The sequence below is a fragment of the Sphingomonas sp. Leaf412 genome (genome assembly GCF_001425405.1).
Lineage (GTDB): Bacteria > Pseudomonadota > Alphaproteobacteria > Sphingomonadales > Sphingomonadaceae > Sphingomonas.
This window is the reverse complement of record NZ_LMQP01000001.1, coordinates 601,611-656,681: the sequence shown is the minus strand read 5'-3', so window position 1 is coordinate 656,681 and position 55,071 is coordinate 601,611. Positions and strand designations below refer to the sequence as shown.

At 69.5% G+C, this 55,071-nt stretch carries 56 protein-coding genes, 1 tRNA gene and 1 riboswitch (1 of these 58 cut by a window edge); of the genes, 28 read left to right on the top strand and 29 right to left on the bottom strand.

Annotated features, from left to right (window positions below):
* Both flhA and ASG29_RS03110 read left to right on the top strand, forming a co-directional pair.
* Positions 1-2,062, top strand: partial view of a flagellar biosynthesis protein FlhA gene (flhA, locus tag ASG29_RS03115; protein ID WP_055979927.1) — the 3' portion only. 14 nt of this gene lie to the left of the window's left edge; the window shows 2,062 of its 2,076 coding nt (coding positions 15-2,076); the start codon falls outside the window, past its left edge; its stop codon occupies positions 2,060-2,062.
* Positions 2,059-2,769, top strand: a complete 711-nt coding sequence (locus ASG29_RS03110; RefSeq protein WP_082515573.1) for a FliA/WhiG family RNA polymerase sigma factor — start codon at positions 2,059-2,061, stop codon at positions 2,767-2,769. Before flhA ends, ASG29_RS03110 begins: the two co-directional genes overlap by 4 nt.
* A gap of 85 nt (positions 2,770-2,854) precedes the next feature.
* On the opposite strand, the gene msrA is transcribed toward ASG29_RS03110, so the two are convergent.
* Complete coding sequence (gene msrA, locus ASG29_RS03105) at positions 2,855-3,397, bottom strand: peptide-methionine (S)-S-oxide reductase MsrA (protein ID WP_055979925.1); 543 nt, start codon at positions 3,395-3,397, stop codon at positions 2,855-2,857.
* 74 nt (positions 3,398-3,471) lie between these two features.
* On the opposite strand from msrA, the gene galE reads away from it, so the two are divergent.
* Entirely contained in the window at positions 3,472-4,470 is a 999-nt protein-coding gene (gene galE / locus ASG29_RS03100) for a UDP-glucose 4-epimerase GalE (RefSeq protein WP_055979922.1), read from the top strand.
* On the top strand, positions 4,467-5,291 hold the full coding sequence (locus ASG29_RS03095) for an HpcH/HpaI aldolase/citrate lyase family protein (protein WP_055979918.1): 825 nt from the start codon (positions 4,467-4,469) through the stop codon (positions 5,289-5,291). The genes galE and ASG29_RS03095 overlap by 4 nt, the downstream gene beginning before the upstream one ends.
* 464 nt (positions 5,292-5,755) lie before the next feature.
* On the opposite strand, the gene ASG29_RS03090 is transcribed toward ASG29_RS03095, so the two are convergent.
* From ASG29_RS03090 to folK, 3 genes are all read right to left on the bottom strand, one after another.
* Positions 5,756-6,421 carry a phosphatase PAP2 family protein gene (locus ASG29_RS03090; RefSeq protein ID WP_055979915.1) on the bottom strand — a complete coding sequence of 222 codons (666 nt, stop codon included), beginning with the start codon at positions 6,419-6,421 and terminating at the stop codon, positions 5,756-5,758.
* Positions 6,421-6,496, bottom strand: a tRNA-Lys gene (locus tag ASG29_RS03085). Before ASG29_RS03085 ends, ASG29_RS03090 begins: the two co-directional genes overlap by 1 nt.
* Complete coding sequence (folK, locus tag ASG29_RS03080) at positions 6,487-6,972, bottom strand: 2-amino-4-hydroxy-6-hydroxymethyldihydropteridine diphosphokinase (RefSeq protein ID WP_055980795.1); 486 nt, start codon at positions 6,970-6,972, stop codon at positions 6,487-6,489. Before folK ends, ASG29_RS03085 begins: the two co-directional genes overlap by 10 nt.
* Positions 6,973-6,995: 23 nt before the next feature.
* Here folK and ASG29_RS03075 point away from each other — a divergent pair, with 23 nt between their 5' ends.
* Positions 6,996-7,658 carry a uracil-DNA glycosylase gene (locus tag ASG29_RS03075; protein WP_055980791.1) on the top strand — a complete coding sequence of 221 codons (663 nt, stop codon included), beginning with the start codon at positions 6,996-6,998 and terminating at the stop codon, positions 7,656-7,658.
* Positions 7,655-9,250, top strand: a complete 1,596-nt coding sequence (locus tag ASG29_RS03070) for a M28 family peptidase (protein ID WP_055979913.1) — start codon at positions 7,655-7,657, stop codon at positions 9,248-9,250. The genes ASG29_RS03075 and ASG29_RS03070 overlap by 4 nt, the downstream gene beginning before the upstream one ends.
* 186 nt (positions 9,251-9,436) lie before the next feature.
* On the opposite strand, the gene aguB is transcribed toward ASG29_RS03070, so the two are convergent.
* The 4 genes from aguB to ASG29_RS03050 all read right to left on the bottom strand — a co-directional run bounded on the left by aguB (position 9,437) and on the right by ASG29_RS03050 (position 13,037).
* Positions 9,437-10,288, bottom strand: a complete 852-nt coding sequence (aguB, locus tag ASG29_RS03065; RefSeq protein ID WP_055979910.1) for an N-carbamoylputrescine amidase — start codon at positions 10,286-10,288, stop codon at positions 9,437-9,439.
* A gap of 32 nt (positions 10,289-10,320) precedes the next feature.
* Positions 10,321-11,061, bottom strand: coding sequence for a DUF2490 domain-containing protein (locus ASG29_RS03060; protein ID WP_055979907.1), 741 nt, complete (start codon positions 11,059-11,061; stop codon positions 10,321-10,323).
* Between the two features lie 134 nt (positions 11,062-11,195).
* Positions 11,196-11,615 carry a globin domain-containing protein gene (locus ASG29_RS03055; RefSeq protein WP_055979904.1) on the bottom strand — a complete coding sequence of 140 codons (420 nt, stop codon included), beginning with the start codon at positions 11,613-11,615 and terminating at the stop codon, positions 11,196-11,198.
* An 87-nt stretch (positions 11,616-11,702) separates the two neighbouring features.
* Positions 11,703-13,037 carry a NupC/NupG family nucleoside CNT transporter gene (locus tag ASG29_RS03050; RefSeq protein ID WP_055979901.1) on the bottom strand — a complete coding sequence of 445 codons (1,335 nt, stop codon included), beginning with the start codon at positions 13,035-13,037 and terminating at the stop codon, positions 11,703-11,705.
* A gap of 225 nt (positions 13,038-13,262) precedes the next feature.
* On the opposite strand from ASG29_RS03050, the gene ASG29_RS03045 reads away from it, so the two are divergent.
* Positions 13,263-13,940 (top strand): queuosine precursor transporter, encoded by a 678-nt coding sequence (locus tag ASG29_RS03045; RefSeq protein WP_055979898.1) that lies wholly within the window; start codon positions 13,263-13,265, stop codon positions 13,938-13,940.
* A gap of 22 nt (positions 13,941-13,962) precedes the next feature.
* On the opposite strand, the gene ASG29_RS17135 is transcribed toward ASG29_RS03045, so the two are convergent.
* Positions 13,963-14,124 carry a hypothetical protein gene (locus tag ASG29_RS17135; RefSeq protein ID WP_235532740.1) on the bottom strand — a complete coding sequence of 54 codons (162 nt, stop codon included), beginning with the start codon at positions 14,122-14,124 and terminating at the stop codon, positions 13,963-13,965.
* Positions 14,125-14,307: 183 nt separating this feature from the next.
* On the opposite strand from ASG29_RS17135, the gene argB reads away from it, so the two are divergent.
* The 4 genes from argB (at position 14,308) to ASG29_RS03020 (ending at position 17,147) form a co-directional block, all read left to right on the top strand.
* Positions 14,308-15,204 carry an acetylglutamate kinase gene (gene argB / locus ASG29_RS03035; protein ID WP_055979895.1) on the top strand — a complete coding sequence of 299 codons (897 nt, stop codon included), beginning with the start codon at positions 14,308-14,310 and terminating at the stop codon, positions 15,202-15,204.
* 109 nt (positions 15,205-15,313) lie between these two features.
* Positions 15,314-15,622: a YggT family protein gene (locus tag ASG29_RS03030; protein WP_055979891.1), complete on the top strand. Its 309-nt coding sequence runs from the start codon at positions 15,314-15,316 to the stop codon at positions 15,620-15,622.
* Positions 15,623-15,660: 38 nt separating this feature from the next.
* Positions 15,661-16,533, top strand: coding sequence for a bifunctional 5,10-methylenetetrahydrofolate dehydrogenase/5,10-methenyltetrahydrofolate cyclohydrolase (locus tag ASG29_RS03025; RefSeq protein ID WP_055979888.1), 873 nt, complete (start codon positions 15,661-15,663; stop codon positions 16,531-16,533).
* Positions 16,530-17,147 (top strand): MarC family protein, encoded by a 618-nt coding sequence (locus ASG29_RS03020; RefSeq protein WP_055979884.1) that lies wholly within the window; start codon positions 16,530-16,532, stop codon positions 17,145-17,147. The genes ASG29_RS03025 and ASG29_RS03020 overlap by 4 nt, the downstream gene beginning before the upstream one ends.
* Before the next feature lie 99 nt (positions 17,148-17,246).
* Here the strand turns inward: ASG29_RS03020 and ASG29_RS03015 are convergent, their stop codons facing one another.
* Positions 17,247-19,046, bottom strand: coding sequence for an AcrB/AcrD/AcrF family protein (locus ASG29_RS03015; RefSeq protein WP_235532739.1), 1,800 nt, complete (start codon positions 19,044-19,046; stop codon positions 17,247-17,249).
* 190 nt (positions 19,047-19,236) lie between these two features.
* Here ASG29_RS03015 and ASG29_RS03010 point away from each other — a divergent pair, with 190 nt between their 5' ends.
* Both ASG29_RS03010 and ASG29_RS03005 read left to right on the top strand, forming a co-directional pair.
* On the top strand, positions 19,237-19,683 hold the full coding sequence (locus ASG29_RS03010; RefSeq protein ID WP_235532738.1) for a GtrA family protein: 447 nt from the start codon (positions 19,237-19,239) through the stop codon (positions 19,681-19,683).
* A 2-nt stretch (positions 19,684-19,685) separates the two neighbouring features.
* On the top strand, positions 19,686-20,414 hold the full coding sequence (locus ASG29_RS03005) for a class I SAM-dependent methyltransferase (protein ID WP_055979878.1): 729 nt from the start codon (positions 19,686-19,688) through the stop codon (positions 20,412-20,414).
* A 95-nt stretch (positions 20,415-20,509) separates the two neighbouring features.
* Here the strand turns inward: ASG29_RS03005 and ASG29_RS03000 are convergent, their stop codons facing one another.
* From ASG29_RS03000 to fdhD, 7 genes are all read right to left on the bottom strand, one after another.
* The gene (locus ASG29_RS03000; protein WP_055979875.1) at positions 20,510-21,529 is read right to left on the bottom strand and encodes a glycosyltransferase family 2 protein; all 1,020 of its coding nucleotides are present in this window, start codon (positions 21,527-21,529) and stop codon (positions 20,510-20,512) included.
* 145 nt (positions 21,530-21,674) lie between these two features.
* The gene (locus ASG29_RS02995) at positions 21,675-23,090 is read right to left on the bottom strand and encodes a M48 family metalloprotease (protein WP_055979873.1); all 1,416 of its coding nucleotides are present in this window, start codon (positions 23,088-23,090) and stop codon (positions 21,675-21,677) included.
* A 147-nt stretch (positions 23,091-23,237) separates the two neighbouring features.
* Complete coding sequence (locus ASG29_RS02990; protein ID WP_055979870.1) at positions 23,238-24,434, bottom strand: acyl-CoA dehydrogenase family protein; 1,197 nt, start codon at positions 24,432-24,434, stop codon at positions 23,238-23,240.
* A 92-nt stretch (positions 24,435-24,526) separates the two neighbouring features.
* A complete protein-coding gene (locus ASG29_RS02985) occupies positions 24,527-25,609 on the bottom strand; it encodes an acyl-CoA dehydrogenase family protein (protein ID WP_055979867.1) in 1,083 nt (360 codons plus the stop codon).
* A gap of 121 nt (positions 25,610-25,730) precedes the next feature.
* Positions 25,731-26,519 (bottom strand): SDR family NAD(P)-dependent oxidoreductase, encoded by a 789-nt coding sequence (locus ASG29_RS02980; RefSeq protein WP_055979864.1) that lies wholly within the window; start codon positions 26,517-26,519, stop codon positions 25,731-25,733.
* A 191-nt stretch (positions 26,520-26,710) separates the two neighbouring features.
* The gene (locus tag ASG29_RS02975) at positions 26,711-28,972 is read right to left on the bottom strand and encodes an FdhF/YdeP family oxidoreductase (protein ID WP_055979862.1); all 2,262 of its coding nucleotides are present in this window, start codon (positions 28,970-28,972) and stop codon (positions 26,711-26,713) included.
* 6 nt (positions 28,973-28,978) lie between these two features.
* Positions 28,979-29,743: a formate dehydrogenase accessory sulfurtransferase FdhD gene (gene fdhD / locus ASG29_RS02970; RefSeq protein ID WP_055979859.1), complete on the bottom strand. Its 765-nt coding sequence runs from the start codon at positions 29,741-29,743 to the stop codon at positions 28,979-28,981.
* Positions 29,744-29,898: 155 nt separating this feature from the next.
* Between fdhD and ASG29_RS02965 the strand changes: the two genes are divergently transcribed.
* Entirely contained in the window at positions 29,899-30,699 is an 801-nt protein-coding gene (locus tag ASG29_RS02965; RefSeq protein ID WP_055979856.1) for an enoyl-CoA hydratase/isomerase family protein, read from the top strand.
* Positions 30,696-31,454, top strand: a complete 759-nt coding sequence (locus ASG29_RS02960) for an SDR family NAD(P)-dependent oxidoreductase (RefSeq protein WP_055979853.1) — start codon at positions 30,696-30,698, stop codon at positions 31,452-31,454. The genes ASG29_RS02965 and ASG29_RS02960 overlap by 4 nt, the downstream gene beginning before the upstream one ends.
* An 86-nt stretch (positions 31,455-31,540) precedes the next feature.
* On the opposite strand, the gene ASG29_RS02955 is transcribed toward ASG29_RS02960, so the two are convergent.
* The 4 genes from ASG29_RS02955 to ASG29_RS02940 all read right to left on the bottom strand — a co-directional run bounded on the left by ASG29_RS02955 (position 31,541) and on the right by ASG29_RS02940 (position 35,253).
* Positions 31,541-32,125 carry a DUF1989 domain-containing protein gene (locus ASG29_RS02955; protein ID WP_055979850.1) on the bottom strand — a complete coding sequence of 195 codons (585 nt, stop codon included), beginning with the start codon at positions 32,123-32,125 and terminating at the stop codon, positions 31,541-31,543.
* Positions 32,118-32,828: a guanitoxin biosynthesis heme-dependent pre-guanitoxin N-hydroxylase GntA gene (gene gntA, locus ASG29_RS02950; protein WP_055979847.1), complete on the bottom strand. Its 711-nt coding sequence runs from the start codon at positions 32,826-32,828 to the stop codon at positions 32,118-32,120. Before gntA ends, ASG29_RS02955 begins: the two co-directional genes overlap by 8 nt.
* Before the next feature lie 518 nt (positions 32,829-33,346).
* Positions 33,347-34,450 (bottom strand): DNA polymerase III subunit beta, encoded by a 1,104-nt coding sequence (dnaN, locus tag ASG29_RS02945; RefSeq protein ID WP_055980779.1) that lies wholly within the window; start codon positions 34,448-34,450, stop codon positions 33,347-33,349.
* Between the two features lie 185 nt (positions 34,451-34,635).
* Positions 34,636-35,253, bottom strand: a complete 618-nt coding sequence (locus ASG29_RS02940; protein ID WP_055979844.1) for an outer membrane protein — start codon at positions 35,251-35,253, stop codon at positions 34,636-34,638.
* Between the two features lie 150 nt (positions 35,254-35,403).
* Between ASG29_RS02940 and ASG29_RS02935 the strand changes: the two genes are divergently transcribed.
* Both ASG29_RS02935 and ASG29_RS02930 read left to right on the top strand, forming a co-directional pair.
* Complete coding sequence (locus tag ASG29_RS02935) at positions 35,404-36,051, top strand: histidine phosphatase family protein (protein WP_055979841.1); 648 nt, start codon at positions 35,404-35,406, stop codon at positions 36,049-36,051.
* A gap of 52 nt (positions 36,052-36,103) precedes the next feature.
* Positions 36,104-36,565 carry a hypothetical protein gene (locus ASG29_RS02930; protein WP_082515570.1) on the top strand — a complete coding sequence of 154 codons (462 nt, stop codon included), beginning with the start codon at positions 36,104-36,106 and terminating at the stop codon, positions 36,563-36,565.
* Between the two features lie 247 nt (positions 36,566-36,812).
* Here ASG29_RS02930 and ASG29_RS02925 read toward each other — a convergent pair whose 3' ends face one another.
* Entirely contained in the window at positions 36,813-37,217 is a 405-nt protein-coding gene (locus ASG29_RS02925; protein WP_082515569.1) for a GFA family protein, read from the bottom strand.
* Positions 37,218-37,307: 90 nt separating this feature from the next.
* On the opposite strand from ASG29_RS02925, the gene rlmN reads away from it, so the two are divergent.
* Entirely contained in the window at positions 37,308-38,516 is a 1,209-nt protein-coding gene (gene rlmN, locus ASG29_RS02920) for a 23S rRNA (adenine(2503)-C(2))-methyltransferase RlmN (RefSeq protein ID WP_055980773.1), read from the top strand.
* Here the strand turns inward: rlmN and ASG29_RS02915 are convergent.
* Entirely contained in the window at positions 38,513-39,040 is a 528-nt protein-coding gene (locus tag ASG29_RS02915) for a GrpB family protein (protein WP_235532737.1), read from the bottom strand. The two genes, rlmN and ASG29_RS02915, sit on opposite strands and share 4 nt — an antisense overlap.
* 92 nt (positions 39,041-39,132) lie before the next feature.
* On the opposite strand from ASG29_RS02915, the gene ASG29_RS02910 reads away from it, so the two are divergent.
* From ASG29_RS02910 to ASG29_RS02900, 3 genes are all read left to right on the top strand, one after another.
* Positions 39,133-39,900, top strand: a complete 768-nt coding sequence (locus tag ASG29_RS02910; protein ID WP_055979831.1) for a sulfite exporter TauE/SafE family protein — start codon at positions 39,133-39,135, stop codon at positions 39,898-39,900.
* 237 nt (positions 39,901-40,137) lie between these two features.
* Positions 40,138-40,827 carry a cytochrome b/b6 domain-containing protein gene (locus ASG29_RS02905; RefSeq protein WP_055979828.1) on the top strand — a complete coding sequence of 230 codons (690 nt, stop codon included), beginning with the start codon at positions 40,138-40,140 and terminating at the stop codon, positions 40,825-40,827.
* The gene (locus tag ASG29_RS02900; protein ID WP_055979826.1) at positions 40,824-41,567 is read left to right on the top strand and encodes a molybdopterin-dependent oxidoreductase; all 744 of its coding nucleotides are present in this window, start codon (positions 40,824-40,826) and stop codon (positions 41,565-41,567) included. Before ASG29_RS02905 ends, ASG29_RS02900 begins: the two co-directional genes overlap by 4 nt.
* A gap of 162 nt (positions 41,568-41,729) precedes the next feature.
* Here the strand turns inward: ASG29_RS02900 and ASG29_RS02895 are convergent, their stop codons facing one another.
* Entirely contained in the window at positions 41,730-42,452 is a 723-nt protein-coding gene (locus ASG29_RS02895) for a TIGR02186 family protein (protein ID WP_082515634.1), read from the bottom strand.
* A 32-nt stretch (positions 42,453-42,484) separates the two neighbouring features.
* The gene (locus tag ASG29_RS02890) at positions 42,485-43,399 is read right to left on the bottom strand and encodes a sulfite exporter TauE/SafE family protein (RefSeq protein ID WP_055979821.1); all 915 of its coding nucleotides are present in this window, start codon (positions 43,397-43,399) and stop codon (positions 42,485-42,487) included.
* A 493-nt stretch (positions 43,400-43,892) separates the two neighbouring features.
* Here ASG29_RS02890 and ASG29_RS02885 point away from each other — a divergent pair, with 493 nt between their 5' ends.
* From ASG29_RS02885 to thiC, 6 genes are all read left to right on the top strand, one after another.
* Entirely contained in the window at positions 43,893-44,684 is a 792-nt protein-coding gene (locus ASG29_RS02885) for a sterol desaturase family protein (protein ID WP_055979817.1), read from the top strand.
* Entirely contained in the window at positions 44,620-45,048 is a 429-nt protein-coding gene (locus ASG29_RS02880; RefSeq protein WP_055979814.1) for a DUF2141 domain-containing protein, read from the top strand. Before ASG29_RS02885 ends, ASG29_RS02880 begins: the two co-directional genes overlap by 65 nt.
* Positions 45,049-45,095: 47 nt before the next feature.
* Entirely contained in the window at positions 45,096-45,983 is an 888-nt protein-coding gene (locus ASG29_RS02875) for a MipA/OmpV family protein (protein WP_055979811.1), read from the top strand.
* Positions 45,984-46,118: 135 nt separating this feature from the next.
* Positions 46,119-47,105, top strand: coding sequence for a ferritin-like domain-containing protein (locus ASG29_RS02870; RefSeq protein ID WP_055979808.1), 987 nt, complete (start codon positions 46,119-46,121; stop codon positions 47,103-47,105).
* Positions 47,106-47,223: 118 nt separating this feature from the next.
* Positions 47,224-48,237, top strand: coding sequence for a ferritin-like domain-containing protein (locus ASG29_RS02865; protein ID WP_055979805.1), 1,014 nt, complete (start codon positions 47,224-47,226; stop codon positions 48,235-48,237).
* A 96-nt stretch (positions 48,238-48,333) separates the two neighbouring features.
* Positions 48,334-48,442: riboswitch (TPP riboswitch) on the top strand.
* Between the two features lie 32 nt (positions 48,443-48,474).
* Positions 48,475-50,370: a phosphomethylpyrimidine synthase ThiC gene (thiC, locus tag ASG29_RS02860; protein ID WP_055979804.1), complete on the top strand. Its 1,896-nt coding sequence runs from the start codon at positions 48,475-48,477 to the stop codon at positions 50,368-50,370.
* Between the two features lie 534 nt (positions 50,371-50,904).
* Here the strand turns inward: thiC and ASG29_RS02855 are convergent.
* The 3 genes from ASG29_RS02855 to ASG29_RS02850 all read right to left on the bottom strand — a co-directional run bounded on the left by ASG29_RS02855 (position 50,905) and on the right by ASG29_RS02850 (position 53,847).
* The gene (locus tag ASG29_RS02855; RefSeq protein ID WP_055979800.1) at positions 50,905-52,053 is read right to left on the bottom strand and encodes a Fic family protein; all 1,149 of its coding nucleotides are present in this window, start codon (positions 52,051-52,053) and stop codon (positions 50,905-50,907) included.
* Positions 52,054-52,192: 139 nt separating this feature from the next.
* On the bottom strand, positions 52,193-52,318 hold the full coding sequence (locus tag ASG29_RS17710) for a hypothetical protein (protein WP_268796202.1): 126 nt from the start codon (positions 52,316-52,318) through the stop codon (positions 52,193-52,195).
* A 71-nt stretch (positions 52,319-52,389) separates the two neighbouring features.
* Positions 52,390-53,847, bottom strand: coding sequence for a S41 family peptidase (locus ASG29_RS02850; RefSeq protein ID WP_235532736.1), 1,458 nt, complete (start codon positions 53,845-53,847; stop codon positions 52,390-52,392).
* 121 nt (positions 53,848-53,968) lie between these two features.
* Between ASG29_RS02850 and ASG29_RS02845 the strand changes: the two genes are divergently transcribed.
* Positions 53,969-54,322 (top strand): hypothetical protein, encoded by a 354-nt coding sequence (locus ASG29_RS02845; RefSeq protein ID WP_055979797.1) that lies wholly within the window; start codon positions 53,969-53,971, stop codon positions 54,320-54,322.
* A 129-nt stretch (positions 54,323-54,451) separates the two neighbouring features.
* Here ASG29_RS02845 and ASG29_RS02840 read toward each other — a convergent pair whose 3' ends face one another.
* Positions 54,452-54,859 (bottom strand): DUF1810 domain-containing protein, encoded by a 408-nt coding sequence (locus tag ASG29_RS02840; protein WP_055979795.1) that lies wholly within the window; start codon positions 54,857-54,859, stop codon positions 54,452-54,454.
* Positions 54,860-55,071: the final 212 nt, after the last annotated feature.

Here is a 55,071-nt window from a genome sequence, read left to right as displayed (position 1 = left end):
CTCCCTCCGTCGCTCGGCGCTGCCCGCCGCGATCATGCTGCTCGTCCTGCTGATGGTCGTGCCGATCCCGGCGGCCATGCTGGACATCTTCTTCGTCCTGAACATCATGATAAGCCTCGCGGTGCTGATGGTGGCGCTGAACGCGCAGAAGCCGCTCGACTTCTCCGCCTTCCCCAGCGTGCTGCTGTTCGCCACGCTGTTCCGTCTCGGCCTCAACGTCGCCTCCACCCGCGTCGTGCTGGTCCACGGGCATGAGGGCGAGGCCGCGGCGGGCCATGTGATCGAGGCGTTCGGCACGTTCGTGATCGGCGGCGACTATGTCGTCGGCATCTTCGTCTTCGCGATCATCGTCATCATCAACCTGATCGTGGTGACCAAGGGCGCGGGCCGCGTCAGCGAGGTGTCCGCGCGCTTCACCCTCGACGCGCTGCCCGGAAAGCAGATGGCGATCGACGCCGACCTCAACGCCGGCCTCATCACGCCCGAACAGGCGAAGGCGCGCCGGATCGAGGTGTCGACCGAGGCCGATTTCTACGGCTCAATGGACGGTTCGTCCAAGTTCGTGAAGGGCGATGCGATCGCGGGCCTGCTGATCCTGGCGGCCAACGTCGTCGGCGGCCTGATCCTCGGCCCGGTCAGCCACGGGCTGACGATCGGCGCGGCGGCGCAGGCCTATACGATGCTCGCGATCGGCGACGCGCTGGTGGCGCAGGTTCCCGCGCTGCTGCTCTCCATCGCCGCCGCCTCGATCGTCACCCGCGTGTCCAGCGAGAAGGACCTGGCGGGCCAGATCGGTGCGCAGTTCGGCTCGGCACGGACGTGGACGCCGGTCGCGGTCATCCTCGCGCTGCTGGGGCTCATGCCCGGCATGCCGCATTTCGTCATCCTGCCGATCGCGGCGGGCGCGGGCTTCGCCGCGTGGAAGCTGAAGCAGATCGCCGCCCGCCCCGTCATCGCGGAGGCCGCCCCCGTCGCGGACGAGGCCGCGGACCCGTCGACGATCGACTGGGACGACGTGACCGAGGGGATGATGGTCAACCTCGACATCGGATACGGCCTCGTGCCGCTGGTCGACGAGCGTCGCGGCGCGCCGCTGATGGCGCGGATCACCGGCGTGCGGCGGCAATTGTCGAAGGAACTGGGCTTCGTCGTGCCGCAGGTGCGCGTGCGCGACGACATCAACCTCGCCCCCTACACCTATCGCCTGATGCTGGGCGGCGTGTGCGTGGGCGAGGATCAGGTGTCGCCCGACGAGATGCTCGCGCTCGATACCGGGCAGGGCTACGGCATGTTGCAGGGCAAGACCGCGAAGGATCCCACATTCGGGCTCGACGCGACGTGGATCGCCCCCGGCGACGCCGACGCCGCGACCGGCCAGGGCTATCTGGTCGTCGATTCGGGCACCGTCATCGCCACGCACCTGAACCACGCGCTCGGCGCCAATTCCGCCGACCTGCTCGGCGCGGACGAGGTGCAAGCGCTGCTCGACGGCCTGAAGGAACGCAACCCGCAACTCGTCGCCGCCCTGTGTCCGCAACCGCTGTCGGTCACGACGCTGACGACGGTGCTGAAGTCGCTACTGGCCGAAGGGATCGCGCTGAAGGAATTCCGCCGCATCGCCGCCGCCATCGCCACCGCAGGCCAGCGCAGCCACGAGGCGCACGAGATCGTCGAGCTGATCCGCCCCGACCTCGGCCCGCTCATCATCCAGAAGCTGGCGGGCGTGCGCGAACCGCTGCGCGTCATGACGCTGGAGGGCGGTCTGGAGCAATTGCTGGGTCAGGCGATGCGCGCCGATCCCTCGCGCCACGTCATCGAACCCGAACTCGGCCGTCGCATCGTCGACGCGCTGCAATCCGCCGCGCAGCCGCTGATCGCGGAGGCCAAGCCCTTCGCGCTGGTCGTCCAGCCCGCGATCCGCGTCGCGATCCGCAAACTCGTCCGTTCCATCCTGCCGGATACCCCCGTCATGAGCTTCTTCGAAGTCCCCGAGGACAAGGCCGTCGAGGTCGTCGCCGTGATCGGCGGCGCGACGCACCAGCCCACGGCGCTCGCGGCATGACCGGCGCGCTGACCTACACCCCGCGCATGAAGGCGCGCGACGAGAACGCGCTGGTGCAGGAACACCTGCCGCTCGTCCGCCGTCTCGCGTGGCACGTCCACGGCTCGGTTTCGACCGCGATCGAGGTGGAGGACCTGATCCAGGTCGGCCTCGTCGCGCTGGTCGAGGGAGTCGCCGCGTTCGAGGATCGCGGGCAGGTGACGCTGAAGCAATATCTCGTCACCCGGTGCCGCGGCGCGATGATCGACGAACTCAGGCGCCATGCCGCGATGACGCGCGGCGCGATCCGCCGCCGCCGCGACTATGCCCGCGTGCAGGCGTCGCTGGCGAACGTCCTCGGCCGCGCGCCGACGGACGCCGAACTGGCCGCGCAGCTGGGCGTGTCGGTCGAAAAGCTGCGGCAGGAATATGAGACCGCGCAGGCGGTGAAATACGAATCGATCGACGAGGTGTACGCCGACGACCAGCCGTGGTTCGCCGATTCGACCCCCGACGCCTTCGCCCAGCTATCCGACGCGCAGACCCGCGACCGCCTGATCGCCGCGATCGCCAGCCTGCCCGAACGCGAGCAGATGGTGATCCAGCTGTACCATGTGGAGGAACTGAACCTGGAGGAGATCGGCCAGGTCCTGAACGTCGGCGCCGCGCGCGTCTGCCAGATCAAGGCCGCGGCGCACGCCCGGCTGAAGAAGGCGATGCGGGGATGATCGTCATTGCGAGCGCAGCGCGGCAATCCAGGGCGACGCATCCGGCCCTGGATTGCTTCGCTGCGCTCGCAATGACGACGTCACATCACATCACCGCCGCCGACTTCACCCGCCCCTGGAAACTCTTCCGCAATTTCTGCAACTTGGGCGGAATGATCGCCAGGCAGTACGGATTGCGCTGCCCCTCCCCGTCCCAATATTCCTGGTGGTAATCCTCCGCCGGATACCATTCGTCCGCGGTTTCGATCGTCGTCACGATCGGCGCGGACTGGTCCGCCTGCGCGCGCGCGATCGCCTGGTTCGCCTGCTCCTCCTGCATCACCGTCGTCGGGAAGATGGCGGAGCGATATTGCGTGCCGACGTCGTTGCCCTGCCGGTTCAGCTGCGTCGGATCGTGCGTGGCGAAGAAGATGTCGAGCAGGTCGCCGTAGCTCACCTGTTCGGGATCGAAGCCGACGCGAATCGCCTCCGCATGGCCGGTGTCGCCGCCGCACACCTGCTTGTACGTGGGATTGGCGATATGGCCGCCGATATAGCCGCTCTCCACGCTCTCCACGCCGATCACGTCCTTGAACACCGCCTCGGTGCACCAGAAGCATCCGCCTGCCAGCGTCGCATATTCCGTCATGAGCAAACTCCTTTGCGACCCATGTAGGAAGCCGCTACCGCCCCCGCAAAGGAAGCCGCGGCAAAGGAATGGGCATGGCGTTCGACGGTAGGGTGATGGTGACCGGCGGCGCCGGCTATATCGGCAGCCATGCGGTGCTGGCGCTGCTGGACGCCGGACACGACGTGGTGGTGGTCGACAATCTCGTCACCGGCTTCGCGCGCGCGGTCGATCCGCGCGCGACGTTCGTCGAGATGGCGGTGGAGGACCCGCGCATGGCCGACGTCCTGCGCGACCATGGCGTCGCCGCGATCATGCATTTCGCGGGCTCCGTCGTCGTCCCCGAATCGGTCGCCGATCCGCTGAAATATTATCGCAACAACACCGCCGCGACGCGCACCCTGATCGAAAGCGCGGTCGCCGCCGGGGTCGCGCACCTGATCTTCTCCAGCACCGCCGCCACCTACGGCAGCCCCGACAAGGTGCCCGTGGCGGAGGGCGACCCCACCGTCCCGATCAATCCGTACGGCATGTCGAAATTGATGAGCGAGGCGATGCTGAAGGACGTCGCCGCCGCGCATCCGCTGAACTACGCCGCGCTGCGCTATTTCAACGTCGCGGGAGCGGACCCGCAGGGGCGCAGCGGCCAGTCGACCGTCGGCGCGACCCACCTCATCAAGATCGCGGTGGAGGCGGCGCTGGGCAAGCGCGCGCACGTCGGCGTCTACGGCACCGACTTCCCGACGCGCGACGGCACCGGCGTGCGCGACTATATCCATGTCGCCGATCTCGCCGCCGCGCATGTCGCCGCGCTCGACTGGCTGGTCGCGCATCCGGGCGAGAGCGTGACGCTCAACTGCGGCTACGGCCGCGGCTTTTCGGTCATGGAGGTGCTCGACGCGGTCGACCGCATCACCAACCGTCCGCTCGATCGCCGGATGGAGCCGCGCCGCGCGGGCGACCCGGCGGAACTGATCGCGGACAATCGCGCCATCCTCGCCACGCTGGACTGGACGCCGCGCCACGCCGACCTCGACCGCATCGTCGGCGACGCGCTGGCATGGGAACGCACGCTGGGGGAGACGGGACGATGACGCGGCTGCGCTCGCTGCTGTTCGTGCCGGGCGACCGGCCGGAACGGATGGAAAAGGCGCTCGGCCTCGGCGCCGACGCGCTGATCCTCGACCTGGAGGATTCGGTCGCGCCGTCGCGCAAGCCCGATGCGCGCGCCGCGGTCCGCGCCTTCCTCGACGCGCGCCACGACGGCCCCGCCCTGTTCGTCCGCGTCAATCCGCTCGACGGCGACGAACTGGCCGCCGACGTCGCCGCGCTGACCGGCGCCGCGCTCGACGGCGTGATGCTGCCCAAGGCCGAGGGGAACGCGTCGGTCGAACGCCTTCGCGCCTTGCTCCCCGGCGCCTATCGCGTCCTGCCCGTCGCCAGCGAGACCGCGCGCGCGGTCTTCACCCTCGGCGACTATCGCGGCGACCATCTCGCCGCGCTGACCTGGGGTGCGGAGGACCTCCCCGCCGCGATCGGCGCCAGCACGTCGCGCGAGGAGGACGGCGGCTACACCGATCCGTACAAGGTCGTCCGCGCGCTGACATTGTTCGGGGCGCATGCCGCGGGCGTGCCCGCGATCGAGACCGTCTATCCCGACTTCCGCGACACCGATGGCCTCGCCGCCTATGCCGCGCGCGGTCGCCGCGACGGCTTCACCGGCATGATGGCGATCCACCCCGCACAGATCCCGACCATCAACGCCGCCTTCTCCCCCAGCGAAGCCGAACTGGCCCATGCCCGCGCGGTGGTGGCATTGTTCGCCGCCAATCCCGGTGCGGGCGCGCTGCAAATGGACGGCAGGATGGTCGACGCCCCCCACCTGAAGGCGGCCGAGCGCCTGCTGAACCAATAATATCCTCCCCGGCACGGCGCAGCAGGCTGGTGGAGGGGGAGCGCCACAGGCGGAATAGCCATCAGTTCACGCGAAGCCGCAAAGCCGCGAAGAGGAAGAAGGGGTTTCGTGCGGAGGCGCAGAGACGCGGAGAGGAAAGGAAGATTGTGCGGCCACTCGTCTCGCGCCAGCGAGACCCTCGACAGCGAGGCTGCCGAATCAAAAGGCTGCCGAAGCAGCCGAAACCTCCCCGCGAACGCGACACCTCCGCGTCTCCGCGCCTCCGCGCGAACCAGACCTTCTTCCTTCTCTTCGCGTCATCGCGTCTTCGCGCGAACAATCCTCTTTCGGCTACGAGCGGCCGCTGTCCTACATATCCCCGCTGCGCTATGGTCTCCCACGCTCTTTCCCATCGTCGCGCGCCCTCGCCACTCCCGCGCCGGACCGGCGCATCGACGGGAAGGATTTCCCCTCCGCACGTGGCGTCAACTTTGTAAACTTCCGCGGCCGGCCTTCACCCGCCGCGCGATCCACCACCACGCCAGCGCCCACCACGTCCCCGCGCACCATCCCGCCGCCACGTCGGACGGCCAGTGGACGCCCAGATACACCCGGCTGATCCCGATCGCTCCCACCAGCAGGATCGCCACCGCCAGCGTGTAGCGCCGCACGCCGCGCCCGCGCTCCACCTGCGTCACGAGGCTGGCCAGCGTCAGGTACACGATCGCGCCGTTCGTGGCATGGCCGCTGGGGAAGCTCAGCCCCGTCACCGGCACCAGATGATCCACCAGCTCCGGTCGCGGCCGCGCGATCCACAGTTTCGCCTGCCCCGCCAGCAGCCCCCCGCTCGCCGTCGCCAGCACCAGCAACGCCGCGGTCCGCCACTGCCGCTGCACCAGCAGGAACCCCGCCGCCGCGATCACCACGCCGGTCAGGATCACGCCGTCGCCCAGCGCGGTCACGTCGATCATCGCGGCGCGCAGGCCCGGCCCGCCCGCCGCGCGAAGCCACAGCATGATCGCCCGGTCCCATCCGCGCGGTGCGATATCGGTCGCGATGGACAGGAACAGCAGCAGGCCGACGACACCGCTGACGCCCGCCGCGGCCAGCAGGATTCGCGGCGGTCGCGACGGCCCGGCGGCGGCAGGCATGGTGGGTCCGCCGGGGCTCGAACCCGGGACCTCTCGATTAAAAGTCGCTTGCTCTACCAACTGAGCTACGGACCCACATGCAGGGGCAAGCGCCTACGGCGTGTCTCTTGCGCAAGCAAGTGCCGGACGCGTCGCCCGGTGACGGGATCGCGCCACGACGGCGCCAGCTCGGCCAGCAGCGCCAGCACGAAGGCGCGCGTGCGAAAGGCGACATGCGGCACGACCAGCCCCGGCGACGCCCACATGCCCCCGGACCATAGCACGATGTCCAGGTCGATCACGCGCTCGCCCCAGCGCCGCCCGCGGCGCCGCCCGAAATCGCGCTCGATATCCTTCAACCACGCCAGCATCGCCTCGGGCTCCCGATCCGTGCGTACCAACGCCACCGCATTGGCGAAGGTCCGCGTCGACGGTCCTATCGGCGCCGACGCCACGATCCGCGATGCGAGGCCGCCCAGCCGGTCGAGCGCGGCGGCGACCTCCGCCCGTGGGCCGCCGTGCCGTCCGCGACGATTCGATCCGACGGCGACGACATAGGTTGAGGTTCGCATGCCGACGCGCCTATCGCATGGCGATGCGCTTCGCACCCTCCCCCATCCCCGAAACCGAGCCGCCGCGCGATTGCCCGCGCTGCCCCCGCCTCGTCGCCTTCCGCGAGGAACTGCGCGCCGAATACCCCGACTGGTGGAACGCCCCCGTGAACGCCTTCGGCGACCGCGACGCGTGGCTCGCCATCATCGGCCTCGCGCCCGGAAAGCATGGCGCGAACCGCACCGGCCGCCCCTTCACCGGCGACCACGCCGGGGTCCTGCTGTTCGACACGCTGGCGAAGTTCGGGCTGGCGACCGGCACCTACCGGGCGACGCCGGAGGACGATCTGGCGCTGACCGGCGCGATCGTCATCAATGCGGTCAAATGCCTGCCGCCACAGAACAAGCCCACGCCGGAGGAAATCCGCACCTGCCGCCCGTTCCTGGAGGGGCAGGCCGCCGCGCTCCCCAACGCCCGCGTGTTCGTGGCACTGGGCCAGATCGCGCACCAGTCCGCGGTGAAGACGCTGGGCGGCCGCCTGCCCAAGGCGAAGTTCGGCCACCTCGCCGAACATCGCATGCCCGACGGCCGCCTCCTGCTCGATAGCTATCATTGCAGCCGCTACAACCAGAACACCGGGCGGCTGACGCCGGAGATGTTCGAGGCGGTGTTCGCCCGCGCGCTCGAACTGAAGGACCTGTCATGATCCGTCTCGCCGTCCTGCCGCCGCTGGCCGCGCTCCTCCTCGCCGCCGCCGATCCCGCGCCCCCGCTCCTGTCGCCCGCGCGGATCAAGGCCGATATCGCGGTGCTCGCGAGCGACGAATACAAGGGCCGCGGCCCCGCGCAGGCGGGCGAGGCCCCGACGCTCGCCTTACTCGAGAAACGCTTCCGCGACCTGGGCCTGACGCCGCAGCGGCAGGCGGTGCCGATGGTCCGCCTGACCCGCACCGCGGCGCGCTTCTCGCTCAACAAGGCGGTGCTGACGCCGGGGAAGGAGATCGCCGCCACGTCGGGCATCGTCGGCACGACCGATCTCGCGCCCACCGGCATCGTGTTCGTCGGCTACGGCATGACCGATCCGAAACTCGGCTACGATCCCTATGCCGGCGTCGACGTGAAGGGGAAGGTCGTCCTCGCGCTCGCCGGCGACCCGGACAGCGAAGCGGGCCACGACCTCGGCTTCGGCGGGCGCGCGCTGGCGCAGGCCGCGCGGGGCAAGGCGGCGGAGGCATGGAAGCGCGGTGCCGCGGCCTTCCTGACGCTGCACGAGGATTTCGCGGCGAGCTACCCCTGGCTCCAGCGCGCGAGCAGCGACCCCGCCCCCGCCTACCGCCTCGACGACGGCACTGATCCGCCCGCATTCGGTATCCGCGGCTCGCTGCGCGAGGATATCGGGCGCCGGCTGCTGACGGATTCGGGAATCGACCTCGACCGCGAAAAGGTCGCCGCCCGCGCGCCCGCCTGGCGCGCAAGGCCGCTGGCAGGCGCCACCTTCGCCGGCCATGTCGAAACGGTGCAGGACCGCGTCGTCAGCCACAATGTCGTCGCGGTCCTGCCCGGCACCGATCCCGCGGCGGGCAGCATCCTCTACGGCGCGCATTGGGACGCCTATGGCGACAACGCGTGGGACCCGCCCGCCGACCGCATCCGCAACGGCGCGGTCGACAATGCCACCGGCACCGCCACGCTGCTGGAGGTCGCGCGCGCCTTCGCCACCGGCCCGCGCCCGCGCCGCTCGGTCGTGTTCGGCCTGTGGACCGCGGAGGAGAAGGGCCTGCTCGGCGCCTATTGGTACGCCGCGCACCCGCTCCTGCCGCTCGCCACCACGGCGGCGCAGTTCAACCTCGATCCCCATGTCGTCTTCCCGCGTACCCGCACGCTCGAACTGATCGGCCCCGGCCGCACCCCGCTGGAGGCCGAGCTGACCCGCGTCGCCGCCGCGCAAGGACTGGCGGTCGTGCCGGAGGAGAACAGCGAGGCCGGCTGGTACTTCCGTTCCGATCACCTGCCCTTCGCGGAAAAGGGCGTCCCCGGCGTCTATTTCCGCGCCGGTCGCGACCTCGTCACCGGCGGCCGCGCGGCGGGCGAGGCCTGGCGCGCGCGCTACAATGCGCGCTGCTACCACCAGCCATGCGACGAATACGACCCGCGCTGGGACCTGACCGGCGCGGCGCAGGAAGGCAGCGTCGCGCTGGCGCTGGGCCGCGAGATCGCCGGATCGACGCGATGGCCGGGGTGGAACGCCGGCTCCCCCTACGCCACCGTGCGCGCGGCGAGCGACGCAGAACGCCGCTAGAAAGATCCTCCCCGGAACGGGGAGGGGGAGTGCGGGGTCGAACGCGCCCCGCGCGTTCGAGAGCCGTCCGGGGGACGGCTCGGCCCCGCGCTCGGCGCGCAGCGGCGTGGTGGAGGGGCTTGCGGAGCGCTGCCAAAGCCCCTCCACCATCCTTCGGATGGTCCCCCTCCCGTGCCGGGGAGGATATCAAACATCCTCGACCAGCCGCCCGTACAATTCCGGCCGCCGGTCGCGGAAGAACCCGAACGCCGCGCGATGCCGCCGCACGACGTCCAGGTCGAACGTCGCCACGATCACCCCCTCATCCTCGCGCCCCAGCTCCTGCACCACGTCCCCGCGCTCGTCGCAGATGAAGCTGGTGCCGTAGAACGTCTGTCCATGCTCCACGCCTACGCGATTAGCGGCGACGATCGGCACCACGTTCGACACCGCATGACCCACCATCGCGCGCCGCCACAATCGCGCGGTGTCCAGCGACGTATCGTGCGGCTCGCTGCCGATCGCGGTGGGGTACAACAGCACCTGCGCCCCCATCAGCATCATCGCGCGCGCGGTTTCGGGATACCATTGGTCCCAGCAGACGCCGACGCCCAATGTCGTCCGGTCCGGCCCGTCCCACACCTTGAAGCCGGTGTTCCCGGGGCGGAAATAGAATTTCTCCTCATATCCCGGCCCGTCGGGGATATGGCTCTTGCGATACACGCCGCGCACCTCGCCGTCCGGGCCGATCATCGCCAGCGAATTATAGTGATGCGGCCCGTCCAGCTCGAAGAAGCTGGTCGGGATCCACACCTGCAACGCCTCCGCCAGCGCCTGCATCGCCAGCACCGCCTTATGCTCGCGCACCGGCGCGGCATTGGCGAACAGCGCCTCTTCCTCCACGCGGCAGAAATATTCGCCCTCGAACAATTCGGGCGGCAGGATCACCCGCGCGCCGCGCCCGTGCGCCTCGCGCACCGCGTCGGAAACCTTGGCGATATTGGCGTCGATATCGGCCGAAAAGGACAATTGGAGCGCGGCGACGGTGATGCTGGTCATGCCTGCCACATAAGGCGTCGCGGCGCGTGCCGCTACCGCTCCGGCTCGCCCGTGGGGTTGCGCGGCCCCACCCCCGGTCCGATCGTCGGCGCGACGCGGGGCGCGCGGACCTTGGGGCGCAGGCCGATCGACACGCCCAGCACCAGTGCGTGGTTCATGTTCCTCATCCCCGCGGGCGTCCGCGCCAGCCGCTGGTTGAGATAGCCCAGCTCGAACACCGCCGCCTCCCCCGCGGGCACGCGCACCCCCGCGAAGGTCCACAGGTCGTCATATCCCCGTCGCGCGCCCCAGTCGGTGCGGTTCAGGTTCCAGTACAATTCGGTCGACACCACCCCGACCGGCCCGTTGTCGCGCGACGTCAGCGGGCGCGCCAGGATCAGGCTTTGCGCCACGCGCAGGTTCCAGTCCTGCCCCAGCGACCGCCGCCGCTGCTCGATCCGCGTCTGCCCGCGGATGCCCAGTTTCCCCAACGCGCCGAGGCGATAGGCGAATTGCTGGAAGAAGCGGTCCTCGTTGAATCCGCGCGGCAACCGCTCCCCGTCGATCCACGCGTACAGATAGCCCGCCGACACCACGAGCGACTCGTTGGCGCGATAGGAGATGACGGGCGGGATGATCGTGATCGGCGCGGTGACCGCATTGGCGCTGGATATCCGCGGCAGGATGTCGACCGACACGAACCAGTCGTCGTTCAGCGGCGCGACCAGCTGGATGCTGCCCCAGACCTGCCGCCCGTGGTTCGTCTGCCCCGACGCGGGCGTGGCGGCGACCAATGCGCACGACAGCGCGAAACGACCCAGGATATCGATGACGGCCCTCCCCTTTTTGCGGGAAGCAACGCGCCGCGCGCGCCGACGCCCGGCCGGCAACAATAAATTACCCGGCCGGCAGTCCCCGCCCCATGGGGTCAGGCGGGGGGATAGGCCGCCGCGAGCATGATCCGCGCCACGTCGGCGTACAACGCCTCCCATGCGGCGCGCGTCTCCGCCGGGAAACCGCCCGGCGACATCTCGTCGAACGTGTCGATCAGGACCGTGCCGACCTGCGGGTAATGGTGCGGCTTCACGCCGTATTGAACGTGCCGCCGCGCCAGGTCGGCCAATGTGGGACGCAGCGACGGCAGGTCGTCGATCGCCTCGACCAGCGCATCGATCGAGGCGCGGAACACGATCACCTGGCGCGTCATGTCGTCGGGGAACAGCGACCGCGCGAACGGGTGGCGGTCGAACAGGCGGTGATAGAACAGCGCCGCATAATCCTCCGCCATGCGCGAAAATCGCGCATGGCTGTCGGCGATCAGTTCGGCCTGCTCGGCAGACACGTTCATCCGCGCTCCCCCTGCACCCGGTATAGCATCATCGGATCGCCCGCGCATCGGCCGCGACGGCCGGGCCGCCCCGGGTACATCCGTGCGTCACGCGATCAGCAATCCGGCCAGCGCCGCGCTCATCAGGTTCGCCAGGCTGCCCGCCGCCAGCGCGCGCAGGCCCAGCCGCGCGATCATCGGCCGCTGGTTGGGCGCCAGGCTGCCCGTCACCGCCATCTGGATCGCGATCGAGCTGAAATTGGCGAAACCGCACAGCGCGAACGTCACGATCGCGACCGTCCGCGGGCTCAGCGCCGCGGCCTGCTTGCCCAGGTCGATATAGGCCACGAACTCGTTCAGCACGATCTTCTCGCCGAACAGGCCGCCCGCGATCCCCGCCTCGTTCCACGGGATGTTCAGCAGGAACATCACCGGCTGGAACACATGCCCCAGCAATCCCTGGAAACTCAGCTCGGGATGCCCGAACCACCCGCCCACGCCGCCCAGTAGGCCGTTGGCCAGCGCGACCAGCGCCACGAACGCCAACACCATCGCACCGACCGCGACCGCCAGCTTGACGCCGGTCTGCGCGCCCTGCGCCGCCGCCATGATGAGGTTCGCGGGCTTCTCCTCGTCGTGCGTCGCCTCGGGCAGCGGCTCGCCCGGCGTGCCCTCCGGCAGCAGCGCGGCGGGTCCGCGCCCGCTGACGCGCGCCTCCGCCAGGTCGATCTGCCGGTTCCCGTCGGGCAGGTCGCCCAGCGGCAGCTCGCCCTCGGGCGCCACCGTCCGGTCGGGCATGATGATCTTCGCCATCAGGATGCCGCCCGGCGCCGCCATGAAACTGGCCGCCAGCAGATATTCGATGCTGACCCCCATCGACGCATAGGCCGCCAGGATCGTCCCCGCGACGCCCGCCATCCCGCTGGTCATGACGGTGAACAATTGCGCGGGCGTCAGCGCGGCCAGGTACGGCCGGATCACCAGCGGCGATTCGCTCTGCCCGACGAAGATGTTCGCCGCCGCGCACAGGGACTCCACCTTGCTGGTGCCGATCACCTGCTCGATCGCGCCGCCGATCCAGCGCACGATCAACTGCATCACGCCCAGGTAATACAGGATCGAGACCAGGCTGGCGAAGAAGATGATGACGGGCAGCGCCGCGATCGCGAAGCTGTTGCCCCCGACCGCGGGGCTGGCGAGGTTGCCGAACAGGAATTCGGTGCCCCGCTGCGAATAGCCCAGCAACGCCGCGACTCCCGACGACGCGCCCGCCAGCGCGGCGCGCCCCGGCGTCCAGTACAGCACGATGACCGCGATCAGCGCCTGCAACGCGAACGCGCTGGCGACCACGCGCGGCCGGATCGCGCGCCGGTCCGTCGACAGAAGCAACGCCAGCAGGAGGATGACCGCGATACCGGCCAGGCCGATCAGGATACGCTGCATGGAACCCTTGCGAAATTGACGCAGGCGGTCCCCCCGCGTGCGGTCGCACCCTTACACGCTGCGACGACGGGGGAAAGTGTCGTGCGACGGTCGCGTCCCCGCGCCGGCGGGGACCCGCGGTCAGGCAGAACGACGGCCGTTGCTCCTGAACCCCTGGGCTCCCGCCCGCGCGGGAGCACGACGCGGGACATTGACCCCCACGCCCAAGCCGGTAGCGTCCCGGCGATGGAATCGCCCCCGTCGCACCGCCTGTCGCCCCCCGCCCTGTTCGCCTTCGCCATCTTCTACGGCGGCATGGTCTGCATCGCGGGCGTGCTGGGCAACAAGCAGGTCGCGCCGTGGCCGATCGACCAGATCGGCTACCCCGTCCTGGGCCGCCCGCTGGCGGTGGAGGCGGGGATCTTCGCCTTCCTGCTGCTGGTGGTCGCGTCCAGCGCGGTGGCGGAACTGTACGGGCGGACGGTCGCGAACCGGCTGGTGCGGATCGGGTTCGTGCCGCTGATCGTGTCGATGCTGCTGACCTTCGTCGTCCTCGCGGTCCCCGCCTCCCCCGAAATGCAGCCGCAGCGGCTGGCCGCGTTCGAACTGATGATGGGCGCCACGCCGCGCATCTGGCTCGGCGGCATCGTCGCCTATGGCGTGTCGCAGACGCTGAACGTCACGATCTTCGCCTGGCTGAAGGGGCGCGAGGGGGCGGGCATGCTCTGGCTGCGCGCCGGGCTCGCCAGCGTGCTCAGCCAGATCGTCGATACCCTGCTGTTCGTGACGATCGCCTTCTACGGCGAATTTCCGGTCGGCCCGCTGCTGGCGGGACAGATGCTGGCGAAGGTGGTGCTGTCCGCCGTGCTGGTACCGCCGCTGATCTACGCCTTCGTCTGGCTGGGGCGGCGGCTCGATCGCTAGGCGACCGGCCGCCGCCGCCGCCTCATTCGGCCTTCGCCGCCTCGGCCATCGCGACCGCGGTTCCGCTGACGGGGCGGATGTGGAACCACTCCTGCCGGTCGATCATGACCAGGAACCCCAGCACGCACACGCCGAAGGCCAGGGCGAACAGCGAGGACCACAGGGTTTCGTTCGATTGATTCACGGGCGAACTCCATGTTGCGACGCAGCAGGAGATATGACGCGCGTTTTTCCGGCGTCCGATCGAACCGTAAGGAAATCTTTCCGTCACCGCGCCCCGCCCTGCGCCGCGTCGACGGGGCGGTCGCGCGCCGCGGCGAGCGGCATGGCTTTGCGGTCCGCGCGCGCCGCGGCTATGCCCCGCGCCATGACCGACCCCATGCTCTCCCCCGAACTGAAGGCCGAAACGCTGGTGGAGGCGTTGCCCTACCTGCAACGCTACGCCGGGCAGACCTTCGTCGTGAAATACGGCGGCCACGCGATGGGTGATCCGGAGGCGCAGGCCGATTTCGCGGAGGACGTGGTGCTGCTGAAGGCGGTGGGCATCAATCCCGTCGTGGTCCACGGCGGCGGGCCGCAGATCGGGCGGATGCTGGCGCGCCTCGGCGTCGAATCGCGCTTCGTCGACGGGCTTCGCGTCACCGACGCCGAAACCGCGCAGATCGCCGAAATGGTCCTGGCCGGATCGATCAACAAGGAAATCGTCAGCTGGATCGGCCGCGCCGGGGGCCGCGCGGTGGGGCTGTCGGGCAAGGACGCGCGGCTGGTGCAGGCGGAGAAGGTCGGCGGCCGCGATCCCGATCCCAACCAGGGGATCGAGCGGAAGGTGGACCTGGGCTTCGTCGGCGAACCCGTCGCGGTCGACCGCCGCATCATCGACACGCTGGTCGGCGACGGCATCATCCCCGTCATCGCCCCGATCGGCATCGGCGCGGACGGCCACACCTACAACATCAACGCCGACACGATGGCGGGCGCGATCGCCGCCGCGATCGGCGCGGCGCGCTTCTTCCTGCTGACCGATGTGAAGGGCGTGCTGGACAAGGCGGGCGAGCTGCTGACCGACCTGACCCCCGACGACGTCCGGCGGTTGCGCGCCGACGGGACGATCACCGGCGGCATGATCCCGAAACTGGAGACGTGCGTCGCCGCGGTGGAGGCGGGCGTCGACGCCGCGGTCGTCCTCGACGGCCGCGTTCCCCATGCCATGCTGCTGGAAATCTTCACGAAACGCGGCGCGGGCACGCTGATCCGGCGGGAGTGAGAACCTCCCCGTTCGTGCTGAGGGCGAAGGGAAGTGGTAAAGCACGACCAAGGCTTGCCGCGCCCCCGCAGTGCCCTATATCAATGGCACACCCGACCGGAGACCGACCTTGCTCGCGCTGACCATCATCCAGATCCTGCAAGTGATCCTGAACGTCGTGTGGTGGGTGATCGTCATCCAGTTCGTGCTGTCGCTGCTGATCGTCTTCAACGTCATCAACACCGGCAGCCCGTTCGTCCGCTCGCTCCACGACGGGCTCGATAAACTGACCGACCCGCTCTACCGCCCGATCCGCCGCGTCCTGCCCAACACCGGGGGCATGGACTTCGCGCCCGCGGTCGTGCTCGTGCTCATGGCGATCCTGAACATCATCCTGAACAACGTCGGCGCCAGCATCCTGTCCGGCGGCGCGGCCTGACCTAGCGCAACCCCGCGCCGCCTAGTATGGCGCGCGCCATGACTGCCACGATCATCGATGGAAAGGCGTTCGCCGCCGGCCTGCGCGCACGGGTCGGCGATGCCGCCGCCGCCTTCACCCGCGCCGCGGGGCGAAGGCCCGGCCTGGCGGTCGTGCTGGTGGGGGAGGATGCCGCCTCCGCGGTCTACGTCCGGTCGAAGGGCAAGGCGACCGTCGCCGCAGGCATGGAAAGCTTCGAGCATCGCCTGCCCGCCGACACCGACGAAGCCGCGCTGCTGGCGCTGGTCGAGCGGCTGAACGCGGACGATGCGGTCGACGGCATCCTGGTCCAGTTGCCGCTGCCCCCGCATATCGACGAGCGCGCGGTGATCGCCCGCATCGATCCCGCGAAGGACGTCGACGGCTTCCACCCCGTCAACGCCGGCCGCCTCGCCACCGGGCTCGACGCGCTGGTCCCCTGCACGCCGCTCGGCTGCCTGATGCTGCTGAAGGACCTGCACCCCTCGCTGTCGGGGATGGAGGCGATCGTGATCGGCCGCTCGAACATCGTCGGGAAGCCCATGGGCCAGTTGCTGCTGGGCGAAAGCTGCACCGTCACCACCGCGCACAGCCGCACGCGCGACATCGCCGCGCACGTCCGCCGCGCCGATATCGTCGTCGCCGCGGTCGGCATTCCCGCGTTCGTGAAGCCGGACTGGGTGAAGCCCGGCGCGACCGTCATCGACGTCGGCATCAACCGCACCGAAACCGGCCTCGTCGGCGACGTCGACCCCGCGGTCGCGGCGGTGGCGGGCGCGATGACGCCCGTGCCCGGCGGCGTCGGCCCGATGACGATCGCGGTCCTGCTGCGCAACACCCTGGTCGCCGCCGGTCGGCGCGCGGGCGTGACGGTGGACGAGGGCGCGCTGTGATCGAGCTGTTCGTCTCCGCCTTCGTCACCTTCTTCGTCGTCATCGACCCGCCCGGTTGCGCGCCGATCTTCGCCGGTCTGACCGCGGGCGCGACCGCGGCCAACCGCCGCGCGATGGCGATCCGCGCGATCATGGTCGCGGCGGCGATCCTGCTCGTGTTCGCGCTGGTGGGCGAGGACCTGCTCCGCGGCCTGGGCATCGAACTGGCCAGTTTCCGCATCGCGGGCGGCATCATGCTGTTCCTGATCGCGCTGGAGATGGTGTTCGAGAAGCGCACCCAGCGGCGCGAGGACCGCGCGGCGAAGGTGACGGCGGAGGAGGCCGACGACGTCTCGATCTTCCCGATGGCGATGCCGATGATCGCGGGGCCGGGCTCGATCGCGACGGTCATGCTGTTGATGAGCCACACCGACGGCGTGCCGCGCACCGCGATCGTGCTGGCGGCCCTCGGCGCAAACCTGCTCCTGACCCTGCTCGCGCTGCTCGCCGCCGGGCCGCTGATGCGGCTGATGGGCGCGAAGATCGAGGCGGTCATCACCCGCCTTCTGGGCGTCCTGCTCGCCGCGCTGGCGGTGCAGTTCGTGATCGACGGGGTGCAGAGCCAGCTGGGGTAAGTCCCCAAACCCCGTTCGGCCTGAGCCCTTCGACAAGCTCAGGATAAACTTCGGCGCGATGCGCCGAAGTCGAAGGCTACGCGCCGCCCACGTCCGGCCTCACTCGATCCGGAACGCCCGGAACGGCGACCCCTTCGGCAGCGCCACCGGCACCAGCCAGTCGAACCGCTCCCCCCTGGCCAGCCGCGCGTAGAATCCCCTGGGCGATCGCGAGCGATAGTTCGTCGATTCCGCCATGTTCGGGCACACCAGCAGCAACGTCGCCCCGTGCCGCCGCATGATCGCGCGCGCGTCCGCCGGGCCGCGCTCGAACGCATGATGCACGTCAAGGATGGCGTCGCCGTTGCGGTGGTACGGCCCCGCGATCGCGTCGTGGTGCGTCAGCGTGATGAGCCGCGGGCCCAGGTCGACGAAGGTGAAGACCGTCTGCCGCGGCAGGCTGTCCAGCGGGCGCATCGACGGCAGGGTCAGGCAGCGTCCGGTCGAACGGTTGACCCGCTTCACGTAATTGCTCGGCGGATCGACGTCGAACCAGCGGACCGCCATTCCCGCGAACTGCCCCGACACGATCACGAACAGCGCGACCGCGGCACACAGCTTCGCGGGCCACCAGCGCGGCGCGGTCAGCCACGGCAACGCCGCCCAGGCCAGCGCCGCCGCCCCGGGGATCGCCAGCAATTGCGCCGCCGGCCCCGCCCGCGCCTGCCACAACAACATAGCGGCGGCGAACGCGCCGAACAGCGCGACGCACGCCCAGCCGCGCAGCTGCGGCGCATGGCGCGCGCGCCACGTCGCCACGATCGCGCCGATCAGCCCGATCGCGGGCAGCACCACGATCGGGAAGGCGGTGCGAAACGGATGCTTGTAGATCGGCTTGGCCTCGCGCACGTTGGCCAGCCAGCTATTGTACAGCTCGGGCGACACCTGCTCCGGCCGCCCCAGGCAGGTGGGGAAGGCGATCGCGAAGAACGCCGCCACCGCCGCGCCCGCGACGACCGCCAGCGCCAGCCGCACCCACGGCTTTCGCGGCGACACCAGCGCCAGCACCAGCAGCAACGCCCCCGCCAGCACGACCGTCGACAGCCACACCGGGGTCAGCGCGTCGCACCGCATCACGCGGTTGGCGTTGCTGGCGAAGGCGGCGAACCCCGCCGCGGTCCCGCCTCCCAGCGTCAGGGCATAGGCGGCCAGCCGGTCGCGCTCCACCGCGTCCGCGACCCATGCCAGCGCGATGATCGCGCCCGCCATCGCGGCATAGGGCAGCATCTCCAGCCCGATCGTCAGCGACACCGCGGTCGCGACGCCCACGATCGCCCCGCCCCGCGCGCGGTTAAGATCGCACAGCCCCGCGACGGTCAGCGCCAGCATCGCCAATTGCCAGCCGTGGTGGTCGATCCGGTCGGGCATGAACATGCCCAGCGCGACGTTGGTGGCCAGGAACAGCGCGATCGCGAGCGGCCACGCCAGCGGCGCGACCAGCCGGCGCACCGTCGCCGCCAGCCCGACCAGGACGATCGCCATCGGCAGCAGCGGCGCGATCCCCGCCGCCGCCTTCTCCGCCCCGAATTCGCCCGCGATCGGCCGCAGGATCAGGATCAGCCCCGCGATCGGCAGGTCGACCAGCCGCGACCAGTGGATGTCGAACCCCTTGGGCGGGTTCAGGCGATAGTTGGTGAGGTCGAACCAGCCCTGCCCCGACAATAGCCCGCGGACCTGCATCATCCGCATGTTGTCGTCGGTGTCGCCCAGGCTGAACCACTGGATCGCGGTCCAGCGATCGAACACGAACCACGTCGCGATGGCGAACCACGCCAGCAGGGTGAGGTCGAGCCAGTTGCGCTCGAGATGGGTGGCGATGCGCTTCAGAAGGATCCGGCGGCGATCGGAAATCACCGGCACTGGCCGCCCTCCCGGCCCAGTCTGTGTTCCCGCGAAGGCGGGAACACAGACTGGGCCTCCGCCTTCGCGGAGGCACAACGTGCGATCGCGGTCGACGTCACGGCCGTTGCCACATGTCCCGCCACGCCCTAACGCCCCTCAACCAATCGCAAACGCCCGCCCTAATGCGCGGCGCGCAAAGGGCAAGACGGTGGCGACGCTCGATCTCGACAGGCAGGCGGAAGCGCGGCGAATGCTGGGGCAGCTGGTGCGCTTCGGCATCACCGGCGGCGCGGCGACCGCGCTGTACGCGGTCGTCTACTGGCCGATCGCGACCTATGCCGATCGCTGGCACCCGCTGCACGGTGCGGCGACGTGGCCGGTGATCGCGAACCTGCTGGGCTATCTGGTCGCGATGCTGTCGGGCTACGTCATGCACAGCCGCTGGAGCTTCAAGGGCCACGGCACCCGCGACAATCTCGCGCGCACGGGCGGACGCTTCTTCGTCGTCAGCCTCATCAGCCTGGCGATGAACACCGCGTTCGTGTGGTGGCTGACCGGGCCGATGGGCGGGCCGACGTGGTGGCCACTGGTGCCGATCGTGTTCGTCACGCCGCTGGTCACCTTCGCGCTCAACCGCTTCTGGGTATTCGCTTAATTATGGACCGCCGCGTCTACGATCGCATGGCCGAGCATGATTCCACGCACTGGTGGTATCGTGCCCGCCGCGACATCCTGGCCGATTACCTCACGCGCTTCGGCGGGCTGCCCGCCGCGGCGAGGATCCTGGAGATCGGCTGCGGCACCGGGCACAATTTGCCGATGCTCGCCGCGTTCGGGGCGGTCGACGCGATCGAGATCGATCCCGCCGCCCGCGCGGTGGCCAGCGCGCGGCTGGGCCGCCCCGTGGGCGACGCCCCGCTGCCCGACCTGACCGGCGTCCCGCGCGGCCATTACGACCTGATCGCGGTGCTGGACGTGGTGGAGCATATCGCGGACGACGTCGCCGCGCTGGCCGCGATGCGCCAATGCCTGGCGCCCGGCGGCAAGATCCTGATCGCGGTGCCCGCGCACCAGTGGATGTGGAGCGCGCACGACGTCGTGAACCACCACCACCGGCGCTATTCGAAGGCCACGCTGGTACGGGCGATCCGCACCGCCGGGCTGCGCGAACGCAAATTGGGCTATTTCAACTCGCTGCTGTTCCCCCTCGCCGCCGCCGCGCGCGTCGCGGGGCGACTGACCGGCCGCGACGACAGCGACGATTCGCCCCCCGCCGCCCCGGTCAACGCGCTGTTCGAGAAGATCTTCCGCCTCGAACGCCACCTCGTCGGCCGCGTGCCGATGCCGATCGGCGTCTCGATCCTGACGCTGGCGGAGCCGGCGTAACTCCCTGCCGTCATTGCGAGGAGCGCAGCGACGCGGCAATCCAGTACCGCGCGAAACCCTGGATTGCTTCGCTACGCTCGCAATGACGGGGCGGGTCACCCCACCGGCTCGTCGCTCGCCACCAGCGCATCCGGGATCCGCGTCTCCTCCGCCTGGAACCCCAGCGTCGCGCGGCCGTGCACCGGCCCCGCGATATCCGCCACCAGGTACAGCGGCCGCCGCTTCGCCTCGATATACAGCCGCCCCAGATACTCGCCGATCATGCCCAGCACGAACATCTGGATCGACGACAGCACGACCACGACCAGCATCGTCGACGTCCACCCCTGCACCCGCTCCCCGCTGAAATATCCCCACGCGATATAGAACAGCAGCAGCAACGAACATCCCGCCAGGATCACCGACAGATGGCTGGCCCAGCGCAGCGGCGCGGTGGAGAAGCCGGTGACCGCGTCGAGCGCGAGCCGCACCATCTTGGCCAGCGGATAGTTCGTCTCGCCCGCATGGCGCTCCGCCCGGTCGTAGGCGAACGGCACCTGCCGGAACCCCACCCACGCCACCATCCCGCGGATGAAGCGCGCCTGTTCCGGCAACGCCAGCAGCGCGTCCAGCGCGCGCCGCGTCATCAACCGGAAATCCCCGGTGTCCAGCGGGATCGGCGTGTCGGTCACGCGGTCGAGGAAGCGGTAGAAGAACGCGGCGGTCGCGCGCTTGAACCACGTCTCCCCGTCGCGCTTGCGCCGCACGGCGTAGATCACGTCCGCGCCCTCCCGCGCCATCATCGCGCGCATGTCCGCCAGCAGTTCGGGCGGATCCTGAAGGTCGGCGTCGATGATGAGGATCTGCTGCCCCGAACACAGGTCCAGCCCCGCGGTCAGCGCCAGCTGGTGCCCGTGGTTGCGCGACAGGTTGATCGCGACGACGCGGGCGTCCGCCGCCGCCAGCGCCTGCATCGCGGGCCAGCTGCCGTCGCGCGACCCGTCGTTGACCAGCACGATCTCGTGATCGTCCCCCACCGCCGCGCGCGCCGCCGCCGCCACGCGGGCATGCAGCAAGGGCAGCGTCGCCTCCTCGTTGTAACAGGGGATGACGACGGAAAGCGCGGGACGGTGCATGATGGGCGTGGCTTAGGGTTCGGACCCATAGCTGGCAATGGTCGGGATCGTCCGGAAAAGCCCGCCGGCAAGGAGCCACAGCGCAGACGCGTAGCCGGGCCGATATCGGCCCGTCACGACCGTTGCCGGCTGTGGGTCCGAATCCCTACCCCGCGACCACGACCTTTACCAGCATGCCGGGGCGCAGGGCCTCGTTCGGTTCCAGGCCGTTGAGCGTCAGGAAGCGATCGCGCTGCAACGTCGGATACGCCATCTGCCGCGACAGGCTGTCCACCGTGTCGCCCGCCTTCACCGTCACGATGCGGATCCGCTTGCCGCGGATCGCGGCGGCGTCCTGCGCGGACAAGGGCGCCACGCTGGCGATCACCGGCTGCAACGCGCCCAGCCCGCTGCCGCGCGGCGTCACGACGGTGAAATAATGCGTCGCGGACGGGAAGCGGTAGGCGACGATCGTCGCATCGACCGGGCGGTTGCTCGCGGTCGCGCCGACGGTCGATGCGGCATAGGGAATGCCGTTGACCGTCCCCGTCCTGACCTCGCCCCCCGCCGCCGCACCCAGCGCGCGGAAGCGCGCGGCGATGAAGGCGGGCAGGTCGCCGGTCGCGGGCGCGGTGCGGAACTGCGCCTGCCCCCCGCTGCCCGCGATCGTCACCGCGTCCGCGCCGTTGGCGATCGTATAGCCCGCGGGCGCGGCGAAGCGGACGCGCAGGTCGGGATGCCGGAACGTCTGTCCGTCGACCGTCCCCTGCCGCGGATCGTCGTCGTAGCGCAGCCCGTCCAGTCGCCGCAGGAAGGCGGTGTCCTGCCCGCCCTGCGTGTCCGGCCGCCCGGTCTGCTGCGCCAGCCGCTCCGCGCGACGGATCCGGTCCAGGCTGTTGGGATGGCTCGACGCCCAGGTCGGCATGGCGTTGGCGTCGCGCCCCGCGACCCGCGCCTGCAACGTGCTGGCGGCGCTCAGCTGCGTCAGCATGTCGGCCGCGGCATAGGGGGAATAGCCCGCGGCGGTGATGTATTTCACCCCCAGCCCGTCGGCGGCATATTCCTGGTCGCGCCCGTATTTCAGCGTGTAGAGCCCCGCCGCCTGCTGCGCCGCGCTGCCCGCCAACTGCCCGATCGTGCCATTGCCCGCGACCGCGCCGACGATGCTGGCCAGCACGCCGCCGATCGTCGCCGTCCGGTTGCGCCCGGCGGAATGGCGCGCGGCGACATGGCCGACCTCATGCCCCATCACGCTCGCCAGCTCGGCCTCGCTGTTCATCAGCGCCAGCAATTGCCGCGTGACGTAGACATAGCCGCCGGGGATCGCGAACGCGTTCTCGACCGGCGAATTCAGCAGCGCGACGGTGAAGTCGCCCTGCGCATTGGACAGGCCCGATTGCAGCGCCACGCGCTTGCCCACCTGCTCCACATACGCCGCCTGCGGCCCCTCGTACTTGCCCCCGAACTCCGCCAGCAATTGCGGGTTCGCCTGCGCCCCCTGCGCCTTGTCCGATGCGGAGATGGACTGCGCGGATACCGGCGCGGCGATCAGGACGCTGGCAAGCAGCAGGTGGCGATACATCGGAATCCTCCCGTTTTCGGGAGGTCTAATGCGGGAAGGGCGCGGGAGGTTTCAAGCGGCACCGGTGTTCCTGCGAAAGCAGGAACCCAGAGTTACAAACGGGAAAGCCCGCGACCCTGGGTTCCTGCGTGCGCAGGAACACAATCCCTACCGCAGATCCTTGAACGCCGCGTCCTTGTCCGTCCGGATCTCCCCCGGCAGGCCCAGCACGCGCTCCGCGATGATGTTCTTCAGGATCTCGTCCGTCCCCCCCGCGATCCGCAGGCCCGGCGCGTTCAGCGTCGCGGACTGGAACAGCCCCTTCATCGGCGCCAGCGCGGGATCGACGATGATGCCGTATTGATCCAGCGCCTCGACCGCGGAATTGCCGATGTCCTGCAACTGGTTGGCGGCGATGACCTTTCCGATCGAGCTTTCCGGCCCCGGCGTCTGCCCGCGGCTCAAGGCGGTGATCGTGCGCATCCGCGTGTTGCGCAGCCCCTCCGCCTGCACCCACCAGTCGGCCAGATGCTGGCGGAAGACCGGATCGTTCAGCAATGTGCCGTCGCCCTGCGCGACCTCGCGCGCCAGCTTCATGATCTCCTTCGGCCCCGCACCCCCGCCGCCGCCGACCGCGAGGCGTTCGTTCATCAGCGTCACGAGCGCGACCTTCCAGCCGTCGTCGACCTTCCCCAGCCGCTGCGAATCGGGAATGCGCACGTCGGTGAAATACACTTCGTTAAAGTTCGAGCCCCCCGACATCTGATGGATCGGCCGGATCTCGACGCCCGGCGATTTCAGGTCGAGCCAGAACATCGTCAGGCCCTTGTGCTTGGGCACGTCGGGGTTCGTGCGGACGAGGACGATGCCGTAATCGCTGTAATGCGCGCCCGACGTCCACACCTTCTGCCCGTTCACGACCCAGTCGTCGCCGTCCCGCACCGCCTTCGTGCGGATCGCCGCCACGTCCGATCCGCCCGCAGGCTCGCTGAAAAGCTGCGACCAGATCTCCTCACCACGCAGCGCGGGGCCGACGAACCGCTGCTTCGTCGCATCGTCGGCGAAGGCCATGACGGTGGGCACGCACATGCCCAGCCCGATCGTGAAATAGCCGTACTGGACCGGGTGCTTCGCCTCTTCCTGGCCGAAGATCACCGACTGGATCGGCGTGCCGCCGCCTCCGCCCCATTCCTTCGGCCACGTGATCTGCGCATAGCCCGCCGCGGCTTTCCGCGCCTGCCAGCTGCGCGCCGCGGCCATGTCGTCGGCATGCGCCTGCGCCTTGTGCTCGGCGGCATTAGTGGCGAGCCAGTCGCGCGCCGCGGTGCGATAGGCGGCTTCCTCGGGGGTGTCGTTGAAGTCCATGGGTACGATCCTCTCACTTCCGTTCGGGCTGAGCGAAGTCGAAGCCTAAGCGCATGCCCTTCGACTTCGCTCAGGGCGAACGGAGGTTGTGCCTATGCGGCGTTTCTCGTTTCCAGCTGGCTCACCAGCCGCTCCTTCCACACCGCGGGCGCGCCCGCGACGAGGGACAGCTGCCGCGACCGGCGATAGTAAAGCTGCGGGTCCGCCTCCCAGGTGAAGCCGATCCCGCCATGCGTCTGGATATTCTCCTTCGACGCGAACCAGAACGCCTCCGACGCCGCGACGCGCGCGGTGGCGGCGGCCAGCGGCAGTTCCGCCGCCCCCGTCCCCAGCGCCCAAGCGCCGTAATAGGCGTTCGACCGCGCCACCTCGTTCTTCACGTACATGTCGGCCAGCTTGTGCTTGATCGCCTGGTATCCGCCGATCTGCCGCCCGAACGCCACACGGTCGAGCGCATAGGCCTTCGCCATCTCAAGCGCCTTGTCCGCCCCGCCCAGCTGCTCGAACGCCAGCAGCACCGCGGCGCGATCCAGCACCGCCTGCATCGCCGATGCGCCGTCGTCGCTGCCCAGCCGCTCGCCCGGGTTGTCGAACGTCACGCGCGCGGCGTTGCGCGTGGGGTCCAGCGTCTCCAGCACGTCCGCCGCCACCGGCCCCTCGACCAGGTACAGGCCGTCCTCGGCCAGCACGACGAACAGGTCCGCGATATTGCCGTCGGTGACCGGAATCTTCGTCCCCGTCACGCGCCCGCCCGTGGCCTTCGTCTTCACGCGTCCGATCGCGCCCGGCCCTTCGGACGTCGCGAACGCGCCGATGACCTCGCCCGCCGCGATCTTCGGCAGCCACTTCCGCTTCTGCGCCTCGCTGCCGAACAGCATCAGCGCCTCGGCGACGAAATACACCGTGGAGGCGAACGGGATCGGCGCGCATGCCCGCCCCAATTCCTCCGCCAGCGCGCACAGTTCGACATGGCCGAGCCCCAGCCCGCCATATGCCTCCGGAATCGCCGCGCCGAGCCAGCCCTGCTCCGCCACGCCCTTCCACAGCGCCTCGTCGTAATGCCGGGCGGCGTCATCGAGCACCCCGCGCACCACCGACGTCGGGCATTTGGCGGCAAGGAACTTGCGCGCCTCGTCCTTCAGCATCTTCTGATCGTCGGAATAATCGAAGTTCATCTTCTCTAATCCTCCCACCCTCCGTTCGCCCTGAGCGAAGTCGAAGGATATGCGTGGCGCTTAGGCTTCGACTACGCTCAGCCCGAACGGGTGCTTTGCCAATCCAGTCCCCGAATCCGATCTACCGCGGCTGCATCCGGATCGCGCCGTCCAGCCGCACGTCCTCGCCATTGAAATAGCTGTTGCGCAGCATCTCGATCGCCAGCCGCGCATATTCCTCCGGCAGGCCCAGCCGCTTCGGGAACGGCACCATCGCCGACAGGGCCGCCTTCACCTGCGGCTTCGCCCGGCCCAGCAACGGCGTGTCGAAGATGCCGGGCAGGATCGTGTTGCACCGGATGCCCTCGCCCGACAGGTCGCGCGCGACGTTCAGCGTCATGCCGACGATCCCCGCCTTCGCGGATGTGTAGGCGACCTGCCCGATCTGCCCGTCCTCCGCCGCGACGCTGGCGGTATTGACGATCGCGCCGCGGTCGCCGTCCGCGGTCGGTTCCAGCGTCATCATCCCCGCCGCGCTGCCGACGATGCAGCGGAAGCTGCCGATCAGGTTCAGCTCGATCGTCTTCGCGTAATTCTCGATCGGATACGGCTTGATGCTGCCGTCCTCCTTGCTGCGCGCGACGGTCTTGTTCGGCCCGCCGAACCCGCCGCCCGCGCAATTGACCAGGATGCGCTCCTGCCCGTTCGCCGCACGCGCGGTGGCGAAGCCCGCGTCGACCGACGCCTGGTCCATGACGTCGACCTCGACATAGGTCGCGCCGATCTCGTCCGCGACGCCGGGTCCGATGTCGGCATTCTTGTCGAACAGCGCGACCTTCACGCCCTCGGCGATCAGCGCCTTCGCGGTCGCCAGCCCCAGTCCGGATGCGCCACCGGTCACGATCGCCGCGATATCGGGTCCGAGTTTCATGCCCTCTCCTTCTTTCGACGTAACATCTGTTATGTCGAAGGGAGGGTCAAGCGTTTCTCATTCCTCCCCGGAACGGGGAGGGGGACCATGCGCAGCATGGTGGAGGGGCTTTGGCAGCGCTCCGCAAGCCCCTCCACCAGCACGCTGCGCGTGCCGGTCCCCCTCCCCGAGCAAGCTCGGGGAGGATCCGATCACACCACCACCCGAACCGGGACCGATTTCGCCGCAGGCACGTGGCTCTCGTCCGCATGATGCGCCAGCGCGATCAGCGGATTGCACTCCGGATAGTAGCCAACGACACAGCCCCGCGGCACATCATATTCCACCGCCATCAACCCCTCGACGCGCCGGTCGACATTGTCGTCCGCATCCCCCGCCAGCGCGACCTTCTGCCCCTGCGCCACGCCCAGCGCGCGCATGTCGTCGCGGTTCATCAACACCACCTGCCGCGTGCCGTTTATCCCGCGGAACCGGTCGGAATAGCCGTAGATGGTGGTATTGAACTGATCGTTCGACCGCACGGTCAGCAGGCGATACCGCGCCGCGCGGTCCGCGAAGCCCGTGGCGTTCAGCGTGTCGGGAACCAGGAACTCCGCCTTCCCCGATTCGGTATCCCACACCCGCTCCGCCGCCTTGTTCCCCTTCCAGAACCCGCCCGGCTCCTTCAGCCGTTCGTTGAAGCGCGCGAAGAAATGCGGGAACACCGCCGCGATCTCGTCGCGGATCAGCGCATAGTCGCCCACCCACGCATCCCATTCGACCGCCGGATTGGGGGGCAGCGTCGCGGTCGCGATGCCCGCCACGATCGCGGCTTCGGACAACAGGTGCGGCCCCGCGGGATCGACCTTGCCGACCGACGGATGGATGACGCTGGTCGAATCCTCGACCGTCACCGTCTGCGCCCCCGTGGCCTGATAGTCGCGCTCGATCCGGCCCAGGCACGGCAGCAGCCACGTCTCCCCCGCCGCGGGGATCAGATGGCTGCGGTTCAGCTTCGTCGCGATCTGCACCGACAGGTCGAGGTTCGCCCACCCTTCCTCCAGCAACCGCGTCTCCGGCGCCGCGCGGACGAAATTGCCGCCCAGCGACAGGAAAGCCTTCACCGTCCCGTCGATGATGCCGCCGCACGCCTCGACCGTATCCAGCCCCTTTTCGGTCGGCGAATCGATCCCGTAGCGCTCCTTCAACGCCGCCACCGGCGCCAGCTCGGTCTTTTCCGTGATGCCGACCGTCCGCTGCCCCTGCACGTTGCTGTGCCCGCGCACCGGGCACGGCCCCGCCCCCGGCCGCCCGATATTCCCCTTCATGAGCAACAGGTTCACGAGCATCCGGACATTGTCGACGCCCTTCACATGCTGGGTCAGCCCCATGCCGTAGATCGCGATCGTCGCCTTCGCCTTGGCATAGGTCGCTGCCGCCTTCTCCAGCGCGGCGCGCGTCAGCCCCGATTCGCGCTCGATCTCGTCCCACGTCGTCGCCCGCGTCTTCGCGGCGAAGGCGTCGTAATCGTGCGTATGCTCGGCGATGAACGCCGCATCGACCGCGTCATGCTCGACCAGCCATTTCGCGATCCCCATCATCGCGGCCAGGTCGCCGCCCGCGCGCACTTGGTTGTACTGCGTGGCGATCTGCGTCTCGCTGCGCGTCGCCATCTCGATCGGGTTCTGCGGATCGGTGAACCGCTCCAGCCCGCGTTCCTTCAGCGGGTTGAACACGATCAGCTCGATCCCCCGCTTCCGCGCGGAACGCAAATCGTGGAGCATCCGCGGCGAGTTCGTCGCCACGTTCTGCCCGAAATGCAAAATGCAGTCGGTGTGCTCGAAATCCTCCAGCCGCACCGTCCCCACCGGCACGCCGATCGCGGTCTTCAACCCGACCGACGTCGATTCATGGCACATGTTCGAACTGTCGGGCAGGTTCTGGTTCCCGTACATCCGCGCCATCAACTGCCACAGATACGACGTCTCCAGGCTGGCTCGCCCGGAGGCGTAGAAGACGACCTGTTTCGCATCATATCCCTTCAACCGCGACCCGATCGACGCGAACGCCTCGTCCCACGTCGCCGCGACATATTTGTCGGTCGCGCGGTCGTACCGCATCGGATGCGTCAACCGCCCCGCTTCCTCGAGGCTGTAATCGCTCCACGCGCGCAATGCGGTCAGCGTGTTCGCCCGAAAGAAATCGGGCGTCACGCGCTGGCTCGTGATCTCCCACGCGGTCGCCTTCGCGCCGTTCTCGCAGAACTCGACCGGGTGCGGCGGATGCGGCTTGGCCCAGGCGCAGCTGACGCAGGCGAAGCCGTCGTGCTTGTTCTGGCGCAGCAATTCCTTGCCGGTCTCCACCACGTTCTTCTCGCGCGGCACGATCTCCGCCACCGACTGGAGCGATCCCCAGCCGCCCGACGGGCCGGGATAGGGAGTGAAATCGGGGCGATCGTCATGCTGTGTGGCCATGCGCGTTCAAACGTCCGGATCGCTGAAAAGCACCGCATCGTCGCGCGCCAAATGCACCAGCGTCAATCCCGCCGCCCGCGCGCGCGCCAGCGCCAGGTCGGTCGCCGCCGACACCGTCACCAGCATCGGGCAATGCGCCAGCGCCGCCTTCTCCACCAGCTCGTACGAACAGCGCGACGACAGCAGGGCGAATCCGCCGTCCCACCCCAGCGCCTGCCGCGCCATCGCGCCGATCAATTTGTCGAACGCATTGTGCCGCCCGACATCCTCGCGCGCCAGCCGGACCGCGCCGTCCGCATCGCACAGCATCGCCGCATGCGCCGCCCCGGTCGCGGCGTTCAGCGGCTGATGCCCCCGCATCGCCGACAGCGCGCGGAAGATCGCGGCCGGCGCGACCCCGCTGGCGGGCACCCGCGGCAGCGCGCGATGCACCGCCTCCAGATTGTCCATCCCGCACAGGCCGCACGCACTGTCCGACGTCCGCCGCCGCGCCCGCGCGTGGACCGCCGCCGCCCGCGCCCGCGCGACCCACAATCGCGCGACCGTCCCCTGCGGCGTGGCATGCAGGTCGAGCCCTTCCATTTCTCCCACCGCATCGACGATCCGTTCCGCCAACGCGAAGCCGGTGACGAAATCCTCCAGGTCCGCGGGCGTCGCCATCATCACCGCATGCCCGATGCCGTTGACCTCGATCGCCACCGGCTGCTCCCCGACGATCGCGCGGTCGATGATCGAGGAGCCGACAGGCGTGACACGACGAAAACTGGGCATCGCCCCTTGTGCCCCGCCCCACACGCGCCGTCACCCATTGTGTCCCCGCGAAGGCGGGGACCCAGTCTGGGCCTCCGCCTTCGCGGAGGCACATTCGACGACCGATTGCGGCATAACATCAGTTATGCCACCTTCCTTCCGATAGGGAGAGAGCAATGACCGACTGGCAGACGATCCAGGTCGACCGACGCGGCGGGGTCGAGTGGGTGACCATGAACCGCCCCGATCACCTGAACGCGCTGAACGACGCGATGGTGGAGGAACTGTCCGCCTATTTCGGCGCGCTCGCCACGAACCGCGACGTCCGCATCGTCGTCCTGAAGGGCGCGGGCCGCGCCTTCTGCGCCGGGCTCGACCTGCAAGGCGGCGGACGCGAGGGCTGGGACACGATCGACCGCCTGCGCCACCAGCGGTCGATCGCGGAGATCGTGCTCAGGATGCGCTACGCCCCGCAACCGATCGTCAGCCTCGTCCACGGTCCCGCCTGCGGCGGCGGCTTCGCGATGGCATTGGCCAGCGACATCCGCATCGCCGGGCAAAGCGCACGCATGAACGCCGCCTTCGTCCGCATCGGGCTATCGGCGTGCGATATCGGGGTCAGCTACTTCCTGCCGCGACTGGTCGGCGCCAGCCTCGCCGCCGAACTGATGCTGACCGGCGATTTCATCCACGCCGACCGTGCGCTGTCGGTCGGCCTTGTCAGCCGCGTCGTTCCCGACGACCAGATGGCGGCGGCGGCCGAACCGCTGATCGACCAGATGCTGACCACCGCGCCGCTCGGCCTGCGCCTGACCAAGGAATGCCTGCGCATGAGCCTCGACGCCCCCAGCCTGGAGGCGGCGATCGCGATGGAGGACCGCAACCAGATCCTGGCGGCGACCAGCCCCGATTTCGGCGAGGGCATCGCCGCCTTCTTCGAAAAGCGACGCCCCGATTATACGAGGAAGACGGCATGAACGATCTGAACGGACGCGTCGCACTGGTCACCGGCGGCGGGCGCGGGATCGGGCGCGCGATCGCGCTGCGGCTGGCGCGCGACGGCGCCGACGTGGCGGTGAACTACCGCCGCGACGCCGACGCCGCGGCCGAGGTCGTCGCGCAGATCGAGGGCCTGGGCCGCCGCGCCCGCGCCTACGGCTGCTCGGTCGACCGGTTCGAGGATGCGGCCGCGATGGTCGACGCGATCGTCGCGGACTTTGGCGCCGTCGACATCCTCGTCAACAACGCCGGGATCGCCAGCCGCGGGCAATCGGTGGCGGACACCGACCCCGCCGAACTCGATCGCGTCATCCGCACCCACGCGCTGGCCCCGCACGTCCTGTCGAAGCTGGTCCTGCCGTCCATGCGCGCCCGTCCCCGCGGCGACATCGTCATGATCTCCTCCGTCGCCACGCTGCATCATCAGGCGAACGGCGCGCCGTACAACATGGGGAAGGCCGCGATGGAGGCGCTCGCGCTGACGCTGGCGAAGGAGGAGCGCGGCAACGGCATCCGCACCAACATCGTCGCGCCCGGCCTGACCGTCACCGACATGGGCGAGCGGCTGGCGAAGGCGACGATGGGCGTCGCCGACATCCACGACCTCGACGCGAAATCCCACTTCGGTCGCGTCTCGACGCCGGAAGATGTCGCTGCGGCGGTGGCCTATTTCGTGTCGGCCGACGCCGAATATGTGAACGGGCAGAAGATCAACCTGAACGCGGGTGGCTAGGTGTTCTCCCGCGAAAGCGGGAGTCCAGAGCTACACACGGCAACGCCCGTAACTCTGGACTCCCGCTTTCGCGGGAGAACGAGCCCTCAATCCACCCGATAATGAATAGGCTTGAACGACCCCCCGTTGCTCGCCGGCGCCGAACACGCCGTCAGCCCGATCACCAGGTCCATCTTCGCCGCGAACACGATCGAATCCCCCGCCGTGCTGACCGGCGGCAACACCGACAACCGCCCCGCGGCATCGACCGGCACGTTCATGAAGCAGTTGAACGCCACCGGGATCATGTCTTCCGTCACCCCCCATGGCGCCAGCGCCGCGGCGAGGTTCCCGAAACACCCGCGATGCGGCGGCAGGTCGGGGTAGAAATGGTGGAACGTATCGAACGAACACGGCGTCAGCAGGAAATCGTGCACCCCCACCGTATCGCCGACGATCTCCAGCATCGCGCGCGACCGGTTGGAATAGAGCACATGCCCCGTCGTCAGCCGGATCGTCTCGGCATAATCCAGCGTCCGCCCCGACGACACGACCTCGCGCACGTCGGCGCGATTGTATGCCAGCAGGTCCGCGACCTGCCGTCCCTCGGGATCGAAGACGGTCAGCGTCTGCCCGGCGGCTAGTTCGAACGCCGCCCCGCTGCGCACCGGGATGACGTGCGTCTCACTCACCCGCGGCGCCCTGATACTGGAACGGGCAGCGCCATTCGCCGTCGACCGCGCGCCCGCTGTACTGGCGCGCCTCGCTCGTCTCGCCGTGGCGCGACAGCATCGGGTTGCGCGTCCCCGCCACCGCCTCGTCGCGCACCATGATCTTCTCGCGCATCGGCTCGTACCGGCCATCGGCGCGCAGCGTCTCGAACTGGTCGTGCAGGTTGAACACCATCGTCGGCCGCGCGAACCGGCGTGCGGGACGCGAGGCGTTGGGATGCAGCCCGACGACGAAGAACGCCTCGCCCCCGAAACTCAGCGAGAAATGCGGATCGTCCGGGTCGGCGCTGACCCGCGGATCATATTCCTGCCCCCGCCACACGTCCTTGTCCGACAGCGACTGCACGCGCTTCCAGACCAGCGCCTCGAACTCCGGCTCCGACAGGTCGCGCGGCTGGTCGAACACGACCGCGAAGCTGCGGAACAAAGCGGGCGCCGCACGATAGTCGGCGGCGAGACGCATGAGCGAATCGTGGATGCGCAGATCGTCCCACGCGCTGTCGATCCGGTCGCACGCCAGGACGTTCAGCGTCCCCTTCGCCATCGCCGCCTTCGCGCCGACGCAGGGAAAGGCACGGTCGTCGACATGCGCGAACAGGAGCGATTCCAGCTCCGCCTGCGACTGATGCGTCCAGGGAAACAGGGATTTGGGGGAAGTAGACATGAGGCGGTCGATACGGACGGCCAACGATTCGGGTTCCGCCGAAACGCCCTGATCGAGGTCAAGCGGTGGCGCGAACCGCTATAGACGAACGCCTATTCGGTCCGTTCGGGCTAAGCGAAGTCGAAGCCCAAGCGCCGCGCATACCCTTCGACGACGCTCAGGGCGAACGAAGCGGAGGCTGAACAGTCGCGAACGTCGGACCAGTAGCCACACCCACCCCGTCACCCCGGCCTCGTGCCGGGGCCCATCGTGCCGCCAGACCAACGGCCGATGCTCCCGCGGCGCGGTGGGTGCCGGGACAAACCCGGCATGGCGGCACCCACTGTTACGACGGTCGCGTGATGACAGCGGTCCGACCGGCGACCGGTGGCATTCACAGGACGTTTGCGAGTCGGACTATCGCGCAGCACCCACCCCGTCACCCCGGCCTTGTGCCGGGGTCCATCGTGCCGCGAGACCAACGGCCGGTGTTCTTGCGGACCCATGGATGCCGGGACGCGCCCGGCATGACGAAGGAATTAAACTCGCATCGGCATCAGGACGTACAGCGCCGCCGCATCGTCGCCTTCGCGGATCAGCGTCGGGGCGGCGGCGTCGGCCAGGTGGATTTCCACCACGTCGGTGCCGATCTGCCCCAAGATGTCCATCAGGTACCGGCTGTTGAAACCGATCTCGAACGGTGCGGCGGCATAGTCGCCGGGGACCTCCTCCGCCGCGGTGCCGTTTTCCGGGCTGGTCACCGACAACGTGATCCGGTCGCGGTCCAGCGCCATCTTCACCGCGCGCGTCTTCTCCGTCGCGATGGTGGACACGCGGTCGACCCCCTGCATGAAGCTTTTCGGGTCGATCTTCAGGATCTTGTCGTTCCCCGTCGGGATCACGCGCGTATAGTCCGGGAACGTCCCGTCGATCAGCTTCGAGGTCAGCACCGCGGGGCCCAGGTCGAACCGGATCTTCGTCGCCGACAGCGACACGCCGACCGAACCGTCCACCTCGTCCAGCAGCTTGCGCAGCTCGGCGATGCATTTGCGCGGCACGATCACGTCGGGCATCGCATCGAGCCCCTCGGGCTTCGCCACCGTCACGCGCGCCAGGCGGTGGCCGTCGGTCGCCGCCGCCTTCAGCATCCCGTCCGCCAGGTGCAGGAAGATGCCGTTCAGGTAATAGCGCGTCTCCTCGGTCGAGATCGCGAAGCGCGTCTTGTCGATGATCTGCTTCAGCGTCTCCGCCGGCAGTTCGAACCGCGTCGGCAATTCCCCTTCCGCGATGACGGGGAAATCGTCGCGCGGCAGCGTGCCCAGGCTGAAGCGCGCGCGCCCCGCCACGATCGCCATCCGCCCGTCCGCCGCGGTCAGCGACACCTGCGCCCCCTCGGGCAGCTTGCGCGCGATGTCGAACAGGGTGTGCGCGGACACCGTCGTCGCGCCCGGCTGGTCGACCGCCGCGGCGATCGATTCGTTGATCTGGAGGTCGAGGTCCGTCGCCATCAGCTTCAGCCGCCCCTCCGCCGTCGCCTCGATCAGGACGTTGGACAGGATCGGGATCGTGTTGCGCCGCTCCACCACCGACTGGACATGGCTCAGTCCCTTCAGCAGCGTCGCGCGTTCGATGGTCGCCTTCATCTCGTCCACGTCCCCCGGCCCGCCGGCAATTCCAGGGGCAACTCGGTCGGTTTCCTAGCCAAAAGCGAAGGGCCGGAGCAAGCGCCCCGACCCTTCTTTCCTGCCGCCGGTGTGGATAATTGCACCACCCCGGCGCATTCGCCCCGATCGGTCCGGCGATCGGAAGCGCCCGATCGGTCCGGCGATCAGAAACGGAAGCCGACGCCCGCCATCAACTGGTGGCGGTCCAGGTCGATGTCGATGCCGTCCAGGTCGCCGTAGTGCGAATAGCGATACTCGCCCTTCACGAACGCGGTGGGCGAGATATTGTATTCCAGCCCCGCGCCGACGCGATAGCCGCCCAGGTCGTCCTTGTTCGTGACCGTCGACGTCACGTTGCCCGCGGTGGTCGTGTAGCGGCTTTCGATGCGCGCGTTCGTATACCCGCCCTTGGCGTAGATCATCGCCAGCGGCGAGATGGCGTAGCCGACGCGGCCGCCGACATACAGGTCGCGACCCGCGTCGAGGCGCAGGCTGTCGCCGACGACGAAGTTGTTGCGGCTGCGCGCGCGCAGCGAACTGTCGGTCGCCTCGCCTTCGACGCCGACGACCAGGCCACCGGCTTGCATGTCGTAGCCGACCAGCGCGCCGTAGGTCACGCCGTCGCGGCCGTCGGAATCGCCGTCGCCGCCGTCCTGAAGGTTGTCGTAGCCGACCAGCGCCTCGACGCGCGCGCCGGTGAAGGGGGCGATCTCCTGCGCCGCGGCGGGCAGCGCGGAAAGCATCGTGGCGGCCGCGGTGGCGGCGATGAGGGTCTTACGCATGGGATCACTCCATTGATCGTTCGCGCATGGCCGGAGACGTCCGGTGCGCGGGATGCGTCAAATAGGCGAGGGCCCCGCCGGTTGCATGAACCTCACCTAAACGCAGAAAACCGTTGCCTTTACGCAACAGGCGACGGACACGCTCGTCCCATGACCGCCTTCCCCGATCCCGTGTCGCGCGCCGGCCGCGATTTCGTCGCGCGCCACGGCGAAACCGTCTTCAACGCCGCCCGCCGGATGCAGGGCGATGCGCCGCACACCCCGCTGACCCGCGCGGGTTTCGCGCAGGCGGAGGAGATGGGGCGGGCCCTGCGCGCCGAAGTGGGCGCGCGTCCGGCGCTGACGCTCTGGGCCTCGCCCACCGGCCGCGCGCTCCAGACGCTGGCGGTGATCGTCGAGCATCTGGACCTCGACTGGCATGACGCGAGGACCGATGCCCGCCTGTCGGAAATCGACATGGGCAGCTGGGGCGGCCGCTATTATGCCGACCTGTCGGCCGAGTTCGGGGAGATCGTGCAGCCCGGCGGCCTGCTGAAACAGGCGCCGGACGGCGAGGGCTATGCCGACATCGCGATCCGCGTCGGCGGCTGGCTGGCGGATACGGCGGCGGACGCGGGCGACCGGCTGGTCGTGATGCACGGCATCTCCAGCCGCGTGCTGCGCGGCGTCGCGACGGGCGCGCCGGTCGGCGGCGTGGGCGCGCCGATCCTGCCCGGCCATCCGCAGGGGACGGTGACGATGCTCGCGGGCGGCGTGGAGCGCGTCGTCCACCTCGGCACCGGCCACGCGCCCGCGTGACGGGACCGGCGTGACGGGGTCGGCATGAGGTGGCCGGCATGAGGGCGGGGGCATGATGCTGGCGCTGGCCTTGCTGCTGGCGGGGGAGCGGGTCGCGATCGGCGCCTGGGACCGCTGGGCCGCCTTCGCCGACGATGCGCCGCGCCGCTGCTATGCGATCGCGCAGCCGCTGCTGCCCGACGGCAGCCCCGACCGGCGCGGCGCCTTCGCCGGCGTCGCCGCGGGGGCGGGCAGTGTCCGGACGTTCCACCTGCGCCTGTCGCGCCCGCGCAGTCCCGCGGCGACGCTGACGCTCGCGATCGACGACCGCCGCTTCGCGCTGGTCGGCGACGCGACCACCGCCCGCGCGCCCGATCCCGCCACCGACCGCGCGATCGTGGCCGCGATGCGTGGCGCGCGCGGCATGACGCTCTCCACGCTCGACCGCACCGGCCGCCCCCTGACCGACGCCTACGCCCTGTCCGGCGCCGCGACCGCCATCGACGCCGCGGCACTGGGGTGCTTGAAGAATTAGGGCTGATCGAAAGGCGATTTGCCGGCGGAGGGTGTTCGCGCGAAGCCGCAAGGAAGTTCGGGGTTCACGCGAAGGCGCGAAGGACGCGGAGGTGTCGCGCACCGGGCTGATCGAAGCGCCGATTACCGGCCGGGCCGACGTCGCTGCTTCGATGAAGGAAGTGCCGGTCCGCGTTACACTTTACTCCCTCGCGTCCTCGGCGCCTCCGCGCGAACATCTCACCCCGCCATCCGAATGCTGATCGGCCCTAGGACGGCGGCACATAGTCGCCCGCGAACTGCTTCAGCCCGTCGGTGATCTCGTACCAGTCCGGCTTCGACGCGACATGGATGTGCGCGCTCGGCCGGATGCCGGGATCGTCGTCCAGCGTCGACGCCGCCAGAATGTACATGCCGCCGCTGTGCAACTCCCCCAGCGCCGATCCGCAATCGCCGCAGAAGGCGCGTCGGTGGGTGAAGGGCGGCGCCGGCTCGATACGCCGGATCCGCTCGGCCCCCGCCACGATGGACAGATCGCCCGCCGCACCGATCATGACGCAGGCGAACACGCCCTCCGCCTTGCGGCAGCGGCTGCAATGGCAATAGCTCAACGACCGCGGCGCACCCGATATCTCCAGCCGGACGGCCCCGCACAGACAGCTTGCCCGAATCATCGCAATCCCCCCTCGCCCTGGAACATATCACGAACGATCGTGCTGGCAAGCGGGATGGAAAATCGGCGCCGGATCGACTATGTCGCCCTCATGCTAACAGCCTCGGCCGCCCCCATGCCCATCCCCGGGCACATCGATCCCGTGCCCGTCCCGCGCGCCAGCGCCCCGCGGGAGGATGGCCGCGTCGACCTCGTCGGCCTGTCGCGCGACGAGGTGCGCGAGGCGCTCGCCGCCGCGGGGCTGGAGCCCAAGCAGGCGAAGCTGCGCGCGAAGCAGATCTTCCACTGGATCTACAATCGCGGCGCGACCGATTTCGCGCAGATGACCGACATCGCGAAGGTCCAGCATCCGTGGCTGGCGGAACGCTTCGCGGTCGGCCGCCCCGGCGTGGTGGAGGCGCAGGTGTCGACCGACGGTACGCGCAAGTGGCTGCTGCGCTCGGGCGACGGGCACGACTACGAAATGGTGTTCATCCCCGACGCCGACCGCGGCACGTTGTGCGTGTCGAGCCAGGTCGGCTGCACGCTCAACTGCCGCTTCTGCCACACCGGCACGATGCGCCTCGTGCGCAACCTGACCGCAGGCGAAATCGTCGGGCAGGTCATGCTGGCGCGCGACGCGCTGGGCGAATGGCCGAGCCAGCCCGAGGGGCGGATGCTGACCAACATCGTCATGATGGGCATGGGCGAGCCGCTGTACAATTTCGACGCGGTGCGCGACGCGCTGAAGGTCGTCATGGACGGCGATGGCCTCGCGCTCAGCAAGCGCCGCATCACGCTGTCGACCAGTGGCGTCGTGCCGATGATGGCACGCGCGGGGGCGGAGATCGGCGTGAACCTCGCCGTCTCGCTCCACGCGGTGACGAAGGAGGTGCGCGACGAGATCGTGCCGATCAACCGCAAATACGGGATCGAGGAGCTGCTCCAGGCGTGCGCCGATTATCCCGGCGCCAACAACGCCCGCCGCATCACGTTCGAATACGTCATGCTGAAGGACAAGAACGACAGCGACGCCGACGCGCACGAACTGGTCCGCCTGCTGAAGCATTACCGCCTGCCCGCGAAGGTGAACCTGATCCCCTTCAACCCCTGGCCCGGCGCGCCCTACGAATGTTCGACGCCCGAACGCGTGCGCCGCTTCAGCGACATCGTGTTCGAGGCCGGCATCTCCGCCCCCGTCCGCACCCCGCGCGGCCGCGACATCGACGCCGCCTGCGGCCAGCTGAAGACCGCATCGGAAAGGAAAAGCCGCGCCGAACTGGACCGGCAGGCGGAGGAGAAGCTGGCCGCGCTGGGCTAATCCCCGCCCCCCGCCGCCGCCAGGATCCGCGCGATCCAGGGCGCCTTGCACTCGGTATAGGCGCCTGCGTCCATCGGATGGCGCGCCGCGCACGCCTGCTTCACGCCCGCATATTCCGCCGCCAGCGCGGGGTGCGCGCGCAGGTGGTCGCGAAACGCGATATGCCGCGCCGCCGCGTCGGCGCCTCGCGCGAACCAGTGCAGGTGGATCGTCCGCCTGCCCGTGCGCGGATCGGACAGCGTGCAATATCGTCGGCCCGTGATCCCGTATTCGCCGCGCCAATCGTATCCCGCCGCCTCGATCGTCGCCCGCCGCGCATCGATGGCGCGAAGCGAGTCCGCCATGCCGAGCAGGTCGATCACCGGCTTGGCCACGATCCCCGGGATCGCGGTCGATCCGATATGCTCGATCGCGACCGCCACCGGTCCCAGCAATGCGCGCAGCCGCTCGCCCTCCCGCGCGGCCACGCCGGCCCAGCGCGGGTCGTACGGCGCCAGCCGGACCGCACGCCCGGGATCGTCCACGCGCATCTCCCGCCTTTCCCGATTGCTGGCGTGGACGGGTACGCCCGCCGCCACGGGTCGACAAGTCGCCCGTCCGCGGCGATGGAGCGGCGGTGTCCGATCTCGCCGCGCTCGCCCCCTTCCTCATCGTCGCGCTCGCCGGCCTCGTCGGTGGGGCGATGAACGCGCTGGCGGGGGGCGGCACGTTCGCGACGCTTCCCGCCCTGCTCGCCGCCGGGCTGCCCGCGAACGTCGCCAACGCCACCAGCAACGTCGCGCTGCTGCCCGGTGCGGCGACCAGCGCCTGGGCGTTCCGCGACGAACTGGGGCCGGTCGGCGGCGTCGACGTCCGGCTGCTGGCGGGGATCACCTTCGCGGGCGGGCTGGCGGGCAGCGCGTTGCTGGTGGTCACGCCCAGCAGCACGTTCGACGTCATCATCCCGTGGCTGGTCCTGTACGCCTTCGTCGTGCTGGCGTTCGGCAAATACGCCTCCGCCTGGCTGTCGCGCCGCGTGACGATCGGCGCGCGGACGCTGGTGGTGTGCCAGGTATTGCTGGGCGTGTACGGCGGCTATTTCGGCGGCGGCGTGGGGTTGATGACGACCGCGACCTACGGCCTGCTGGCGGGCGTGTCGCCGCGCGCGATGTTCGCGCCGCGCACGCTGATGCTGGCGATCGCGAACGCCGCCGCGGCGATCGTGTTCGTGTGGGCGGGGCTGGTCGACTGGCGATATTGCGTGCCGATGCTGCTGGGCGGCATGGCGGGCGGATGGATCGGCGCGATCGTCGGCAAGCGCCTGCCGGGCGGCGCGGTGCGCGCGTGGACGCTGCTGGTGACGGGCGCGACGACGATCGTGTTCTTCTGGCGCGCCTACGGGTGAGGAAGGGGCGGGTGAGGAAGGGGCGGTTCACGCGAAGACGCGAAGACGCAAAGGGGTAGTCCCGAGCCGCCGCCGGCGGCTATGATCGGCAAGCCGCGCGCGCCGGTTTCGCTGCCGCGAGACGCCACAACGACCCCGACACCTTCGCGTCATCGCGTCTTCGCGCGAACCAACCTGTCTCGGCGTCTTCGCGCGAACCATCTGGCGACCGCGCCCCGACACGCGTAAGCCCCACGAATGCCCCGCTTCATCCACCGCCACGCGCTGCCGACGCGGATCTGGCACTGGGTCAACGCGGTCGCGGTGTTCGTCCTGATCGGCTCCGGCCTAGGCATCTCGAACGCGCATCCGCGCCTGTACTGGGGATCGTACGGCGCGAACTTCGACCCGGCGTGGTGGCAATTGCCGCGCTTTCCCGCCTGGGTGACGATCCCGGCGAACTACAACCTCGCGCTCTCGCGCCGCTGGCACCTGTTCTTCGCGCTGGTGCTCGCGTTCGGCCTGCTCGCCTACATGCTGGTCGGCCTGCTCAACCGCCATTTCCGGCGCGACCTGCGCATCCGTGCATCGGAACTCGCCCCGGCGCATCTCGCCGCCGATGCGAAGGCGCATCTGGCCCTGCGCTTCCACGATCCGGAAAGCCCCCGCGCGTACAACATCTTCCAGAAGCTCAGCTACGCGGGCATCGTGTTCGTCGCGCTCCCGCTCGTCATCCTGACGGGGCTGGCGCTGTCGCCCGCGATGGTCGCCGCCTGGCCGTGGCTGCTGGACCTGTTCGGCGGGCGGCAGTCGGCGCGGTCGATCCATTTCCTGTGCATGATCGCGATCGCCGGGTTCACGGTCGTCCACCTCGCGCTCGTCATCCTGGCGGGCGCGTGGAACGAGGTGCGCTCGATGCTTACCGGAAAGTGGAAGGTGCCGGAATGATCGGTCGGCGCGGATTGATCGCGGGGAGCGCGGGCCTCGCGCTTTCCGGCTGCGACCGCCTGATCGCGACGCCCGCGGTGCGCGACATCGTGTTCCGCGGCGAGGACATGCACCGCGCGCTGCAACGCGCGCTGACGGATCGCACCGCCCTGGTGCCCGAATTCCGCCGCGACCAGATGTCGCCCGTGTTCCGCACCAACGGCACGCGCGATCCCGGTACCCCCGCCTATGCCGCCCTGCGCGCGGGGAAGTTCGCGGACTGGCGGCTGACCGTCGACGGCCTGGTCGCGCGCCCGCTGTCGCTGTCGCTCCCCGACCTCGGCCGCTTCCCGCAACGCGCGCAGATCACGCGCCACGATTGCGTGGAGGGGTGGAGCGCGATCGGCAAGTGGCAGGGGCCGCGCCTGTCCGACGTCCTGCGCGCCGCCGGCGTGCGCGACACCGCGCGCTACGTCGTGTTCCGCTGCGCCGACCTGTACGGCGGCGCGCCCTATTACGAATCGGTCGACATGGTCGACGCGCTCCATCCGCAGACGATCCTGGCGTGGTCGATGAACGACCGTTTCCTCGACGTCGGGCACGGCGCCCCCTGCCGCCTGCGGGTCGAACGGCACCTGGGCTACAAACATGCGAAATACCTGATGCAGGTGACCGTGGTCGACAGCCTCGCGGGCATCGGCAAGGGCCGCGGCGGCTTCTGGGAGGATAATGTCGACTACGACTGGTACGCCGGGATCTGACGCGCGCTGGACCGCGCCGGGACGGGTCGGCATTCCGTTCCGGCGGTGCCGAAAAGTGCGGTTCTTCGAGCACCGAAGCGCGGCGTACTTCAGTACGTGAGCATCGGAGCGCAGGAGAATCGCGCTTTGCAGGCCCGTCGGGACGGAATGCCGACCCGTCCCCTACCCCCGCCGCTGCGCGATCCTGCCCGCGGCCCAGCCCAGCCCGACCGACAGCGCCACCGCCGCCAGCCCGTACAGGATCGCGTGCCGCTGCGCCGCCTCCGCCACGAACCGTTCGAACCCCGCCTTGCGCACGTCGATGTCGCGCACCGCCGCCGCCAGCACGCGGCCGTCGCGGATCAGGAACGTCTCCGCGGTGAACCGCCCCACCGTCACCTGCGCGGGCACCTTCACGCGCGCGCGGTACAGCACGCCGCCGGTGATCTCGACCGTCCCCGGCGCCTCGTAGAACAGGCCCGCGCGCCGCCGCTGCTCGACCAGTCCGCGCGCGAACCGGTCCTGCACGTCCGACGGCGCGTTGGAGGCGGGGGACAATTGCAGGCTGTCGAGCCCGATCTCGTAGATCGCGCGCGTCCGCGCATCGACGATGTCGCGCACCGGGCGGCTCGACGCGACGGCGTAGAAGCTGGGCGCCGAGCGATAGCGCAGCGCCTGCGCGTTGATCCAGATCCCGGCGACCTTCTCCTTCTCGCGGATCGTGATCGATTCGGTCGGCCCCTTCACTACCACCACCACGTCGGTGTCGCCGCGCGCGGGCGGCACGCGCCCGCCGGGGTAGAGGATCGCGCCGAACAGCAGCAGCTCCGCCCCGGTGAAGCTGTACGCGATCTCCACCTCGCGCTGCGACACGTCGGGGACCAGCACCGGCTTCGCCTGTCCCATCAGCACGGGCGCAAGGGCCAGCAACAGCCGCCTCACGTCAGCTCCACGGTATACAGCTCGCCCGGCCGCCACCCCAGCCCCAGCCCGATCCGGAACGCCACCGCCAGCACCATGAGCGCCAGCGCGAGGCGGAGGTATTCCGGCTTCGCCCGGCTGGCCAGCCGCGCACCGACCTGCGCGCCGACGACCGATCCGACCAGCAGCAGCGCGGCCAGCACGATGTCGACCGCCTTCGTCGTCGTCGCGTGGACCATCGTCGCCGCGGCGGTGACGAACAGGATCTGGAACAGGCTGGTGCCCACCACCACCGTCGTCGCCATGCCCAGCAGGTAGATCATCGCGGGCACCAGCACGAATCCGCCGCCCACGCCCAGCAGGATAGTCAGGATGCCCGTCGCGAAGCCCAGCAGCAGCGGCGCCAGCGGGGAGATGTACAGCCCCGATCCGTAGAAGCGCATCCGGAACGGCAGCGCGGCGACCAGCGGATGGTGCCGCCGCCGCCGCGGTTTCACCGCGCGCCGCCCGCGCGCGACCAGGATCGCGGTCACCGCCTCGCGCAGCATCGACAGCCCGATGGAACCGAGCAGCAGGACGTAGGTGACCGCGATCGCGGTATCGATCTGCCCCGAATCCTGGAGCAGCCGGAACAGCCACGCGCCGAACAGCGACCCCAGCACGCCGCCTGCGACCAGCACGCCCCCCATCCGCATGTCGACGCCCCCGCGGCGCAGGTGCGCGAACACGCCCGACACGCTGGCCCCCGTCACCTGCGTCGCGGCGCTGGCGGCGGCGACGGTGGGGGGAATGCCGTAGACGATCAGCAACGGCGTGGTCAGGAATCCGCCGCCGACCCCGAACATGCCCGACAACAGGCCCACGCCCGCGCCCAGCGCGATCATCACCAGCGCGTTCACCGACAGGTTCGCGATCGGCAAGTAGAGGTCCATACGGCCTGCGCGGGTAGCCGGTTTCGCCGGTCGCAACCACCCCAAAGCCCGCCCCCGCCTCCCCACGCCCCCCCCACGCCCGCCCGGGAGGGCCGGGCCGCATACCCGCCCCGTCACCCCGGCCCCGTGCCGGGGTCCACCGCGCCGCATACCCAACAGCGGCCGCACTCGCGCCACGGTGGATGCCGGAACCCGTCCGGCATGGCGGCGCAATGGTCCCCCGTCCCTCACGCCTTCTTCTCCCCTCCCGCCTGCGGGAGGGGTCGGGGGAGGGCGCATCCACCCGCGCACCACGCATGGCGTCCCCAACCCCGGACCGGAGACCCGGACCGCCTCCCCTCCCCGTCATGCCGGACCCGATCCGGCATCCATCGCGCCGCGCGCTCCCCGGACGTTGCGCTCGCGGCACGACGGCCCCCGGACCCGATCCGGCGTGACTCCCCCCCCTTTCGTCCCCCATGACGCGCCCGCGCCGTTGCGCTACACGCCCCCCATGTCCGCCGCGCTCGCCATCCTCCTGTCCGCGCTCGCGATGACCGCGATCGTCGGCGTGCGCTACCTGATCGCCAGCGGCGGATTCGCGCTCGCCACGCGCGCGCGGCATCCCGGGCTGTACGCGGGCCTCGATCCGCAGATCCGGCGCGAGATCGCGTGGAGCCTCGCCTCCGCCGCGATCTACGGCATCCCCGCGGGCGTCGTGGCCTGGGGGTGGAAGGAACACGGCTGGACCCGCGTGTACGCCGACGTCCACGCCATGCCGTTGTGGTACCTGCCCGTGTCGGTGCTGCTGTACCTGGTCGCGCACGACACCTGGTTCTACTGGACCCACCGCTGGATGCACCGGCCGAAGCCGTTCCGCCTCGCGCACGCCGTCCACCACGCCAGCCGCCCGCCGACCGCCTGGGCCGCGATGGCGTTCCATCCGGTCGAGGCGCTGACCGGCGCTGTTGCCATTCCGCTACTGGTCTTCCTGATTCCGATCCACGTCGCCGCGCTCGGGGTGGTCCTGACGGTCATGACGGTTATGGGGGTGACGAACCACATGGGCTGGGAGGTTTTTCCGCGGTTCATGTGGGGGGGGATAGTGGGGCGCTGGCTCATCACCGCGAGCCATCATCAACGTCACCACGAACGGTACGGATGCAATTATGGCCTCTATTTCCGCTTCTGGGACCGTATGTGCGGCACCGACGACGGCATCGGCGACTTCGCGCGGGCGCATGCCGGTGCGCGCCGCCGCGCTGGCGGCCGTGGCATGGACGCTGCTGGGGGCCAGCCCGAGTAGCGACCTCGATATCGAGCTGTCGAACCTGCGTTCGGCCAAGGGGCTGGTCCGCCTCTGCCTGACCGCGGATCCCGATAATTTCCCCAATTGCACCGACGACCGCAACGCGCTGACCCGCTCGCTGCCCGCGGGCACGCGCAGCGTTCGCCTCGCCTCGCTGTCGCCCGGCGGCTATGCCGTGGCGGTGATCCACGACGAGAACGCCAACGCGAAGCTGGATACGTTCGCGGGCATCCCCAAGGAAGGGTTCGGCTTCTCGCGCAATCCCCCCGTCCGCTTCGGCGCGCCGCGCTTCGCCGCCGCGCGCTTCCGGCTCGACGGTGGTGCACAGACGCAACAGGTCAGGATGCGTTACATCCTCTGACGATGGGGCGCGGACCCTAATCGCAGGCTGATGGTTTCGCCCCCATAATGACCAGGGGACTTTCCGTGCACGCCATCCGCCTCGCCGCGCTTCTGCTGACCGCCGCCGTGCCGACCGGCGCACTGGCGCAGGCCAACCCGATCCCCGCCGAACCCAACCCCGCGCCCGATCCCATGCTGGTCGGCGACACGCTGACCGTCGGCGTCGCGCTGGCGTACCTGCCCGATTACGAAGGGTCGGACGACTACCGCCTCGTCCCCGGGCCCGCCGCGATCGGCTCGTTCAACAACCTGTCGTTCCAGGTGCTGGGCAACCGCGCCTCGATCGACCTCATCCCCAATCGCCCCGGCCCGACCTGGGACGTGCAGGCGGGCCCGGTCGGCCTGGTCAACTTCAACCGCAACAATCGCCGCGCGATCGACGATCCGCGCGTACGCGCGCTGCCCGAACGCGACATCGCGATCGAACTGGGCGGCTATGTCGGCGTCGGGAAGACGGGCGTGGTGACCAGCCCGTACGACAAATTGTCGGTGTCGGTCAGCTACCGCCACGACGTGTCGGGCGTGCACCGCAGCGGCGTGTGGACGCCCTCGATCAACTATTTCACCCCGCTCAGCCTGAAGGCGGCGGTGGGCCTGTTCGGCTCCGCGGAACGCGCCGGCCGCGGGTTCGGGCGGGCGTATTTCGACGTCGCGCCCGGCGACGTGGTGGCCAGCGGCCTGCCCGCCTTCGCCACGCGCGGCGGGTGGAAGAACTGGACCGTCGGCGCGGCGGGCACCTATTCCATCACCGGCGACCTGCTGCACGGGTTCAAGCTGGTCGGCGGCGTGACGTACAAGCGGATGCTGAACGACTTCGCCGACAGCCCCGTGGTGTCGGTCGCCGGGTCGCGCAGCCAGTGGCTGGGCGCGGTGGGCGTCGCCTACACCTTCTGACGCGCGGGTATTTGTTAACCACGGCGCGGCCGCCACGCATCCTTTTGCCCGCATCGCCGTATTTGTCATCAACCGGCGATCGGTCCCGCCCCCGCGGGCCGCACGAGGATGCCGGATTAGGGAAAGGGCCTGCCCATGGCTGACAGCCAGGATCTCATCGAAACCTTCGATGCGCGGGCGCGTCGTCGCGAATCGCGCCGCGCGTTCTTCGTCAACGCCGTGGGCGCCGCCGCCGGCGCGACCGCCTTCGCCTATGCCTCCGCCGCACAGGCGCAGACCGCGGTCACCGACGCGGACATCCTGAACTTCGCGCTGAACCTCGAATATCTGGAAGCGAACTTCTACCTGTTCGCCGCCAACGGGTCCGGCCTGGGCGCCGCCGACATCGACGGGATCACTACCGCGGGCGCCGCGGGTGCCGCGACCGGCGGGCGGAAGGTGTCCTTCACCGACGCCGCGGTCGCGCAATATGCGAAGGAGATCGCGGCCGACGAACTGGCGCACGTCCGCTTCCTGCGCACCGCGCTGGGCGGCGCGCGCGTGGCGCAGCCCAGAATCGACCTGTCGGTCGGCCCGGACAGCGCGTTCGGCAAGGCCGCGGCCGCATCCGGCCTGCCCGCGACGTTCGATCCCTACGGCTCGGACGAGAACTTCCTGCTCGGCGCCTATATATTCGAAGACGTCGGCGTGACGGCGTACAAGGGCGCGGCCCCCCTCCTGTCCAGCACGACCTTCGTCGAGGCGGCGGCGGGCATCCTGGCGGTGGAGGCGTATCACGCCGCGATCGTGCGCACCGCGCTGTACCGGAAGGGCATCGTGACACCCGCGCTGATCGACGCGACGGAGGCGATCTCGAACGCGCGCGACGCGCTCGACGGTCGGCCGACCGAGGACCTGATCCGCGGCATCGCGCCCGACGACGATCAGGGCATCCGCGCGATCGGCACGCCGGACGGGGAAGCGTCGAACATCGTGCCGCTGAACGTCAACGGCATCGCGTACAGCCGGACGGCGGCGCAGACGCTGAACATCGTCTACCTGAACGCGGCCGCGGTCACCGGCGGCGGGTTCTTCCCGGCGGGCGTGAACGGCGCGATCAAGACGAGCGCGGCATCGACCTGACCGGGGACCTGACCGGCGTCCCGACCGGGATCCCGACCGGGGATCCGGGCAGGGGCCCCGACCCGGTGTCGCACGACGCCTCGCCACATGACCTTCCTCCCGTACAGGGAACGATACGATGATTAAGGATTCCGTCTTCGCCGCGCTCGACCATGCCACGCTGCGGCGTGCGGAGCGCCGGCGCTTCCTGAAGCTGGCGGGCGCCTCCGGCGCCGCGGTCGGCGGCCTCACCTTGCTTTCCGGCTGTTTCGGCAGCGACGACGACGACGAGGATCCCGCGCCGACGCCGACGCCCACGCCCTCGCCGACCGCGACCGGCGTGTCGACCGACGTCGGCATCCTCCAGCTGGCGCTGAACCTTGAGTATCTGGAGGCGCAATTTTATTCGATCGCGGCCTTCGGCCGCTATCTTCCCGACGCCAGCCTGACGGGGACGATCGGCACGCCCGGCGCGATCACCGGCGGTCGGAAGGTCGGCTTCACCGATCCCGTCATCGCCGCCTACGCGCGCGAGATCGCGGGCGACGAGATCGCGCACGTCAACGTCCTGCGCGCCGCGCTGGGCACGTCCGCGATCGCGCAGCCCGCGATCAACATCGACGGCGGCGCGACCGGGGCCTTCACCGCCGCGGCGCGCGCGGCCGGCCTCGTCGGCGCGAACGAGACATTCGATCCCTATGCGAACGAGGACAATTTCCTCCTCGCCGCCTTCCTGTTCGAGGACGTCGGCGTCACCGCGTACAAGGGCGCCTCGCCGCTCATCACCAGCAAGGTGTATCTGGAGGCCGCGGCGGGCATCCTGGCGGCGGAGGCCTATCACGCGGGCCTCGTCCGCACCGTCCTGTACAACCGCGGGATGACCGCGCGTTTCGCCGCGAACGCCATCTCCAACGCCCGCGACTCGCTCGACGGCAGCCGCGACCTGGACCAGGGCATCACCGCGAACACCGACGGCAGCGGCGACGCCAACCTCGTCCCCACGGACGGCAACGGCATCGCGTACAGCCGCTCGTCGGAACAGGTGCACAACATCGTCTACCTGCGCACCACCGCGGGCGTCGGCGGCGGCTTCTTCCCCGCGGGCACGAACAATTCCTTCCCCGCGCTGCGCACCAGCGGCGCGGCGAGCTAGTTCCCTCCCCCGAGGGTCGCGGGAAAGGGGCCGTGCGGGATCATACCCGCACGGTCCCTTTTTCGTTGGCGCGGCGCCCGCCCGTGCCTATGCTGGCGTCATCCCCGGGGGAGCGCCGCGCCGCGCTTGAGAGGGAGGCAGGAGCCTCCGACCCGCCGAACCTGATCCGGTTGACACCGGCGTAGGGAGTGGAAGCGGCCTTCCGACCGTCTCTCCTCCCCGTATTGGAGAGACGACATGGCCGACATAGACCCGCAGATCGCCCGCAAGCGTACCGAGATCGGCGTCACCACCGGCCCGATCCGCGGCAGCCGCAAGATCCACGTCGGCCCGCTGAAGGTCGCGATGCGCGCGATCGATCTCGACCCCGGCTGCGGCGAGCCCCCGCTCAACGTCTACGACCCCAGCGGCCCGTACACCGACGCGAACGCCGCGATCGACATCAACGCCGGCCTGCCGCAATTGCGCCGCCAGTGGATCGAGGCGCGCGGCGACGTCGAAAGCTACGCCGCCCGCGATGTCCGGCCGGAGGACAACGGCCAGCTCGGCCCCGACCGCAGCGGCGGCGTCCCCCGCTTCCCGCTCAGCGTCGCCCGCCCCCTGCGCGCGAAGCCGGGCATGAACGTCAGCCAGATGCACTACGCCCGCCGCGGCATCATCACGCCCGAGATGGAGTACGTCGCCACGCGCGAGAATCTGGGGCGGGAGATGATCCGCGGCCACGTCCGCGACGGCGAGAGTTTCGGCGCCAGCATCCCCGACTACGTCACCCCAGAATTCGTCCGCGACGAGATCGCCCGCGGCCGCGCCATCATCCCCAACAACGTCAACCACCCCGAATCCGAACCGATGGCGATCGGCCGCAACTTCCTGGTCAAGATCAACGCCAACATCGGCAACAGCGCGGTCGCCAGCAACGTCGCGGCGGAGGTCGACAAGCTGGTCTGGAGCATCCGCTGGGGCGCGGACACGGTCATGGACCTGTCGACGGGCCGCAACATCCACGACACCCGCGAATGGATCATCCGCAACTCCCCCGTCCCGATCGGCACCGTGCCGATCTATCAGGCGCTGGAGAAGGTCGGCGGCATCGCCGAGGAGCTGACGTGGGAGATCTTCCGCGACACGCTGATCGAGCAGGCCGAACAGGGCGTCGACTATTTCACGATCCACGCCGGCGTCCGCCTGCCCTACGTCCCCCTGACCGCCAAGCGCGTCACCGGCATCGTCAGCCGCGGCGGCAGCATCATGGCCAAATGGTGCCTCAGCCACCACAAGGAGTCGTTCCTGTACGAACGCTTCGACGAGATCACCGAGATCATGAAGGCGTACGACATCGCCTATTCGCTGGGCGACGGCCTGCGCCCCGGATCGATCGCGGACGCCAATGACGAGGCGCAGTTCGCCGAACTGTACACGCTGGGCGAACTGACCCACCGCGCGTGGAAGAGCGACGTGCAGGTCATGATCGAGGGCCCCGGCCACGTGCCGATGCACAAGATCAAGGAAAACATGGAAAAGCAGCTGGAGGTGTGCGGCGAGGCGCCCTTCTATACTTTGGGGCCGCTGACCACCGACATCGCGCCCGGCTACGACCATATCACCAGCGGCATCGGCGCCGCGATGATCGGCTGGTACGGCACCGCGATGCTCTGCTACGTCACCCCCAAGGAGCACCTCGGCCTCCCCGACCGCGACGACGTGAAGGTCGGCGTCGTGACCTACAAGCTCGCCGCCCACGCCGCCGACCTCGCCAAGGGCCACCCCGCCGCGAAGATGCGCGACGACGCGCTGAGCCGCGCGAGGTTCGAATTCCGCTGGCGCGACCAGTTCAACCTGGCGTTGGACCCCGACACCGCGGAATCGTACCACGACCAGACGCTCCCCGCGGAAGGCGCGAAGACCGCCCACTTCTGCTCGATGTGCGGACCCAAGTTCTGCTCGATGAAGATCACGCAGGAGGTGCGCGATTTCGCGGCGAAGCAGAATTCGGGGGTCGATGGGTTCATTGCCGCCGGTGCGAGTGGCGCGGAAACCGCTGCCGCCAGCAAGGCGGCGGCGTTGAAGGGGATGGAGGAGATGAGCGAGACGTTCCGCGCGAAGGGCGGGGAGATTTACCTGCCGGCGGAGTGAAAAATGATGGGCTGGCGATGTTTCGCCAGCCCATCAGTCACGACGTGATTTAGGCGTACTGGATCAGCGTCCAAGTCGTCGCGGTGCCGTTATACGGCGGCATACGGTTGCCGTGTGCAATCGGCGCGGTGGTCGTCCCGCCCTGCGGACGCCATATACCGGATTCCGGACAGACTTCGCCGGTTCGTGCGGTCGTACCAACTGGCTTCGGCATCATTCTGACTTTCAAACGGCCCCCGCGCAGTCACGCACGTTGACGCAATGAAGGAGAGCACTATACGTCTGCCTCGCGTAGCAACGCACGAGGTAGGTGACTGCCTCCGACCGGGAACGCCCCTCCAAGGCGATCCCGGTCATCGGGATATCTTCCGAATAAAAGCTGAGCAAGCCTTTTCATTCCCACACCAGTGATTAATTAGGATAGACACCAGTCGGCCATCAGGTCGCGCGGCTTTCAGAAGCTCGACGATTGTCAATCACGGTGTGTTGCGGCCGGTCCGCGATTTCTGAACGGGGTGGGCCGCTACAAGCGGCTCACCCCACCCGCAGCGCCTCCACGACCCCCGGAAACCGGATCAGCTTGGGATAGGTCCCCAGTTCCTCGGCCACCCCCTGTGCCACCAGCGCCGCGACATTGTTGGCCGCGCCCGCGTAGGTCACCCCCAGCGCCTCCGCGATGTTCGTGATCGAACGCACCGGCTGCTCGAACGCCAGGTCGATGATCCGCAGCATCAGCGCGGATCGCCGCGCGGTCTGGAACCGGTCGCGATAGTCGCGCTGCAAATCCTGCAACCGCTCCACCACCGCGATCGTCTCCGCCGCCGACTCCGCCACCGCTTCCAGGAAGAACGCGATCCACGCCTCCCACGCGCCGTCGCGCGACACCGCGTACATCAGGTCGATGTAGCGATCCTTGTGACGCTCCAGATACGGGCTCATGTACAGCAATGGCTGCGGCAACGTGCCGCGGTCGATCAGCATCAGCGCGATCATCATCCGCCCGACGCGCCCGTTGCCGTCGCCGAACGGGTGGATCGCCTCGAACTGATAATGCGCCAGCGCCGCGTCGATCAGCGGCGATGCGCCGTCCTGACGATTGGCGAAGGCCATCAACGCATCCATTGCATCGGGCGTGTCGGCGGGGGGAGCGGGAATGAACCGCGCCGTATCGATCCGCCCGCTGCCCCCGATCCAGTTCTGGTCGCGCTTCAACTCGCCTGCCTGCACCGTCGCGCCGCGATGGCGCGCCACGCCCGTCAGCAACCGGCGATGCGCGTCCCGGATCAGCCGCGTGGAGATCGGCAAGTCGCCCAACCCCTCGATCGCGCCTTCCAGCGCGCGGACGTAGTTCAGCACCTCTCGCGTATCGCCCCGCGTCGCCGCTTCCTGTGCCCCTGCCTCGAGCAGGAACAGGTCCGACAGCGTCGTATACGTCCCCTCCATGCTCGACGACGACACGGCCTCACGTCGCTGCAACGGCCGGATCAGGAGCAAGGGGTTCGGCACGGTCCGCCCGATACCCTTCAGTTCGCCGACCGCCTGCGTGGCGCGCGTCAGTTCGGGCAGGAAGGCCGCGATCGACAATTGCCGCGGCGGAAGCGGATCAGGCACGAAGGCGCGTCGCCCCTCGATGGTCGGAACCAGTCGTCCCGTCGCCCGCCCGCCGAAACCGTTCCTGTCCATGCAACGGATGTATAAGGTAGACGCGCGACTTTCAACGAAAACGCCATTTCGTATAAAGTGCCGCCGCTACCTTATATATCCGTTGAAACCCGCCGTACCGCCCTTCCGCCCCGCCCGGCGCCCCCGACCGCGCCGGGTATCAGCCCTTGATCGTCACCATCGCGACCGGCTTGTCCTTGGTGGAGGCGTTGGCGGCGATCGTCTTCACCTTTTCGGCCTTGGGCTTGCGCACTTCCTTGTTCGACTTCTGCTGGCTCTTCGCCATGACCGGTCCTTCGCGGGGCGGAACGCCCCGGCGCGACCATGCCACACAATGGCGCGCGACCCGGCACCGATTCAGAACAGGCCGGGCGTCTCCCGCTGCGCCGTGGTGGGGGTGCGCGCCGACAACGGCTCGCGCTCCCGCCCGAACGCCGTGCGCGCCGACGCCGCGCTCGCCCCGATGGGGGTGCAGCCCCGCCCCGCCAGGAAATCCAGCGCCGCCGCCACCGACGCCTCGCGCGGGTCGCCCAGCGGCTGCGACAGGTCGTCCCCCGCCGCGCACGTCGCCTCCATCTTCGGCGCGAGGCCGGTGTAATAATCCCCCGTCCCCGCCGCATTGGTCAGCGCGAAGGCGATCACGCGCAGCCGGTCGTCGCGGCACGCATCGTTGTCGAGCGCGATCTGCCCCACCGGCTTGCCGAACGTGTTGGCTCCGACCAGTGCGGCGTTCGCGTGGAGGTAGGGGACGAAGGCGTTAATGACGTACTCGCTCGCCGACGCGGTCGCTTCCGTCCCGATGAACGCCAGTTTCAGGGAGGGGATCGCATTCGCCTCGCGCCGGAAATAGCGCAGGCGGTCGCTCGACGCCTTGCTGGCGCGATAGCGGGTCGCCGCCTGCAATTCGCCGGTCGACCGGTTGCCGCCGAGCAGGTCGGACAGGACCTCCGCGGTGGAGAGCAGGCCGCCGCCGTTGTAGCGGAAATCGACAATCGCCTCGGTCACCCCGGCCGCCTTCAACTGGGCGAAGGCGGTGCGCAGCTGCCCGTCGGCGGTGGCGATGAAGGTGCGCAGGTTGACGTACCCCACCTTGCGCCCGCCGTCGTCGATGATGCGCCAGCCATAGCGGGCGGAGACGGGCTGGAGCGCATAGTCCGCCTTCGCGACGGTCAGGTCGCGCGTGCCCCCCGCATCCGCGATGCGCAGCACCCGCGTCGTTCCCGCGGTGGCCGGCCCCAGCGCGTCGGACACCGCCGCCTGGCCCCCGCTCGCCAGCAGGCCGTCGACGGGGCGCAGGTCGCCCGCATTGGTGCCGATCGCGATCAGCTCCGCACCGCGGTCGATCCCCGCGGTCAGCGCGGGCGCGCCCTCGAACGCCTCGGTCACGAACACGCGGCGTGCGGGCACGTCGTAGCTCAGCCGGACGCCGAACCCCGCGGTCGCGCCCGAATCGTAATAGGCGTTCTCCTCCGCGACCGACGCGATGTACGTGAAATACCGGTCCTTCCCCTGCGCCCGCGCGGTCGCGGTCAACTGGTCGACATAGGTTTCCAGTACGGACAGGTCGCTCTGCCCCGGCGCCGCGGCGGGGGGGGCGAAGGCGGTGGGCAGCGTATCGGGGAACAGATACCATTCGCTCATCCGGTCGAAGACCCAGCGCTGCCGCGCCGCCAGCGCGCATCCGCCCGTGGCGGCGGGCGTGGGCGTGGGGGAGGACGCGACCGGCGCGCCGCCGTCCCCGCCGCCGCCTTCGCCACCGCACGACGCCAGCATCGCCACCGACGCCAGCATGGCCGCCACCCGATTGGTCTTCATCACGCGCACACCCGACCCGATTGTTCCCGAAGCGTACAGCGCGCGACTACCCAAGTCATCGTTCAATCCGCAACCGTGCGCCGCGCCGACCGTTGACGCGCGGTCACGAAGGGAGAAAGCCATGCACCGTCTGTCGATCCTGATCGCCGTCCCCCTCGCGCTCGCCGCCTGCGGCCGGACCGACGGGAACGAGACGGCGACGAACATCGTCGTCCCCGACAACGGTTATACCGCGAAGATGGCGGCGCTGAACGAGGGCGAGCGCAACGGCGTGCTGTTCCGCGCCATCACCGATGCGGAACGGGCGTGCCAGGGCGTGACCCGGTCGCAGGCGATCGACCCGGTCCAGGGCCGGCCGGCCTGGGTGGCGACGTGCGAGGGCGGCGAGGAATGGCTGGTCGTGCTGGGCGAGGACGGCATCGCCACGGTCACCAACGCGCGCGAACTGGCGAAGGCGCAGGGCGCGGCGAAATAGGGCGACCCGGCGGGCAGTCCGTCGCCGCAGCGACGATGGAAGGCGGGTTTGCGGTACGAACGTCCGGGATGACGGCATTACCCGCTGTCCTACATCCCCACGATCCGGCATGACGCGACCGGTTCTTTCTCACGCATCCAGCAGCCGCACCGTCACGGCGTCCGGGCCGTCGAACAGCGCGGCCAGCGTCGCGGCGACCGTCGCGGGCGCCCCGGCCTGCGCGAAGAGCGTCAGCGAGGAGCGCAGCTTCATCGCGTCGAGCGCGCCGAACACGGTCGCGGGATCGCGGTCCGGCGGCACCGCGGCCACCGCCTCGGCATAGCGCGGCCCCAGCAGCGGATGCGCCAGATAGCGGCGCGCTTCGTGCAGGTCGCGGATGGCGTAATGGCGCGCGATCGGGCTGCGGCCTAGACCGGCGAGTTGCGGGAAGACGAACCACATCCAGTGGCTGCGCTTCCTGCCGGCGCGAAGCTCGGCGATGGCGATGTCGTAACCGTCCGCCAATGCGCGGACGAAGCGGTCGAGGTCGTCGGTCATGCCGGTCGCAACGAACCGGCGGGGCGGCGGGTGCCGCCGCGATCAGGCGATCGCGGCGACGGCGTCGACGTACAGCAGCAGCGCGGTGGTCGCGAAGCCCGCGACGGCGAGCGATAGGGTGCGGATCATGTCGTCTCTCCTGTCGGAAGCGCGGCGGATCAGGCGATCGGCGTGACGGGGACGGCGGCGGCGACCATCACCGCGGCGACGGC

What these genes read in the sequence shown, in the direction of transcription:
- ASG29_RS02900 (WP_055979826.1), top strand. Translation starts at nt 40,824, where the DNA reads ATGATCGGTCGGCGCGGATTGATCGCGGGGAGCGCGGGCCTCGCGCTT.
- ASG29_RS03050 (WP_055979901.1), bottom strand. Translation starts at nt 13,037, where the DNA reads ATGCAGCGTATCCTGATCGGCCTGGCCGGTATCGCGGTCATCCTCCTG.
- ASG29_RS03025 (WP_055979888.1), top strand. Translation starts at nt 15,661, where the DNA reads ATGACTGCCACGATCATCGATGGAAAGGCGTTCGCCGCCGGCCTGCGC.
- ASG29_RS03005 (WP_055979878.1), top strand. Translation starts at nt 19,686, where the DNA reads ATGGACCGCCGCGTCTACGATCGCATGGCCGAGCATGATTCCACGCAC.
- ASG29_RS02855 (WP_055979800.1), bottom strand. Translation starts at nt 52,053, where the DNA reads ATGGACAGGAACGGTTTCGGCGGGCGGGCGACGGGACGACTGGTTCCG.
- ASG29_RS02960 (WP_055979853.1), top strand. Translation starts at nt 30,696, where the DNA reads ATGAACGATCTGAACGGACGCGTCGCACTGGTCACCGGCGGCGGGCGC.
- ASG29_RS03000 (WP_055979875.1), bottom strand. Translation starts at nt 21,529, where the DNA reads ATGCACCGTCCCGCGCTTTCCGTCGTCATCCCCTGTTACAACGAGGAG.
- ASG29_RS02865 (WP_055979805.1), top strand. Translation starts at nt 47,224, where the DNA reads ATGATTAAGGATTCCGTCTTCGCCGCGCTCGACCATGCCACGCTGCGG.
- ASG29_RS02985 (WP_055979867.1), bottom strand. Translation starts at nt 25,609, where the DNA reads ATGAACTTCGATTATTCCGACGATCAGAAGATGCTGAAGGACGAGGCG.
- folK (WP_055980795.1), bottom strand. Translation starts at nt 6,972, where the DNA reads ATGCGAACCTCAACCTATGTCGTCGCCGTCGGATCGAATCGTCGCGGA.
- ASG29_RS02885 (WP_055979817.1), top strand. Translation starts at nt 43,893, where the DNA reads ATGTCCGCCGCGCTCGCCATCCTCCTGTCCGCGCTCGCGATGACCGCG.
- fdhD (WP_055979859.1), bottom strand. Translation starts at nt 29,743, where the DNA reads ATGCCCAGTTTTCGTCGTGTCACGCCTGTCGGCTCCTCGATCATCGAC.
- ASG29_RS03095 (WP_055979918.1), top strand. Translation starts at nt 4,467, where the DNA reads ATGACGCGGCTGCGCTCGCTGCTGTTCGTGCCGGGCGACCGGCCGGAA.
- ASG29_RS03110 (WP_082515573.1), top strand. Translation starts at nt 2,059, where the DNA reads ATGACCGGCGCGCTGACCTACACCCCGCGCATGAAGGCGCGCGACGAG.
- gntA (WP_055979847.1), bottom strand. Translation starts at nt 32,828, where the DNA reads ATGTCTACTTCCCCCAAATCCCTGTTTCCCTGGACGCATCAGTCGCAG.
- ASG29_RS02995 (WP_055979873.1), bottom strand. Translation starts at nt 23,090, where the DNA reads ATGTATCGCCACCTGCTGCTTGCCAGCGTCCTGATCGCCGCGCCGGTA.
- ASG29_RS02975 (WP_055979862.1), bottom strand. Translation starts at nt 28,972, where the DNA reads ATGGCCACACAGCATGACGATCGCCCCGATTTCACTCCCTATCCCGGC.
- ASG29_RS02990 (WP_055979870.1), bottom strand. Translation starts at nt 24,434, where the DNA reads ATGGACTTCAACGACACCCCCGAGGAAGCCGCCTATCGCACCGCGGCG.
- argB (WP_055979895.1), top strand. Translation starts at nt 14,308, where the DNA reads ATGACCGACCCCATGCTCTCCCCCGAACTGAAGGCCGAAACGCTGGTG.
- ASG29_RS03070 (WP_055979913.1), top strand. Translation starts at nt 7,655, where the DNA reads ATGATCCGTCTCGCCGTCCTGCCGCCGCTGGCCGCGCTCCTCCTCGCC.
- ASG29_RS02880 (WP_055979814.1), top strand. Translation starts at nt 44,620, where the DNA reads ATGCCGGTGCGCGCCGCCGCGCTGGCGGCCGTGGCATGGACGCTGCTG.
- ASG29_RS02870 (WP_055979808.1), top strand. Translation starts at nt 46,119, where the DNA reads ATGGCTGACAGCCAGGATCTCATCGAAACCTTCGATGCGCGGGCGCGT.
- ASG29_RS03075 (WP_055980791.1), top strand. Translation starts at nt 6,996, where the DNA reads ATGCGCTTCGCACCCTCCCCCATCCCCGAAACCGAGCCGCCGCGCGAT.
- ASG29_RS02850 (WP_235532736.1), bottom strand. Translation starts at nt 53,847, where the DNA reads ATGAAGACCAATCGGGTGGCGGCCATGCTGGCGTCGGTGGCGATGCTG.
- aguB (WP_055979910.1), bottom strand. Translation starts at nt 10,288, where the DNA reads ATGACCAGCATCACCGTCGCCGCGCTCCAATTGTCCTTTTCGGCCGAT.
- ASG29_RS02840 (WP_055979795.1), bottom strand. Translation starts at nt 54,859, where the DNA reads ATGACCGACGACCTCGACCGCTTCGTCCGCGCATTGGCGGACGGTTAC.
- ASG29_RS02875 (WP_055979811.1), top strand. Translation starts at nt 45,096, where the DNA reads ATGACCAGGGGACTTTCCGTGCACGCCATCCGCCTCGCCGCGCTTCTG.
- ASG29_RS02890 (WP_055979821.1), bottom strand. Translation starts at nt 43,399, where the DNA reads ATGGACCTCTACTTGCCGATCGCGAACCTGTCGGTGAACGCGCTGGTG.
- ASG29_RS02935 (WP_055979841.1), top strand. Translation starts at nt 35,404, where the DNA reads ATGACCGCCTTCCCCGATCCCGTGTCGCGCGCCGGCCGCGATTTCGTC.
- ASG29_RS17710 (WP_268796202.1), bottom strand. Translation starts at nt 52,318, where the DNA reads ATGGCGAAGAGCCAGCAGAAGTCGAACAAGGAAGTGCGCAAGCCCAAG.
- ASG29_RS03090 (WP_055979915.1), bottom strand. Translation starts at nt 6,421, where the DNA reads ATGCCTGCCGCCGCCGGGCCGTCGCGACCGCCGCGAATCCTGCTGGCC.
- ASG29_RS02905 (WP_055979828.1), top strand. Translation starts at nt 40,138, where the DNA reads ATGCCCCGCTTCATCCACCGCCACGCGCTGCCGACGCGGATCTGGCAC.
- msrA (WP_055979925.1), bottom strand. Translation starts at nt 3,397, where the DNA reads ATGACGGAATATGCGACGCTGGCAGGCGGATGCTTCTGGTGCACCGAG.
- ASG29_RS02925 (WP_082515569.1), bottom strand. Translation starts at nt 37,217, where the DNA reads ATGATTCGGGCAAGCTGTCTGTGCGGGGCCGTCCGGCTGGAGATATCG.
- ASG29_RS02940 (WP_055979844.1), bottom strand. Translation starts at nt 35,253, where the DNA reads ATGCGTAAGACCCTCATCGCCGCCACCGCGGCCGCCACGATGCTTTCC.
- ASG29_RS02845 (WP_055979797.1), top strand. Translation starts at nt 53,969, where the DNA reads ATGCACCGTCTGTCGATCCTGATCGCCGTCCCCCTCGCGCTCGCCGCC.
- ASG29_RS02980 (WP_055979864.1), bottom strand. Translation starts at nt 26,519, where the DNA reads ATGAAACTCGGACCCGATATCGCGGCGATCGTGACCGGTGGCGCATCC.
- ASG29_RS03055 (WP_055979904.1), bottom strand. Translation starts at nt 11,615, where the DNA reads ATGAACGTGTCTGCCGAGCAGGCCGAACTGATCGCCGACAGCCATGCG.
- ASG29_RS03045 (WP_055979898.1), top strand. Translation starts at nt 13,263, where the DNA reads ATGGAATCGCCCCCGTCGCACCGCCTGTCGCCCCCCGCCCTGTTCGCC.
- ASG29_RS02930 (WP_082515570.1), top strand. Translation starts at nt 36,104, where the DNA reads ATGATGCTGGCGCTGGCCTTGCTGCTGGCGGGGGAGCGGGTCGCGATC.
- dnaN (WP_055980779.1), bottom strand. Translation starts at nt 34,450, where the DNA reads ATGAAGGCGACCATCGAACGCGCGACGCTGCTGAAGGGACTGAGCCAT.
- galE (WP_055979922.1), top strand. Translation starts at nt 3,472, where the DNA reads ATGGCGTTCGACGGTAGGGTGATGGTGACCGGCGGCGCCGGCTATATC.
- ASG29_RS02895 (WP_082515634.1), bottom strand. Translation starts at nt 42,452, where the DNA reads ATGGGACAGGCGAAGCCGGTGCTGGTCCCCGACGTGTCGCAGCGCGAG.
- rlmN (WP_055980773.1), top strand. Translation starts at nt 37,308, where the DNA reads ATGCTAACAGCCTCGGCCGCCCCCATGCCCATCCCCGGGCACATCGAT.
- thiC (WP_055979804.1), top strand. Translation starts at nt 48,475, where the DNA reads ATGGCCGACATAGACCCGCAGATCGCCCGCAAGCGTACCGAGATCGGC.
- ASG29_RS02965 (WP_055979856.1), top strand. Translation starts at nt 29,899, where the DNA reads ATGACCGACTGGCAGACGATCCAGGTCGACCGACGCGGCGGGGTCGAG.